Origin of the sequence: Plasticicumulans acidivorans, from assembly GCF_003182095.1 — a bacterium.
GTDB classification, from domain to species: Bacteria; Pseudomonadota; Gammaproteobacteria; order Competibacterales; family Competibacteraceae; genus Plasticicumulans; species Plasticicumulans acidivorans.
On the sequence record NZ_QGTJ01000016.1, the window covers coordinates 1 to 43,434 of the forward strand.

The 43,434-nt window shown below is 62.7% G+C and carries 43 protein-coding genes and 2 tRNA genes; 31 read left to right on the plus strand and 14 right to left on the minus strand.

Annotation, left to right across the window (positions count from 1 at the left end):
- Positions 1-3: 3 nt before the first annotated feature.
- The 7 genes from C7443_RS18755 (at position 4) to C7443_RS18785 (ending at position 7,206) form a co-directional block, all read left to right on the plus strand.
- On the plus strand, positions 4-114 hold the full coding sequence (locus C7443_RS18755; RefSeq protein WP_281279431.1) for an SDR family oxidoreductase: 111 nt from the start codon (positions 4-6) through the stop codon (positions 112-114).
- Between the two features lie 314 nt (positions 115-428).
- Positions 429-1,811 (plus strand): GntP family permease, encoded by a 1,383-nt coding sequence (locus tag C7443_RS18760; protein WP_211346211.1) that lies wholly within the window; start codon positions 429-431, stop codon positions 1,809-1,811.
- A gap of 14 nt (positions 1,812-1,825) precedes the next feature.
- Positions 1,826-2,347 carry a universal stress protein gene (locus C7443_RS18765; RefSeq protein WP_110020450.1) on the plus strand — a complete coding sequence of 174 codons (522 nt, stop codon included), beginning with the start codon at positions 1,826-1,828 and terminating at the stop codon, positions 2,345-2,347.
- A 45-nt stretch (positions 2,348-2,392) separates the two neighbouring features.
- The gene (locus C7443_RS18770) at positions 2,393-4,387 is read left to right on the plus strand and encodes an acyl CoA:acetate/3-ketoacid CoA transferase (RefSeq protein WP_110020452.1); all 1,995 of its coding nucleotides are present in this window, start codon (positions 2,393-2,395) and stop codon (positions 4,385-4,387) included.
- Between the two features lie 38 nt (positions 4,388-4,425).
- Positions 4,426-5,289: a flagellar motor stator protein MotA gene (gene motA, locus C7443_RS18775; RefSeq protein WP_110020454.1), complete on the plus strand. Its 864-nt coding sequence runs from the start codon at positions 4,426-4,428 to the stop codon at positions 5,287-5,289.
- A 24-nt stretch (positions 5,290-5,313) separates the two neighbouring features.
- The gene (gene motB / locus C7443_RS18780) at positions 5,314-6,375 is read left to right on the plus strand and encodes a flagellar motor protein MotB (protein ID WP_110020456.1); all 1,062 of its coding nucleotides are present in this window, start codon (positions 5,314-5,316) and stop codon (positions 6,373-6,375) included.
- 33 nt (positions 6,376-6,408) lie between these two features.
- Entirely contained in the window at positions 6,409-7,206 is a 798-nt protein-coding gene (locus C7443_RS18785; protein ID WP_110020458.1) for a methyltransferase domain-containing protein, read from the plus strand.
- Between the two features lie 3 nt (positions 7,207-7,209).
- Here the strand turns inward: C7443_RS18785 and C7443_RS18790 are convergent, their stop codons facing one another.
- From C7443_RS18790 to C7443_RS18820, 7 genes are all read right to left on the minus strand, one after another.
- Positions 7,210-7,665 (minus strand): universal stress protein, encoded by a 456-nt coding sequence (locus C7443_RS18790; RefSeq protein WP_110020459.1) that lies wholly within the window; start codon positions 7,663-7,665, stop codon positions 7,210-7,212.
- Between the two features lie 39 nt (positions 7,666-7,704).
- Positions 7,705-8,181, minus strand: a complete 477-nt coding sequence (locus C7443_RS18795) for an arsenate reductase ArsC (protein ID WP_110020461.1) — start codon at positions 8,179-8,181, stop codon at positions 7,705-7,707.
- Between the two features lie 146 nt (positions 8,182-8,327).
- Positions 8,328-8,762 (minus strand): tetratricopeptide repeat protein, encoded by a 435-nt coding sequence (locus C7443_RS18800; RefSeq protein WP_110020462.1) that lies wholly within the window; start codon positions 8,760-8,762, stop codon positions 8,328-8,330.
- Positions 8,726-9,574, minus strand: a complete 849-nt coding sequence (mepA, locus tag C7443_RS18805) for a penicillin-insensitive murein endopeptidase (RefSeq protein ID WP_110020464.1) — start codon at positions 9,572-9,574, stop codon at positions 8,726-8,728. Before mepA ends, C7443_RS18800 begins: the two co-directional genes overlap by 37 nt.
- A 114-nt stretch (positions 9,575-9,688) precedes the next feature.
- A complete protein-coding gene (locus tag C7443_RS18810; protein WP_110020465.1) occupies positions 9,689-11,194 on the minus strand; it encodes a SpoVR family protein in 1,506 nt (501 codons plus the stop codon).
- Positions 11,191-12,456, minus strand: coding sequence for a YeaH/YhbH family protein (locus C7443_RS18815; RefSeq protein ID WP_110020467.1), 1,266 nt, complete (start codon positions 12,454-12,456; stop codon positions 11,191-11,193). Before C7443_RS18815 ends, C7443_RS18810 begins: the two co-directional genes overlap by 4 nt.
- Before the next feature lie 56 nt (positions 12,457-12,512).
- The gene (locus C7443_RS18820) at positions 12,513-14,435 is read right to left on the minus strand and encodes a PrkA family serine protein kinase (protein WP_110020469.1); all 1,923 of its coding nucleotides are present in this window, start codon (positions 14,433-14,435) and stop codon (positions 12,513-12,515) included.
- 583 nt (positions 14,436-15,018) lie between these two features.
- On the opposite strand from C7443_RS18820, the gene C7443_RS18825 reads away from it, so the two are divergent.
- The 3 genes from C7443_RS18825 (at position 15,019) to C7443_RS18835 (ending at position 17,057) form a co-directional block, all read left to right on the plus strand.
- Positions 15,019-16,173 (plus strand): pyridoxal phosphate-dependent aminotransferase, encoded by a 1,155-nt coding sequence (locus C7443_RS18825; RefSeq protein WP_110020471.1) that lies wholly within the window; start codon positions 15,019-15,021, stop codon positions 16,171-16,173.
- Positions 16,174-16,284: 111 nt separating this feature from the next.
- A complete protein-coding gene (gene bfr, locus C7443_RS18830) occupies positions 16,285-16,770 on the plus strand; it encodes a bacterioferritin (protein ID WP_110020472.1) in 486 nt (161 codons plus the stop codon).
- 80 nt (positions 16,771-16,850) lie between these two features.
- Entirely contained in the window at positions 16,851-17,057 is a 207-nt protein-coding gene (locus C7443_RS18835) for a (2Fe-2S)-binding protein (RefSeq protein WP_110020474.1), read from the plus strand.
- 21 nt (positions 17,058-17,078) lie between these two features.
- On the opposite strand, the gene C7443_RS18840 is transcribed toward C7443_RS18835, so the two are convergent.
- Positions 17,079-18,536, minus strand: coding sequence for an aminotransferase-like domain-containing protein (locus C7443_RS18840; protein WP_146213348.1), 1,458 nt, complete (start codon positions 18,534-18,536; stop codon positions 17,079-17,081).
- A 135-nt stretch (positions 18,537-18,671) separates the two neighbouring features.
- Here C7443_RS18840 and C7443_RS18845 point away from each other — a divergent pair, with 135 nt between their 5' ends.
- Positions 18,672-19,250, plus strand: a complete 579-nt coding sequence (locus tag C7443_RS18845) for a YajG family lipoprotein (protein ID WP_110020477.1) — start codon at positions 18,672-18,674, stop codon at positions 19,248-19,250.
- A 193-nt stretch (positions 19,251-19,443) separates the two neighbouring features.
- Here the strand turns inward: C7443_RS18845 and C7443_RS18850 are convergent, their stop codons facing one another.
- Positions 19,444-20,208: a GAF domain-containing protein gene (locus tag C7443_RS18850; RefSeq protein ID WP_110020479.1), complete on the minus strand. Its 765-nt coding sequence runs from the start codon at positions 20,206-20,208 to the stop codon at positions 19,444-19,446.
- Between the two features lie 132 nt (positions 20,209-20,340).
- On the opposite strand from C7443_RS18850, the gene C7443_RS18855 reads away from it, so the two are divergent.
- Together C7443_RS18855 and lgt are read left to right on the plus strand one after the other, a co-directional pair.
- Entirely contained in the window at positions 20,341-21,402 is a 1,062-nt protein-coding gene (locus C7443_RS18855; RefSeq protein WP_110020480.1) for an AI-2E family transporter, read from the plus strand.
- A gap of 10 nt (positions 21,403-21,412) precedes the next feature.
- Entirely contained in the window at positions 21,413-22,189 is a 777-nt protein-coding gene (gene lgt / locus C7443_RS18860) for a prolipoprotein diacylglyceryl transferase (protein WP_110020482.1), read from the plus strand.
- A gap of 20 nt (positions 22,190-22,209) precedes the next feature.
- On the opposite strand, the gene C7443_RS18865 is transcribed toward lgt, so the two are convergent.
- From C7443_RS18865 to C7443_RS18875, 3 genes are all read right to left on the minus strand, one after another.
- Complete coding sequence (locus tag C7443_RS18865) at positions 22,210-23,643, minus strand: PhoH family protein (protein WP_110020484.1); 1,434 nt, start codon at positions 23,641-23,643, stop codon at positions 22,210-22,212.
- Positions 23,644-23,955: 312 nt separating this feature from the next.
- Positions 23,956-24,423 carry a peroxiredoxin gene (locus tag C7443_RS18870; protein ID WP_110020485.1) on the minus strand — a complete coding sequence of 156 codons (468 nt, stop codon included), beginning with the start codon at positions 24,421-24,423 and terminating at the stop codon, positions 23,956-23,958.
- Between the two features lie 44 nt (positions 24,424-24,467).
- Entirely contained in the window at positions 24,468-25,010 is a 543-nt protein-coding gene (locus tag C7443_RS18875; RefSeq protein ID WP_110020487.1) for a glycine cleavage system transcriptional repressor, read from the minus strand.
- Between the two features lie 165 nt (positions 25,011-25,175).
- Here C7443_RS18875 and dapA point away from each other — a divergent pair, with 165 nt between their 5' ends.
- The 11 genes from dapA (at position 25,176) to C7443_RS18930 (ending at position 36,765) form a co-directional block, all read left to right on the plus strand.
- Positions 25,176-26,051, plus strand: a complete 876-nt coding sequence (gene dapA / locus C7443_RS18880) for a 4-hydroxy-tetrahydrodipicolinate synthase (RefSeq protein ID WP_110020488.1) — start codon at positions 25,176-25,178, stop codon at positions 26,049-26,051.
- Positions 26,052-26,081: 30 nt separating this feature from the next.
- Positions 26,082-27,269: an outer membrane protein assembly factor BamC gene (gene bamC / locus C7443_RS18885; RefSeq protein ID WP_110020490.1), complete on the plus strand. Its 1,188-nt coding sequence runs from the start codon at positions 26,082-26,084 to the stop codon at positions 27,267-27,269.
- A 73-nt stretch (positions 27,270-27,342) separates the two neighbouring features.
- Positions 27,343-29,187: a DNA mismatch repair endonuclease MutL gene (mutL, locus tag C7443_RS18890; protein WP_110020492.1), complete on the plus strand. Its 1,845-nt coding sequence runs from the start codon at positions 27,343-27,345 to the stop codon at positions 29,185-29,187.
- A gap of 2 nt (positions 29,188-29,189) precedes the next feature.
- Positions 29,190-30,155 (plus strand): tRNA (adenosine(37)-N6)-dimethylallyltransferase MiaA, encoded by a 966-nt coding sequence (miaA, locus tag C7443_RS18895; protein WP_211346210.1) that lies wholly within the window; start codon positions 29,190-29,192, stop codon positions 30,153-30,155.
- 81 nt (positions 30,156-30,236) lie between these two features.
- A complete protein-coding gene (gene hfq / locus C7443_RS18900; protein WP_110020493.1) occupies positions 30,237-30,491 on the plus strand; it encodes an RNA chaperone Hfq in 255 nt (84 codons plus the stop codon).
- Between the two features lie 33 nt (positions 30,492-30,524).
- Entirely contained in the window at positions 30,525-31,817 is a 1,293-nt protein-coding gene (gene hflX / locus C7443_RS18905; RefSeq protein WP_110020495.1) for a ribosome rescue GTPase HflX, read from the plus strand.
- A gap of 65 nt (positions 31,818-31,882) precedes the next feature.
- Positions 31,883-33,118, plus strand: coding sequence for an FtsH protease activity modulator HflK (gene hflK, locus C7443_RS18910; RefSeq protein WP_110020497.1), 1,236 nt, complete (start codon positions 31,883-31,885; stop codon positions 33,116-33,118).
- The gene (gene hflC, locus C7443_RS18915; protein ID WP_246004723.1) at positions 33,118-33,978 is read left to right on the plus strand and encodes a protease modulator HflC; all 861 of its coding nucleotides are present in this window, start codon (positions 33,118-33,120) and stop codon (positions 33,976-33,978) included. The genes hflK and hflC overlap by 1 nt, the downstream gene beginning before the upstream one ends.
- Before the next feature lie 59 nt (positions 33,979-34,037).
- Positions 34,038-34,223: a DUF2065 domain-containing protein gene (locus C7443_RS18920; protein ID WP_110020498.1), complete on the plus strand. Its 186-nt coding sequence runs from the start codon at positions 34,038-34,040 to the stop codon at positions 34,221-34,223.
- Between the two features lie 35 nt (positions 34,224-34,258).
- Positions 34,259-35,443, plus strand: coding sequence for an ATP phosphoribosyltransferase regulatory subunit (locus C7443_RS18925; RefSeq protein ID WP_110020500.1), 1,185 nt, complete (start codon positions 34,259-34,261; stop codon positions 35,441-35,443).
- A 26-nt stretch (positions 35,444-35,469) separates the two neighbouring features.
- Positions 35,470-36,765, plus strand: coding sequence for an adenylosuccinate synthase (locus tag C7443_RS18930; protein WP_110020502.1), 1,296 nt, complete (start codon positions 35,470-35,472; stop codon positions 36,763-36,765).
- A 182-nt stretch (positions 36,766-36,947) separates the two neighbouring features.
- Here C7443_RS18930 and C7443_RS18935 read toward each other — a convergent pair.
- Together C7443_RS18935 and C7443_RS18940 are read right to left on the minus strand one after the other, a co-directional pair.
- Positions 36,948-37,032 (minus strand) — tRNA-Leu (locus tag C7443_RS18935).
- A gap of 26 nt (positions 37,033-37,058) precedes the next feature.
- Positions 37,059-37,143: transfer RNA gene (locus tag C7443_RS18940), tRNA-Leu, on the minus strand.
- A gap of 196 nt (positions 37,144-37,339) precedes the next feature.
- Between C7443_RS18940 and rnr the strand changes: the two genes are divergently transcribed.
- The 7 genes from rnr to C7443_RS18975 form a co-directional block, all read left to right on the plus strand.
- Entirely contained in the window at positions 37,340-39,655 is a 2,316-nt protein-coding gene (rnr, locus tag C7443_RS18945; RefSeq protein WP_110020504.1) for a ribonuclease R, read from the plus strand.
- A 5-nt stretch (positions 39,656-39,660) separates the two neighbouring features.
- Positions 39,661-40,407, plus strand: a complete 747-nt coding sequence (gene rlmB / locus C7443_RS18950; RefSeq protein WP_110020506.1) for a 23S rRNA (guanosine(2251)-2'-O)-methyltransferase RlmB — start codon at positions 39,661-39,663, stop codon at positions 40,405-40,407.
- Positions 40,408-40,533: 126 nt separating this feature from the next.
- A complete protein-coding gene (rpsF, locus tag C7443_RS18955) occupies positions 40,534-40,923 on the plus strand; it encodes a 30S ribosomal protein S6 (protein WP_110020508.1) in 390 nt (129 codons plus the stop codon).
- A gap of 29 nt (positions 40,924-40,952) precedes the next feature.
- Positions 40,953-41,177 (plus strand): 30S ribosomal protein S18, encoded by a 225-nt coding sequence (gene rpsR, locus C7443_RS18960; RefSeq protein ID WP_110020510.1) that lies wholly within the window; start codon positions 40,953-40,955, stop codon positions 41,175-41,177.
- Between the two features lie 48 nt (positions 41,178-41,225).
- Positions 41,226-42,128 (plus strand): hypothetical protein, encoded by a 903-nt coding sequence (locus C7443_RS18965; RefSeq protein ID WP_146213349.1) that lies wholly within the window; start codon positions 41,226-41,228, stop codon positions 42,126-42,128.
- Between the two features lie 50 nt (positions 42,129-42,178).
- The gene (rplI, locus tag C7443_RS18970; protein ID WP_110020514.1) at positions 42,179-42,625 is read left to right on the plus strand and encodes a 50S ribosomal protein L9; all 447 of its coding nucleotides are present in this window, start codon (positions 42,179-42,181) and stop codon (positions 42,623-42,625) included.
- Positions 42,626-42,763: 138 nt separating this feature from the next.
- The coding region (locus tag C7443_RS18975; RefSeq protein WP_281279430.1) for a DnaB-like helicase N-terminal domain-containing protein at positions 42,764-43,434 on the plus strand (671 nt) is incomplete at its 3' end.

A 43,434-nucleotide genomic window follows, 5' to 3' on the forward strand; every position in this document is an offset into this window, starting at 1 on the left:
CGGCTGGGCACGCCGGAGGACATCGCGCGTACGCTGGTGTTTTTGACGGACGAAGAGGCGAGCTTCATCACGGGCGCTGATCTGTACGTCAATGGTGGTCTCTACATCCACTGAGCGAGTGTCTCGGTGTCGATGAAAGGCCGGCCCGGAAGGGCCGGCTTTTTTTATGTCTGATTATTAAGACAGTGTCCGGGTTGTCGGACATTGTTAGAAATTTTTAATCAAAAGCATTATTTAACTAATCTGAATCATCGCACTGTCTGGAATGGCAGACACTGTGGTCGCCTGTCTGAACGTTATTTCTTTATTTTTTTATATATAAATCAATTAATTAGTCTCTTTTGACACGTTGGCATGCCGCTTGAGACGGAATCGGCACGTCCCTTCGAGGGGCGACACACCAATGATCTGGAGGAGACACCATCGTGATCGGCATTCTGGGCATCGTGCTCTCGCTCGCCCTGTTGATCGTTCTGGCCTACCGCGGCTGGAACGTCATTTTCATCGCGCCGCTGTGTGCGGGCGTCGCCCTGCTGTTCAACTGGCAGGAGGCGCCGCTGCTGGCGACCTATTCGCAGGTCTACATGCCCGCCATGGGCAACTTCCTGGCGAAGTTCTTCCCGCTGTTCCTGCTCGGCGCCGTGTTCGGCAAGCTGATGGAGGATTCCGGTGCGGCGAAGGCCATCGCCCTCGGCATCGTGCGCCTGATCGGCGCCGAGCGGGCGATCCTCGCCGTGGTGCTGGCCTGCGCGATCCTCACCTATGGCGGTGTGTCGCTGTTCGTCGTCGCCTTCTCGGTCTACCCGATCGCCATGCAGCTGTTCCGCTCGGCGCAGATCCCCAAGCGCTTGATTCCCGGTGCGATCGCCCTCGGTTCATTCACCTTCACGATGACCGCGCTGCCCGGCACGCCGGCGATCCAGAACGCCATCCCGATGCCGTTCTTTCACACCACGCCGTTCGCGGCGCCCGGCATGGGCATCATCGCCGGTCTGTTCATGCTGGTCTGCGGCCAGCTGTGGCTGAGCCGTCGGGCGGCGCTGGCGCGCACGGCCGGCGAGGGGTATGGCGAGCATCACGACGTCATCGTCGAGGAGGACAACCGCGATCTGCCGAACGTCTGGCTGGCGCTGCTGCCGCTGGCCTCGGTGATCGCGCTCAATGCGCTGTTCACCTACGTGGTGATCCCGGCGATGGACACTGGTTATCTGGCGATGCCGAAGTTCGGCAAGGTGTCCCTGCCGGCGGTGCTCGGTGTCTGGGCGATCATCGCGGCGATGGCGATCGCGGTGCTGCTGGTGGTGCTGCTCAACCTGAGCCGTTTTCGCGATGTGCGGGCCTCGATCACCGAGGGCACGCTGGGGTCGCTGCTGCCGGTGTGCAATACCGCGGCGGAGGTCGGCTATGGCGCGGTGATTTCCGGCCTCGGTGCGTTCATCGCCTTCCGTGAAACCCTGAAATCGGTGGTCGGTGATCCGCTGGTGTCGGTGGCGGTCGTCGTCAACACTCTGGCGGGCCTGACCGGCTCGGCATCTGGTGGCCTGTCGCTGACGCTGCAGGCGATGGGCGAGTACTACCGCAACGCCGCACTGGCGGCCGGTATCGATCCGGAAGTCATGCACCGCGTGGCGACGCTGGCCTCCGGCGGCCTCGACGCCCTGCCGCACAACGGTGCCGTCATCACGCTGCTGGCGATTACCCGTCTGACGCACAAGGATTCCTACAAGGACATCCTGTTCTGCGCCGTGGTCTTCCCGGTGCTGTCGGGCTTTCTGGTGGTCGGGCTCAATGCTGTGTTCGGCACCTTCTGAGCGGAGGGTTCAGCGTGGACGACAAGGTTTATCAACACATGATGTTCGCCGTCGATTTCGACGCCGAAGGGACGCCGGCGCTGGTCGAGCGCGTCGCTGCGCTGCGCGCGCTGTGCGGGGCCCGCTTGAGCCTGCTGCACGTCGTCGATGTACGCGGCCTGCATGGCAGTCAGGACAGTGCCGTGCTGCTGTCGCATCACCACGACGATCTGCCGGCCGAGGCCAGCAACAACATCACCGACAGCGCTGCCCTGGTGCCGCACGAGGAGGATGCCCTGACCGATGCCGCACACGCCTTCCTTGAGAGCATCCGGATGCGGCTGGCGGTGGCGCCCGGGGATTGCCACGTCGTCGAGTCCGACTCGGTGCGCGATGCGATCGTTGCGCAGGCACAGACGCTGGCGGCCGACCTGATCATGCTCGGTCATGGGGATCGCCACTGGTTCGCCTGGTTTGGTGATCACACGGCCGAGCGGGTCGTGCACCGGGCGCACTGCGATGTGCTGGTGCTGCATCTCGGCGATGACACCCACTAGAACGAGGTGACGGCACCCGCCAGCGGGTGCCGGGAGGAGGTTTTGATGAAAAGTGCGCAACATCCCCTGCTGCAGGGGCGCACCGTGGCACCGAAGGGCAAGATCGTCAGCGCCGACGAGGCGGTGCGTCTGCTCGCCGACGGCGACACGCTGGCTACCGGCGGTTTCGTCGGCATCGGCTTCGCCGAGGAGCTCGCCATCGCCCTGGAGCGGCGTTTCCTGGAGACCGGCGCGCCGCATGATCTGCGGCTGGTCTACGCCGGCGGCCAGGGGGACGGCAGCGAGCGCGGGCTCAATCATCTCGGTCACGAAGGACTGGTCGGCAGCGTCATCGGTGGCCACTGGGGGCTGGTGCCGAAGCTGCAGCGTTTGGCCATCGCCGAGAAGATCGCCGCCTGGAATCTGCCGCAGGGCGTCATTTCGCATCTGTTCCGCGATATCGCCGCCGGCAAGCCGGGCACGCTGACGCGGGTGGGGTTGGGTACCTTCGTCGATCCGCAGTTCGGCGGCGGCAAGATCAATGCGCGCTGCACCGAGGATCTGGTGCGGCGCCTGCCGATCGACGGCGAGGATTACCTGCTCTACAAGGCGTTTCCGATCAACGCCTGCTTCCTGCGCGGTACCACGGCCGATGCCGACGGCAACGTGACGATGGAAAAGGAAGCCCTGACGCTGGAGTCGCTGGCCATCGCCATGGCAACGCACAACAGCGGCGGCATCGTCATCGTGCAGGTCGAGCGCATCGCCGAGCGCGGCACGCTGTCCGGGCGGCAGGTGAAGATCCCGGGGGTGTTCGTCGATTGCGTGGTCGTCGCCGATCCGCGCAATCACATGCAGACCTTCGCCGAAAGCTACAACCCGGGCTTTTCCGGCGAGATCCGTGTACCAGTGGCCGGGCAGGCGCCGATGGAGCTCAACGAACGCAAGCTGATCGCCCGCCGTGCCGCCTTCGAGCTGCGCCCCAACGCGATCGTCAACCTCGGCATCGGCATGCCCGAGGGTATCGCTGCCGTCGCCAACGAGGAGCATGTACTCGATGCCGTGACGATGACGGCGGAGCCGGGCGTGATCGGCGGGCTGCCGGCCTCCGGGCTCAACTTCGGTGCTGCCGTCAACACGCAGGCGATCATCGACCAGCCGTCGCAGTTCGATTTCTACGACGGTGGCGGCCTGGACGTCGCTTTCCTCGGCCTGGCTCAGGCGGATGCCGAGGGCAATCTCAACGTCAGCCGCTTCGGCCCGCGCCTCGCCGGTGCCGGCGGCTTCATCAACATCAGCCAGAACGCCAAATGCGTGGTGTTCGTCGGTACCTTCACTGCGGGCGGCTTGCGCGTCGCTGTCGACAACGGTGAGCTGCGCATCCTGCAGGAAGGCCGCGAGCGCAAGTTCGTCGCAGCCGTCGAACAGCGTACCTACGCCGGGCGACTGGCGGCGCTGCGCGGCCAGCCGGCGTTGTACATCACCGAGCGCTGCGTGTTCAGGCTGACGCCCGACGGCCTGGAGCTGATCGAGATTGCTCCCGGCATCGATGTCGAACGCGACGTGCTCGCGCACATGGACTTCGCGCCGCTGATGCCGCAGCCGCCGCGGCTGATGGATGCACGCATCTTCCGCGAACAGCCGATGGGGCTGCGCGAGCTGCTCACGGTGACGCCGCTGGCGGAGCGTTTCAGCTATTACCCGGGGCAGAATCTGTTCTTCGTCGATTTCGGCGGATACCATGTCGATACGCTCGAAGACGTCGAAACGATCCGCGCAGCCGTCGTATCCCGCCTGCAGGGGCTGGGGCACAAAGTCTTCGCAATCGTCAATTACGACGACTTCACGATCACCCCGGACGTGTTCGATGCTTACGTCAGCATGGTGAAGGGGCTCGTCGAGCGTTTTTATCTTGGCGTCACCCGATACACCGCGAACGCATTTCTGCGGATGAAGCTGGGTCGAGCCCTGGCCGAGCGCCAGCTTGCGCCCTCTCTGTTCGACAACCAGCAGGAAGCGCGTGCGCAACTCGGGGTCACTGATTTGCACCCGCCACGGTGATGCGGCGGGCGGTTCCAGGCCTGCACTGAAGGGAACGCATGTTCGTCATCATCGGCTACGTGCTCATCATCGCCTGCCTGCTGGGCGGATTCACCGTGGCCGGCGGCCACATCGGCGTGCTCTGGCAGCCCGTCGAAGTCATGATCATCGTCGGTGCGGCGGTCGGCGCATTCGTGGTCGGCAACAGCATGACCGTGCTCAAGCAGACTGGCGGAGCACTCGGCGCCTGCTTCAAAGGCGCCAAGTACACGCAGTCGCTGTACATGGAAACGCTGACGCTGCTCTACCTGATCTTTGCCAAGATCCGCAAGGAAGGACTGCTGGCGCTGCAGTCGGACATCGATGAGCCGCACAACAGCAAGCTCTTCGAGCAGGCGCCGGCGGTGCTGCACGATCACCACGCCGTGGAGTTCATCACCGACTACCTGCGTCTGCTGTCGTCCGGCAACATCGAGCTCAACCAGCTCGAAAACCTGATGGACCTCGACATCGAAACCCATCACCACGAAGGCGATCGGCCGATCAAGTCGATCCAGAACTTTGCCGACGGTCTGCCGGCCTTCGGTATCGTGGCGGCAGTGCTGGGCGTCGTGCACACGATGGAATCGGTGGGTATTCCGCCTGCCGAGCTGGGCAAGCTGATCGCGGCGGCGCTGGTCGGTACCTTCCTCGGTATCCTGCTGGCGTACGGTTTCGTCGGTCCGCTGGGCAGCCTGCTGACGCAGAAGCTCGACGAGTCGACCAAGTACTACCAGGCAATCAAGGCGGCGTTCATCGCCAACCTCAATGGTTACGACCCGATGGCCTCGGTCGAGTTTGCGCGCAAGGTGATGTACTCCACGGAGCGTCCCGGCTTCACCGAAATGGAGAAGCACATCCAGGCAGCGCGCAAGGCCAAGTGACGATGACGGTGTCGGAGTAACGCCATGTCGGAACAGCGGCCGATCGTCATCAAGAAGATCAAGAAGGGGCATGGCGGCCATCACGGCGGCGCCTGGAAGCTCGCCTACGCCGACTTCGTCACGGCGATGATGGCGTTCTTCCTGCTGATGTGGCTGCTGGGCTCGACGACCAAGGGCAATCTGCAGGGCATCGCCGAGTATTTCCAGAATCCGTTCAAGGTGTCGATGAGCGGCGGTGAGGGCTCCGGTGATGCCGTCAGCGTACTCAAGGGCGGTGGTGAAGACCTCACGCGCGCGGTCGGACAGGTCAAGCGCACCAATGAAGGCACTCGTGTGATGGTCGCCAAGGGGAATGAGGACATCACCGGTAAGCTGCGCGACCTCAAAACCAAACTCGAAGGCAAAATCGGCGTCAGTCCGACCCTGCGCCGCTATAAGGATCAGCTGCGGCTGGAACTGACCCGCGAAGGTCTACGCATTCAGATCGTCGATGCCGAAAACCGGCCGATGTTTGCCGTCGGCAGCGCTCAGATGCAGCCGTACGTCAAGGATATCCTCAAGGAAATTGCACCGGTCATCAACGAGTTGCCGAACGCCATCAGCATCTCTGGCTACACTGATGCGCGGCCGTTCGCCGGCGCTCAGCGTGGTTACAGCAACTGGGAACTGTCGGCCGATCGCGCCAATACTGCCCGTCGCGAACTGCTCGATGCAGGCTTGCAGGAGAACAAAGTGCTGCGCGTGGTCGGTTTTGCCGACAGTGTGCCGCTGGTCAAAGATGACCCCATGGCTGATATCAATCGGCGCATTGCCATTGTGGTGATGAATCAGGAGTCGGAAGCGGCCGTGCGCGCCGATCTTGGCGAGCGGGTCAACGTCGACAGCAATACCGACGTCAAGCCGGAGCTGATCGACCCCGAACACAATCCGCCTGCGAGGACATCGGCTCCTGCAGCGGGTGATGCAGCAGCACATGCGCCGGTACCTTCGGGGACAGCCACATCGCCGGCCTTGCCGGCACGCCCCAGCATCGTACCGCCGCCGTTGCCGCCGGGTCTGGTACCTGCCAGGCCGGCCGAGCGATGAGCGTGCAGGAGCCGCCCGATCGGCGCCGTGTCGATGGCCTTGGCTGATACGCAACGCTGGCCGCCACTGCTGCTGGCTGTGCTGGCTCAGGGTTTGGCGTTGCTTGGCGTCTTGCTGGCGCAATCCTTGGCAATTTACCTGTTTGCCCAGCCGGCGGATTTCTACGTCCTGCTGTTCGTGCAGGGTGTCACGGCTGCGGTGATTGGTGTGCGTTTGGGGCTGCCGCGCTGGTGGGTGCCGATTCAGATCGCATTTCTGCCGCTGCTGGTCGGAGCGCTGCGACTCGATTTGCCGCCACTGCTGTGGCTGGCAGGTGCTGCTCTACTGTTATTGCTGTTTCGCAATACTACCGTCGGACGGGTGCCGCTGTTTCTCTCCGGACCGGTGGCCTGGCGTGCCGTGGGGGAATGGCTGCCGAGCGAGGGGCGTTTCATTGATCTGGGCTGCGGCGTCGGTGGATTGCTGCTGGATCTGGCCAAGCGGTTTCCACAAGCCCGCATCGAGGGCATCGAGTCGGCACCGCTGCCCTGGCTCATCGCGCGACTGCGCAGCGTCGGTCGGCATAATGTCGAAGTGCGCTTCGCCGATCTGTGGCATCAGGATCTGGCGTCTTACGATCTTGTTTTCTGCTTCCTGTCGCCACAGCCGATGCTGGCGCTCTGGCTCAAGGCGCGCGCCGAAATGCAGCCGGGAGCCCTGTTCGTGAGTCTCGAATTCGATGTGCCGGGGGAGGTGCCGTCAGCCAGCATCGCGCTGGCCGACGGCCGCACCCTGCGTCTGTGGCGGATTCCCGCGACAGATGCGGATGGCGCTGCGCGCGCAAGTAGCTGATACCTAACCGGCTAGTTGCTCGGCACTCAGGCGGACGGCAAGCACGTCGCACGGCGCGCCATGCAACACGGCGTTGGCCGTTGAGCCAAGCAGCAGGGCCAGACCGTGCCGGCCATGGCTGCCGACGACGATGAGATCGGCGCCGACCTCCGTGGCGGTCTGCACGACGCCTTCCTTGGTGGATACGGCGTTGATGACGCGCAGTTCGGCATCATTCAGACCGATTTCGTCCGCCAGCTTGGCGAGGGCTTCACGGGCTTCGCGCATCAGCGTCTCATCTGGCAGTTCCGGCAGCAGCGGCATGAGCTCGTAACCTGCACTGACGTTGATCTCCTCGACCACGTGTACCAGCGTGATGCGGGCGCCGTAGCGGCTGGCAATTTCCCTGGCGCGCGCGCCGGCCTGGCGCGCCTCCGGCGCAAAGTCCGTCGCAAACAGTACGTGACAGTAGTCCTGCATGGCTGGCTTCCTCGCTGAATGCACCTGTGGCGTTCGGGTTCAAACGACGGCAGGGCGTTGGTCGTGGGCCACCAAACCGGCGGCGGCGAGCCGATGATGCTCCATCTCGACCCAGCCGCGCAGCCGGATCGCCAGTTCCGTCAGCAGGTGCTTCATGTCGGTCAGTCGGCTGGCCGGATCGCTATCGGCCTCGGTGGGGTCGGGAAAATCCCAGTGCACATGACGCCAGTCACCCGGGAAGTCCGGCAGATTTTCCCGCGAACGGTCACACAAGGTGATGACGTAGTCGAATTCCTGGCCGAAGTAGGTTTCGATCGGCTTGCTCAGCTGACCGGAAATATCGACCCCGGCATCCGCCAGCACCCGCTGAGCGAGCGGATCGAGTACGCCGCATTCGGTACCGGCACTGGCCACCATGAAATCCTGACCGCCGATGCGGCGCAGCAGGGCCTCGGCGATTTGCGAGCGGGCGGCATTGTGCCGGCTGACGAAAAGCACCCGCAGTGGGTAGTTCATCGGAGTCTCTCCTCATTGTGTGGGCAGCACTGCGTGGTGCCGCCGCGTTTTTCATGCATCGATCAAGATGCATATGCATTTTTAAGCACGAGCCGAGCACGGCCGCCAAGGTTGGCGGTCGATTGGGTCCGTGGAAACAGAGTTTTTCAGAGTGGCGTGCGCAGCAGCTGGCTGGTGAACGCTCTGGCGTTGATCCGGGCCGGGTCGTTCACCGGGAGCTTGCGGCCGGCGGCCTGCAAGGACTGAACGCCCAAACGTAAATGCAGCAGGCCGAGGTTGTGCTCGATGCGCGGATCGTTCGAGTACTTCAACGCCTTGCGGTAAGCGAATTCCGCTTCATCGAGCCGGTCGAGTTCGACCAGCGCATTACCCAGCTGGAACCACGGATCGGCGTTTTCCACCGGGTTGGCCATCAGGGCACTGCACTGGGCACTGACGGTCGCCTGCCCGTTCGCCGTGTCAGCGTCGGGCACCGAGGGGAAGCTGCTGCAGGCCAGCAGCCCACCGCATGCGATCGACACCCAGATCGGAGTTGTCTGCATCATCAACGTGCCGTGGGGGCCAGGAGAACACTGCTGCATTCGACAGGCAGCTCCGGCGCCGGTGGTGGCGGGGCCGGTGGCTTCGGGCGGCGTGCACCGCGTTCGATGTCGATGACCCAGCGGGCCAGGTTTTCATCGCAGCCGTCATCGGCGGGGATCGGCTTCTGCGGCTCGCAGTCGGGGCTGTCGCCCGGGCAGCGCAGGCGCACGTGAAAATGCTCGTCATGGCTCCACCACGGGCGCAGTTTCGCCAGCCAGGCCGTATCGCGTTCGCTGCGGCAGAGGTTCTGTTTGATCACGGGATTGACGAAGATGCGCTCGACTTCCGGCCGGGTGGCCGCCAGGCGCAGCAGTTCGCGTTGACGCGATCCCCAGCGCGCCGGCAGCACGCGGCCGTTGGCGGCATCGATCATCGTCAGCATCGGCAGGGATTCGCGGGCACGCGGGTCCAGCCTGCGGCCACTCGGCGCCTCGCGAAACCAGACGTCGACATCGAGGCCGATCTGGTGACTGCGATGGCCGAAGCTCATCGGGCCGCCGCGCGCCTGGCCGAGATCACCGATCAGCACCGGTCCGAGCCCGCGGGCGTCGGCTGCATGGCCGAGGTACTCAATGAAACGCAGCAGCGTCGGGTGGCCGAAATTGCGATGCCGCGACAGGCGCATGAGCTGATAGCCGTCACCGTCGATCGGCAGCGCCTGGGCGCCGGCGATGCAGCCCGCGGCGAAACCGCCGTATATGCGCGGCGCGCCCTGACTCGGTCCGTTTACCTCGCTCCATGGAGAGGCGGTTGCATTCCACGCGAGACCGGCGAGCGCGAGGGCGGAGAGGGCACGGCGTAATGGCAGCATGATCGTGTCTGGCTGGGCGGCAGCGAAGAAGCGACAGTTTAGGCGCTGGCCCGCAGAACTAAAACGCCGCGCAAGGAGCGCGGCGGGGTGGCCGGGCTGGTGCAGCGTGCCGGCTCAGTGCTTGCGCACCTCGTTGACGAGGCTGACTTTGCCCTGTTCGTCAACGGCTTCGAGACGCACGGTGAAGCCCCACAGGCGGTGGATGTGTTTGAGCACTTCGTAGGTCGTCGAGGTGTTGAGCGGACGGCGGCTGTAGACCTGATGGCGCAGAGTCAGCGAGCGGTCGCCACGATGATCGACATTCCACACCTGGATGTTGGGCTCGCGTGAGCCGAGGTTGTACTGATCCGAGAGCGCCTGACGCACGCGGCGATAACCGGCATCGTCGTGGATGGCTGCGATTTCAAGCGTTTCATCCCGATCGTCATCCAGCACCGAGAACAGCTTGAAGTCACGGATCAGCTTTGGCGACAGGTACTGCGCGATGAAGCTTTCGTCCTTGAAATTGCGCATGGCAAAGTCGAGGACCTTGATCCAGTCACTGCCGGCGATATCGGGGAACCAGGCTTTATCCTCGGCGGTGGGCTTTTCACAGATACGGCGCAGATCACTCATCATCGCGAAGCCCAGCGCGTATGGATTGATCCCCGAATAATACGGTGAGTCGAACTCCGGCTGCGCCACCACATTGGTGTGTGACTGCAGGAATTCGATCATGAAGCCGTCCGAAACCTTGCCCTGGTCATAGAGGCGGTTGAGCAGCGTGTAGTGCCAGAACGTGGCCCAGCCTTCATTCATGACCTGGGTCTGACGCTGCGGATAGAAATACTGACCGATCTTGCGCACGATGCGCACGACCTCACGCTGCCAGGACTCCAAAAGCGGGGCGTGTTTTTCAATGAAATACAGCAGGTTCTCCTGCGGCTCCGCAGGGAAGCGGTACTCCTGTGCAGTCGCCGTGGTTTCCTGCTGGATCGGAATCGTGCGCCACAGGTCGTTGACCTGCAGCTGCAGATAGGCCTCGCGTTCGCGCTGACGCTGCTGTTCCTCGGCCATCGACAGCGGAGAAGGACGTTTGTAGCGATCGACGCCGTGGTTCATCAGGGCGTGGCAGGAATCGAGCAGTTCCTCGACGGCGTCGACACCATAGCGTTCCTCGCAGCGGGCGATGTAATCGCGCGCGAAGACGAGGTAGTCAATGATCGAGTCCGCGCTGGTCCAGGTGCGGAACAGGTAATTGCCCTTGAAGAAGGAGTTGTGGCCGTAGCAGGCGTGCGCGATGACCAGCGCCTGCATCGTCATCGTGTTCTCCTCCATCAGATAGGCGATGCAGGGGTCGGAATTGATGACGATTTCATACGCCAGGCCCATCTGCCCGCGGCGGTAATGCTTTTCCGTGGAGACGAACTGCTTGCCGTATGACCAGTGGTGATAACCGATCGGCATGCCGACGGACGAGTAGGCGTCCATCATCTGCTCGGCGGTGATGACTTCAATCTGGTTGCGGTAGGTATCCAGCCCGAATTCATTGCCGGCGATCTGCGCAATCTGGCGGTCGTATTCCTCCAGCAGCGGAAAAGTCCACTCCGAGCCTTCTGAAATCAGGTGTTTGCCGCTCATGCCAGTCGCCTCTTGAAGAGTTCCCGGAACACGGGGTAGATGTCCTCGGCGCCGCCGATTTCCTGCAGGGCGAAGTGTTTGCACTGGGCCTGTACGGTCAGGTACTCCTCCCACAGACTCTGGTGGCGGTCGGGGGTGATTTCGACGTACGCGAAGTACTGTATGAAGGGCATGATCCGCTGCAGCAGGATTTCCCGACAATTGGGGGAATCGTCCTGCCAGTTGTCGCCGTCGGAGGCCTGCGCGACATAGATGTTCCAGGCGCTTGGCGAATAGCGTTCGCTGATGATGTCAGCGGTCAGGTTCAGGGCTGACGACACCACGGTGCCGCCGGTTTCCCGCGAATAGAAGAACTCCTGCTCGTCGACTTCCTTGGCCACCGTGTGGTGGCGGATGAAGACGACTTCAATGTGCTCGTAGTTGCGCGTCAGGAACAGGTACAGCAGCGTAAAGAAGCGCTTGCCGAGATCCTTGCGCTCCTGGTCCATCGAACCTGACACGTCCATCACACAGAACATCACGGCTTGTGTGGTGGGTTTTGGCTCGCGCACGCGGTTGTTGTAGCGCAGGTCGAAGGTGTCGATGAACGGGATCGCGTCGATGCGGATACGCAGGCGGCGGATTTCTTCGCGCAGGCGCTCGGCGTCGGCGCAGAGTTCTCCGTCACGCGTGACGGTTTCTTCGAGCTCGCGTTCCAGGTCGCGCAAACGCGAGCGGTACGGCGCACCGATGGCTGTGCGCCGCGCAAGGGCGCCCTTCATCGAGCGCACCACATTAATGTTGGCCGGGACGCCGGTATTCGTGTAGCCCGCGCGAACCGACTTCCACTCCGGGATCTTGGCGAGCTGCGTTTTGATCATGTCCGGCAGCGCGAGATCCTCGAAGAACAGATCGAGGAACTCGTCACGCGAGAGTTCGAAAACGAAATCGTCCTCGCCCTCGCCATCCTGGCTGGCCTGTCTGCCACCGCCGCCACCGCCGCCGCCCTGCGGGCGCTTGACCCGGTCCCCGGTGTTGAATTCCTTGTTGCCGGGGTGAATGGCTTCCCGGCGTCCGCCTGGACCATGACTGAAGACGGGCTCCGACAAATCCCGTGTCGGGATACTGACCTTTTCACCGCTGTCGACATTGGTGATGGATCGCCCCGACATCGCATCGGCCACGGCACGTTTGAGCTGGTCCTTGAAGCGGCGCAGGAATCGCTGGCGGTTGACCGCACTGCGATTCTTACCGTTGAGCCTGCGGTCGACGAGATGGGACATGGTGCAGTTCCTCGCGGGGGGCGGGGCAATCCCGGCAGGATTGCCCTCACAACGGCTCAGGAAGACTTACGGACGCGCAGATACCACTCAGACAGCAGGCGGACCTGTTTGGGGGTGTAGCCTTTCGTCACCATACGGTTGACGAAGTCCTCATGCTTCTTCTGCTCGTCGACCGACGACTTGGCGTTGAAGCTGATGACTGGCAGCAGATCTTCGGTGTTCGAGAACATTTTCTTCTCGATGACCGTACGCAGCTTCTCGTAGCTCGTCCACAGCGGATTCTTGCCACTGTTATTGGCGCGGGCACGCAGCACGAAATTGACGATCTCGTTGCGGAAGTCCTTCGGATTGCTGATGCCAGCCGGCTTTTCGATCTTCTCCAGCTCAGCGTTGAGAGAGGCGCGATCGAAAGACTCGCCGGTATCCGGATCACGGTATTCCTGATCCTGAATCCAGAAGTCGGCGTAGGTCACGTAACGGTCGAAGATGTTCTGGCCGTACTCCGAATACGATTCCAGATAGGCCTGCTGCAGTTCCTTGCCGATGAATTCGGCATAGCGGGGTGCCAGCCAGCCCTTGATGTAGGACAGGTACTTCTCTTCCGTTTCCTGCTGGAACTGCTCGCGCTCGATCTGACGCTCCAGCACGTAGAGCAGGTGCACGGGGTTGGCCGCCACTTCGGTGTGGTCGAAGTTGAAGACCTGCGACAGGATCTTGAACGCAAAGCGCGTCGAGATGCCGCCCATGCCTTCATCGACGCCGGCGTAGTCGCGATACTCCTGCATCGATTTAGCCTTCGGATCGGTGTCTTTCAGGTTTTCACCGTCATACACACGCATCTTCGAGAAAATGCTGGAGTTCTCCGGCTCCTTCAGGCGGGACAGCACCGAGAACTGCGCAAGCATTTCCAGCGTGCCCGGCGCGCATGGCGAGTCGGCCAGCGAGGAATTGGTCAGTAGTTTTTCATAAATGTGCACTTCGTCGGAAACGCGCAGGCAATACGGGACTTTCACGATGTAAACGCGATCGAGAAAGGCCTCGTTGTTGCGGTTGTTCTTGAACGACTGCCATTCAGACTCGTTGGAGTGGGCGAGGATGATGCCGTCGAACGGAATCGCTGAAAGACCCTCGGTGCCGTTGTAATTGCCTTCCTGCGTCGCCGTCAGCAGCGGGTGCAAGACCTTGATCGGCGCCTTGAACATTTCGACGAATTCGAGCAGGCCCTGGTTGGCCAGGCACAGACCGCCGGAGAAGCTGTAAGCGTCCGGGTCGTTCTGCGCGAAGTGTTCCAGCTTGCGGATGTCGATCTTGCCAACCAGCGAGCTGATGTCCTGATTGTTTTCGTCACCCGGCTCGGTCTTGGCGACGGCAATCTGCTGCAGAATCGACGGACGCAGGCGTACGACCTTGAATTTACTGATGTCGCCGTTGAATTCTTTGAGGCGTTTGACGGCCCACGGGCTCATCAGGCCTTTCAGGTAACGGCGCGGAATGCCGTAATCGCTTTCAAGAATTTCCGCATCTTCGGCAGGATCGAACAGGCCGAGCGGCGATTCGTTGATCGGCGATCCCTGGATGGCATAGAACGGCACTTTTTCCATCAGGTGCTTGAGCTTTTCAGCCAGCGACGATTTACCGCCACCGACTGGGCCGAGCAGATAAAGGATCTGCTTGCGCTCCTCCAGACCCTGTGCGGCGTGGCGCAGGTAGGACACGATCTGGTCGATCGAGTCCTCCATTCCATAAAACTCGCGAAACGCCGGGTAGATCTTGATGACCTTGTTCTGGAACAGGCGTGACAGGCGCGGATCAAGCCGCGTGTCGACCAGTTCGGGTTCCCCGATTGCCATAAGCAGGCGTTCCGCGGGAGAGGCGTAGGAGCTCGGGTCGGTGCGGCATAGGTCCAGGTACTCCTGGATGCTCATCACCTCTTCCCGGCTTTCCTCGTAGCGTGTCGCATATCGGTCGAAAATGCTCATGGCCGTTCCCCTCGTCAGGTTCTGGATTCGCGATATGTCCATCCATTCGTGGTAGGTCCATTGCAAGCAGCGGACCACTTCACATAGCTAGCCGCTACTCAGCGTTGGCCGCCTTTCTCAGATCCATTCATGCGCTAAAGTAGTGCAGCGATCTTCGCTGCAGTGCAACATGCATTGCTATATGAACTTTTCGTCTCTATGGACCGTTCCTGCTGCTTCGGGTTTCGCAAAACCGCGATGTTCGCGTGTTCTTCGGTTCTGGCGATGTGTTGCACCAAAACAGAACGCCCAATTTATCGCGCGTGCCCTGTTTGCTGCCGCGGACATGATCCAAGTGCTGGTTGGCAATCGTGCCATTTGGTGTCGTGAATGCAGATGCGATCTTTTAGCGATCGTGGCGGCATGAATAGCCACCGTTTTTAGAGCGTTCTTAGTGCAATTTGCTGATCAATCGTGGGGCGTGTGTTGCATTTTGGTGCGTGCGGATGTGCGCTTTCAGAAAATATCCCGTTGTGATGCCAGTAGGTGCGACGCAGAGCCGTCGCTAGACTGATGCCTTATTGTCAATCGGAGCCGTGCCTTGATGATCCCAGCGCCCACATCCCGCCTGCCGCAGGTGGGTACCACCATCTTTACCGTGATGTCGGCGCTCGCACAGGAATGCGGCGCGCTGAATCTGTCGCAAGGGTTTCCTGACTTTGCACTGCCGTCGGCTTTGACCGACGCGGTGGCGCACCACGTTCGGGCCGGTCATAACCAGTACGCACCGATGGCTGGCGTGGTGACATTGCGCGAGGCGATTGCGACGAAGGTGCTGGCCAGCTACGGCGCTAAGGTCGATGCCGGTAATGAAGTGACGGTGACCTCCGGGGCGACGGAAGCTCTGTTCTGCGCGATTCAGGCGATCGTCCAGCCCGGGGACGAGGTCATTGTGTTCGATCCCTGTTACGACTCGTACGAACCAGCCGTGACACTGGCCGGAGGGCAGGTCGTACATGTGCCTCTGGCGGCTCCGGCGTTCTGCCCGGACTGGGCGCAGGTCAGTGCTGTCATAGGTCCACGTACACGAGCGATCATTCTCAACACTCCGCACAATCCGACTGGCAGCGTGTGGTCCGCACAGGATATGCAGCAGCTGCAGCAGCGGGTACGCGATACCAACATTTTTCTGATCAGTGACGAAGTGTATGAGCACATCGTCTTCGATGGCTGTCGTCACGAGAGTGTATTGCGTTACCCGGAGCTTGCCGCCAGGGCTTTCGTCGTTTCCTCATTCGGCAAGACCTTTCATGCGACCGGCTGGAAGGTAGGGTATTGCATCGCGCCTTCTGCACTGAGTGCGGAGTTTCGCAAGATTCATCAGTACGTGACTTTTTCCACGGCGACGCCGATGCAGTTCGCTCTTGCGGATTTTCTCTCCGCATGCCCGCAGCACTGGCAGACGCTGCCTGCGTTTTATCAGGCCAAACGTGATCGTTTCTGCTCATTGCTCGACGGTTCGCGTTTTTCGGTAAAACCGTCGTCGGGTACGTACTTTCAGTTACTGGAATACAGCTCGATCAGTCATGAGCATGATGTTGCACTGGCTTCGCGACTGACGCGTGAGGCGGGTATCGCTTCGATTCCGGTTTCTGTTTTTTACCGACAGGCACCCTCTGACCTGCGTTTATTGCGCTTTTGTTTTGCCAAGGACGATGCGACTCTCGACGCCGCCGCCGCGATATTGCAAACGCTCTGACATGTGACGTTTGTCGGGGCGGCAGTGGGCCGCTATGGTCAGAAAACCTTTGCCATGTCACGCCGAGTCGGACGCAGACTTGCTGCTGGCAAGCATAAAAGGAGCGCAACAGTGAAAGGCGACGCCAAGGTCATCGAGTATCTCAATGCTGTGCTCAAAAATGAGCTCACTGCGATCAATCAGTATTTTCTGCACGCCAAGATGTTTAAGAACTGGGGTCTGAAGGAGCTCGCTGAACACGAGTACCACGAGTCGATCGACGAGATGAAACATGCGGACAAACTCATTGACCGCATCCTGTTTCTTGAAGGACTCCCCAATCTGCAGGATCTCGGCAAACTCTGCATTGGAGAGGATGTTCCTGAGGCGTTGCGAGCGGATCTTGGCATGGAGATGAGCGCGCACCTGACGCTGAAGGACGCGATTGCCTACTGCGAGCAGATACGTGACTACGTTTCGCGTGAATTGTTCGAAGACATTCTTGAGAGCGAAGAAGAGCACATCGACTGGCTGGAAACCCAGCTGGAGCTCGTCGACAAGATTGGTTTGCCCAACTACCTGCAGTCATCCATGGGGAGCGTTGGCGGCGGTAGTTGATACTCCGCCGTTATTGACAATGGTTCTTATTTGATAAAGCATGTCCGGCATCATCACCAGATCGGGTGGGAGTGCCGGACATGTACGTTTGCATCTGCAAAGGGGTAAGTGATCGCACCATCCGCAAAGCGGTGGCCGATGGGGCGGATACGATGCGGGCGCTGCGTCATGAAACCGGTTGCTGCAGCCAGTGTGGTAAATGTGCCAGGGCGGTCAGTGAACTGTTGCGTGAAGAGCGTGAACGTGTAGAAACGGATTTCACACTCGCGCTGGCTTTGCCAGCCTGACGACCAGCTTCGGGGGCGTCTTCATCCCGATTGCTGCAAGTGTGCCAGCGAAGCGAGGGTGCTGACGGCAGATTCGATCCGTTCGCTGAATGGATGAACCGCACTTAAACGCAGGGCATTGCGATAGCGTCGCTGGGCAGTGAACAGCACGCCCGGGGCGATGCTGATGCCGTTCGCGATGGACTGCCGATAGAGACGCATGGTGTCATAGCCGTCCGGCAGTTCAACCCAGAGTACTGTGCCGCCGGCGGGTTGGGTGACGCGAGTGCCATGCGGGAATGTCGTGGCGACAGCGTTGCCGAGCTGTGCACTGCGCTGTGCATATTCACTGCGGGCGCGGGTCAGGTGGCGTTCATATTGTCCGCTGGCCAGAAAGCGGGCAATTGCGAGCTGTTCGATGGTCGGCGTTGTGAAGCTGGTCAGCAGTTTCAGGTGGCGGATACGTTCCGCGTAACGACCCGGCGTGACCCAGCCAACGCGCAGACCGGGGCCGACTGTTTTGCTGAACGATGAGCAAAACAACACGTTGCCGTCTGTATCCCAGGCCTTGCAGGGCAGCGGGCGCGGGCCCGGAGTGAACCCCAGATCGCCAAGCACGTCGTTTTCGATCAGGGGGACGTCGTGCGTTCTGAGCAGCGTGACCAGTCGCTGCCGGTCGTCCAGTGACATGCTGGCGCCAAGGGGGTTCGAGTTGGTCGGCATCAGCAGGCAGGCGCGTATCGGCCATTGCTCCAATGCCTGAGCGAGCGCATCGAGTCGTACGCCTGCCCGCGGATGCGTCGGGATTTCCAGCGCATGCATGCCGAGTGATTCGATTGCCTGCAGCATGCCGAAAAACGTCGGCGATTCGACTGCGATGGTGTCCCCCGGTTTGGCGACGGCGCGCAGGCACAGCGTGATAGCTTCCTGACAGCCGGACGTCACGAGGACATCGTCAGGGCCGGACTGGCAACCGGCATACTGCATGATGCGTGCAATCTGCACACGCAGCTCAGTGCGGCCGAAAGGCTCGTCATATACGGCTGCTGCAGTAGGGACTTCGCGCAGTACCGTTGCGATACAGCGGTTGAGTTGCGAGATTGGCAGCAGGTCGGCAGCGGGGGGGGCTGTATCGAGATGGAGGCGATCGTCGCTGGCTGAGCCTGACAGCATGTCGAGTGTCAGACTGCTGGTGGACACCGGCATCGGCTGAATGGCGGGCTGTGATGTGCCCGGCTCCGGTGCGAGCGGCATGCGCTGAGGGCACACGAAGTAGCCGGACTGCGGGCGCGCCTCGACGACGCCGCGATCCACCAGCAGTCCGTAGGCCTGGGTGACGGTAGAGATGCTGACGCCCATACGACGGGCCAGCTGGCGCACAGATGGCACTCGATCGCCGACGCGGTAGGTGCCATTGGTGATGGCGGTTGCCAGCTCTTCGGCGACATGCTGATACAGATTCAGGTGTGAGCTGGAACCTTTGGGGCGCACGTCCGTCACGCTTTTCAAGCTCCTGTCGAGATAAATGGTGGACGAGAGGCATTCGCAATTGTGTCAGGTCTACTGTACCCCTGCACGATTGTCATGCCCTGTAAGGTATCCTCGTTACTTACGCATTCGGCAATGAGGTAAGGCATGCGGTACCGTTTGCTCGTGTCCAGTTGTATCGCGCTGCTGACGTTGTTGGGAGGCTGTGCGCTGAGTCCGCAGCTCGTGACCGTGCAGCCGCTGGTGGATGTCGCTGCGGCTCCTGTCGGACGGGGGCGCATGCTGGGGCTTGATGTGGTCGATACGCGGGCGCAGCCCGAGTTCGGCACGCGTGGCGGAGTGTATGCGACGGCGACCGTTGGGCCGCACAATGATGTGGCAGCCGCGGTGCGGCGGGCGCTGGCAGAGCGCTTGAGTGCTGCACGGTTTGTCGTCACGCCGCCACAGGCGGCCGCGCCAGTCGGTTTACGTGTGGAGATCATACGTATTGCCTATCAGACGGGAGGCTCTCCGGTGGTTGGTGAAGTGCGGGCGAGTGCACAGGTACGCGCGATAGTGCGCAATGGCGCTTACACGTTTACAGGTGACTACACCGCGAATAGCGCGCGCCAAGTCGTCGGCCCGCCCGGTGCCGCGGAAAATGAAAAAATCATCAACGAGATCGTCTCGCAGTCGCTGCAGCACATGTTGAGTGACCGCAAGTTGCTTGAGGCGCTCGGACGCTGATCAGGCGTGCTGCGCGCCCAGATCCGTTGATGAGTTTGCTGAATGTGCTATTGCGACGGATCGGCGGCTGGTCTTGTCGCTTGCGACCGTCGATGCCGATGACCGCAGGCCGCGATCATGTTGAAACGCGTTAACCCGCGGCCGATCAGCATGCTCAGCGAATGCCGAGGACAGCCCGCGGCCAACCCGCCTGTTACTCGTTGCTGCGGGTCTTGCCGACGTTACGGCCGAGTTCGGCGATCACTTCGGTGGCGGCTGTCAGGATGCGGTCGGTGCCGAAGCCCGCACTGTCGAGTTCACGGAAGAAGGTACGGCCGAGCAGGCGGGCCATGCGCTCGCTGTCACGTCCCAGCGTGCCAGGATCGAGGTCGCGGTTTTCACGTAACTCCCGCGCCATGGCTCGCAAGGCAAAGCGCGAGCGCAGTACACCTTGCAGCCTGGCCAGCTCCAGCGCGAGCCCGAACAGCAGAGCGACGATGCCGGCGATGGCCAAGTCCTCCTCACGAAAAGACAGCGGACTGGTATTGCGGCAGACGTTGAGCACGCCGCAGATGTGGTCGTTCACCTGGATCGGAGCGCAAATGAAACTGCCGCGTTCGCGCTTGCGACAGGCGGCAAAATCGGACTGGGTGACGTCGGGAACCAGAATGGCACGACCGCTGGCAGCGACCTGCCCGGCAATGCCTTCGCCGAGACGAACGCGTTGCTGGTAGGCGGCTGATGGCAGCTCACCATAATGGGCTGAAACCCGCAGCTGGCGCTCATTGTCACTGGTGTCATCCTTGAACAGCATGATCGAGCAGGCGTCCGCCTGCAGCAGCTCGGCGGCCATGGCGGCCAGCGCGGGCAACTGATCATCACCGTTGCCGCGGCTTCCGATCAGTGCGACCAGGGCTTGCAGGCGTTCGAGCAGCTCGGTTTCACCCGCAATCAGCGGGCGGGCGGGTTCTGCACTCATCGTGGCGTCTCCTTCGCGGCGGTTGTGCGCTTGCGACCGATGTTACATTGGCTCATTGGCACTCGCGCTGCCAGCGCCAGACGCGATTCCGAATCCCGCGGCGCCGTCATCAGCTTTTGAGATCCGTTCTGCATGAAACTTGTCACCGATTGGTTCCGGCGCGTGTTCAACGACGCGCAGACGGTGTCCCTGTTGCTGCTGATTGCCGCGGTGCTCGGCATCGTGCTGTTCTTTGGCCGCATGCTCGCTCCGGTGCTGGCCGGCATCGTGATGGCCTATCTGCTCGAAGGGGTCGTGCGGGTGCTCGAACGCCATGGCACCGCGCGCTGGCCATCGGTGCTGATTGTCTTTCTGAGCTTTATCGCCAGTGTGGTGTTCGTGCTGACCGGCCCCTTGCCGATGCTTTCGCGTCAGGCGAGTGAACTGGCGCAACAGTTACCTGAGATGGTGCTGCGCGGGCAGCAGTATCTGATGAGTCTGCCAGTGCTGTATCCGCGATTCGTCGACGAATCGCAGGTGCTGGGTGTGATCGGCATCATCAAGGGGGAAGTCGGCGGCCTGGCGCAGAACGTGTTCACCTGGTCGCTCGCCTCGGTGTTCGGCGTCATCACCATACTTGTCTACCTGATCCTGGTGCCGGTGCTGGTGTTCTTCTTTCTGAAGGACAAGGAGCGCATTCTGGGCTGGGCCGAGCAATTCCTGCCGACCAATCGCGGTCTGGTCATGCGGGTGTGGCGCGATATCGATCTGCAGATCGGCAACTATGTGCGCGGCAAAATCTGGGAAGTGCTGCTCAACTGGCTGGTCTGCTATCTGGTATTCGCCTGGCTGGATCTGCAGTACGCCATGCTGTTGTCGTTCATGGTCGGGCTTTCGGTGATCGTGCCTTATCTCGGCGCGGTGGTTGTCACCGTGCCGGTGGCCGTCGTCGGTCTGTTCCAATGGGGTTGGGGAACCGATTTTCTGTGGTTGATCGGCGCTTACGCGATTCTGATGGCCCTCGACGGTAATGTGCTGGTGCCCTGGCTGTTCTCAGAGGTGGTCGATCTGCATCCGGTGGCGATCATCGTCGCCGTGTTGTTGTTCGGTGGCCTGTGGGGTTTCTGGGGCGTGTTTTTCGCCATTCCGCTGGCGACCGTCGTGCAGGCCGTGCTCAAGGCCTGGCCGCGTCGGATCGCCACTCCGCCGAGCTGAGAGTTTTTGAATGAGTCCCTTGCATTGGAATGTCGATCCCGAGCTGCTGCACATCGGCGGATTTGCCCTGCGCTGGTACGGACTGCTGTTCGCTGCCGCGTTTCTCGTCGGCTACGAAATCATGCGTCGCGTGTTCCGTGCCGAGGGCAAACCCGAGGCGGATCTCGATGCACTGCTGCTGTATATGATGCTCGGGACCGTGATCGGTGCGCGTCTCGGGCACACCTTGATCTATGCGCCGGATTACTACCTGGCCCATCCGTGGAAGATTCTCGCCGTGTGGGAAGGCGGGCTTGCCAGCCACGGCGGCGCGGTCGGTATCTTCATCGCCCTGTGGTGGTATGCGCGCAAGCGTCCGGATCAGCCGTGGCTGTGGCTGCTGGATCGCCTGAGTATCCCGACCGCCCTCGGCGGAGCCTTCATTCGCCTCGGTAATCTGTTCAATTCCGAGATTCTCGGCCATCCGGCCAGCGTGCCCTGGGCGGTGGTGTTCGAGCGCGTCGATTCACTGCCGCGACACCCGGTGATGGTCTACGAGGCGCTGGCCTATCTGGCGATATTCATCCTGCTGCGGGTGCTCTATCGCCGTCGTCTGGCCGCCACACCGCCTGGCATGTTGCTCGGCACCTTTCTGCTCACGGTGTTCGGTGCGCGTTTCGTGCTGGAATTCTTCAAGGAGGAACAGGCCGACTGGGTGGCGGGCTCGCTGACTGTTGGTCAGTGGCTCAGCGTGCCGATGGTCATGGCCGGCCTGATCCTGTTGCTGCGGGCGCGGCGCCACGCCTGACGCCCGCAGCCGTTACCACTTCAGAGCACGTCTGAGGCGAAGTCGGCGAGCCGCGAGCGTTCGCCGCGCAACAAGGTGATGTGGCCGCTGTGCGGCCAGTTCTTGAAGCGGTCGACGACGCAGGTCAGGCCCGATGTGGTCTCGGTCAGATAGGGGGTGTCGATCTGTGCGATGTTGCCGAGACACACCACCTTGGTGCCAGGGCCGGCGCGGGTGATCAGCGTCTTCATCTGTTTCGAGGTCAGGTTCTGTGCTTCGTCGATGATCAGGTACTTGTTCTGGAAGGTGCGGCCGCGCATGAAATTGAGGGCGCGGATCTTGATGCGGTTGGCGAGCAGGTCCGCCGTCGCCTGCCGGCCCCAGTCGCCGCCGCCGTTGCCATCGTGCGTCTGTGACAGCACTTCGAGATTGTCCATCAGCGCCCCCATCCACGGCGTCATCTTTTCTTCCTCGGTGCCGGGCAGGAAGCCGATGTCTTCGCCGACCGGAACGGTGACGCGGGTCATGATGATTTCGCGGAAGCGGTTCTGGTCGAGCGTCTGCGTCAGGCCGGCGGCGAGCGCGAGCAGCGTCTTGCCGGTACCGGCAGCGCCGAGCAGCGTGACGAAGTCGATTTCCGGATCCATCAGCAGGTTGAGCGCGTAGTTCTGCTCGCGGTTGCGGGCGATGACGCCCCAGACGGCGTGACCCGGCGTCGTGTAGTCGCGCACCGTCTCGATGGTCGCGCCACGGTTGTCGATGCTGCGCACGACGAAGTTCGCCGGACTGTCGCCGCCCATCCACAGGAACTGGCAGGGGTGCCACTGGGCGATCTCGGGGCCGTGGACGCGGTAGAAGGTGCGTCCGCTCTCGTTCCATGACTCCATCGCCTTGGCATGTTTGTCCCAGAAGTCCTGCGGCAGCTCGCGGCTGCCGGAGTACAGCAGGTCGATGTCTTCCAGCGCTTGGTCGTTGCGGTAGTCCTCGGTGTGGATGCCGAGCAGCGTTGCCTTGATGCGCAGGTTGATGTCCTTCGACACCAGCGTGACCTGGCGGCTGGGGTGCTCCTGCGCCAGCGCTAGTGTGAAGCCGAGAATGTCATTGTCCGGCAGGGAGCCGGGCAGCGTGCTGGGCAGATGATTACCCGTCGGTCGGGTCTGGAAGAACAGACGCCCGCTCGGTTTAGCGGTGGCGCCGAGGTTGACCGGCGCCGGCAGGCCGAGCCCTTCGTCGATTTCTTCGCGGTTTGCCCCGCCGACCAGATCGTCGAGGAAGCGGCTGACCTGGCGCACGTTGTGCGCGACTTCGGACATGCCTTTCTTGGCGCGGTCGAGTTCCTCCAGCACCACCATCGGCAGATGGATGTCGTGTTCCTTGAAGCGGAACAGGGCGGTCGGGTCGTGCATCAGCACATTGGTATCGAGGACAAACAGGCGCTTGCTGGAATCGCTTTTCTTCTTGCGCAGAGTGCTCATGAACGATGGCTCGATAGGGCGGTGTGAAACAGTGGCGACAAGACCCGGCGCCATGGCGGATGTCGATATGTGGAGATTACTCCGGCGTGCCAAGCGCACGCGTTTCCATCCGTGGATGTCGGTGTGCGGACTCAGATATGGGGTGCGGCACGCGGGGGCGTACCATCGCAGGCGTGTCGGTCGGCTGGGCGCCGGCCCGGAATGTTTTTCCATGCAGAGGCCGCCATCACCTGGCTGGTGCGGTACGTGGCGGCAATGACGATGCATCGGTGATGAGGCATCGCCATTGCTGGGATGCGTTGGCGGTGTGCGCTATAGGGCTTGGACGGCCTCAAGTACGGCTTGGGCATGTCCTTCGACCTTGACCTTGCGCCATTCGCGACGCAGCACGCCGTTCTCATCGAGCAGAAAGGTACTGCGTTCGATGCCGACGACCTCGCGGCCATACATTGTCTTCGGGCGAATGACATCGAAAAGTCGGCACAAGGCTTCATCGGCATCCGCGATCAGTTCAAACGGAAAGTTCTCCTTTGCCTTGAACTTTTCATGTGATTTGAGGCTGTCGCGCGAGATGCCGAATATCTTGGCGCCGGCGGTCGTGAACTGCGGATACAGATCGCGCAGATCGCGCCCCTCGGTCGTGCAGCCCGGGGTCGAGTCCTTGGGATAGAAATAGAGCACGACCTTCGAGCCGCGCAGTGCGGAGGAGCTGACGCTGGTGTCACCCGTCGCCTGCGCAGTGAAGTCCGGAACGATCTGGTCGAGGGCAACGTTGCTCATGTACTTCTCCTGGCGGGCGAAAGGTCGCTGCCGGCATGCGGCTTTCAGGGCTTTGCCGGCTCCATCACGGCATCCAGGTTGAGCTCGTCGCAGAAGTCGAGGAATTCCTCGCGCAGCAGTGCGACGTGGAAGCTCGCCGGAATGCCGATCGTGAAGTTCAGCGAGAACATCGGGCTGCCGGTGTGTGGTGCCGGGTAGCTGCGTGTCGACAGTTCCTCGATATTGATGTTGCGCGATGTGAAGAAACCGGAGAGCTGGTAGACGATACCCGGCTGCTCGATGGCAATGACCTCGACGTTGTACGGCATGGCGTCTGCACTGACCTTGTGCGGCCCGGTGCGACGGACGATCAGGCTGACGCCAAGTTCTTCCTCCGCGTGCTGGAGCTGCGTTTCCAGTTTGGCCAGCGTGTTCCAGTTGCCGTGCACCAGGAGCATCGCTACGCACTCCTGACCAAATACCGTCACGTAGCTGTCTTGCAGACTGCAGCCGCAGTCGAAGATCGTGCGGCTGAGGGCATTGATCAGGCCGGGGCGGTCTTCGCCCATAGCGGATATGACAAGAAAGTTCTTCACGGGCGCACGCATTTTGCGGGGATAGGCAGGTGTTCTGCAGTCTGCGGCTCTTTACGGCCGGACGCGACAGTCTAACTGCTCACTCCGCAGGCGCAAACCGCCGCGGCGAGCGCAGCTTGTCGGGCCGGACAGGGGCACGTACCATGCGGCCTATTTTTCATCGCGGGGACTCCTCGAATGTTCCACGGCAGCATGGTCGCCTTGGTGACGCCGATGGCGGCGGACGGTACGCTTGATTTCGATGCCCTGGCGCGTCTGGTCGAGTTCCATATCGAAAACGGTACGGATGCCATCGTCGCGGTAGGGACCACCGGTGAATCGGCAACGCTCGATGTGGATGAACATGTCGATGTCGTGCACCGCGTGGTGCGCCAGGTCGCTGGCCGCATCCCGGTGATCGCCGGCACCGGTGCCAATTCGACACGTGAGGCGATCGACCTGACGCGTCTGGCGATGGAGGCTGGTGCCGACGCCTGTCTGCTGGTGACGCCGTACTACAACAAGCCGACCCAGGAAGGTCTCTACCTGCATTACCGGGCGATCGCCGAGGCGGTGCCGATTCCGCAGATTCTCTACAACGTGCCGGGTCGCACGGCGTGCGACATGCTGCCGGACACCGTATCGCGGCTGGCCGATATTCCGAACATCGTCGGGCTTAAGGAAGCGAGCGGTTCACTGGAACGTAACCGCGAACTGCTAAGCAAGGTCGCCGGGCGTATCGATCTGTATAGCGGAGACGATCACATCGCTTGTGAAAGTATCCTGGAAGGCTTTCGCGGCGTGATTTCGGTGACCGCGAACGTTGCGCCCAGAGCGATGCATGAAATGTGCGTCGCCGCCGCCGGCGGCGATCGTGCTGCGGCGCTGGCGATCAACGAGGATCTGGTCGAGCTGCACAAGAACCTTTTCATCGAGGCGAATCCAATTCCAGCGAAGTGGGCATTGATGGAGCTCGGCTTGATTCCGCCCGGCATCCGTTTGCCGCTCACGCCGCTTTCGACCGCCTGCCACGACGCTGTCCGCAATGCGATGCGCCGCGCTCATCTGATCTGACTGGAACAACGGGCCGTTCATACATCCATCATGAGTTCGTCCAGCACCGTGCTTCGTCTTGCCATTACGGGTTCCGCCCTGCTTGTTGTCGCTTGCTCGTCGCCGGTTGACAGCATCATTCCCGATCGACGCATCGACTACCGTCAGGCGCAGTCTGCAGCGCCACTGGAACTGCCTCCCGACCTGACCAGTTCAACGGTCGATGACACCCTCAAGGTGCCTGAGCTGACGCCGAGTGCGCAGGCCAGCCTGTCCGACTACAACAATGAGCGGGGTGTGACCGGGCACGCTGGACAGGCGGCAGCCGCGTCTGCGACGCCGCGCCTGATGAATACTGAAAGCGTACTGATCCAGCCGGATGGCATGCGTGTCATGCGCGATGGCGAAAAGCGCTGGCTGTCGATCAAGGCGGCCCCCGACCAGGTCTGGAGCAAGGTCCGCGAGTTCTGGACCAGCAACGGCTTCCTGCTCAAGCGTGATGACCCGCGCATCGGCATCATGGAAACCGACTGGGCGGAGAACCGGGCCGACATTCCGCTGGACCCGGTGCGCAGCCTGCTGTCCAAGGCACTGGATTTCGCCTATTCGGCCCCGACGCGCGACAAGTTCCGTATCCGGCTGGAGCGTGACGGTGATCGCACCGATGTCTTCATCACCCAGTATGGCGTCAAGGAAGTCGGTCGCGGTCGCGACAATGAGACTACGGTCTGGGAGCCGCGTCCGAACGATCCGGAGCTCGAAGCAGAGATGCTCTCGCGCCTGATGGTCTACCTCGGCGCCAGCGAGGACCGGGCGCGGGCGGAAACCGGTGCCGGCAGCAAGGCGGCGGCAGCACCTGTGCTGACGCGGCCGTTCGACCAGGAAGGTGTGCGTGGCCTGGTCATCGCCCAGGACTACGGGCGCGCCTGGCGCAGCGTCGGTGCGGCGCTCGACGGCAGCAACTATGTGGTCGAGGAGCAGGATCGGGCCAGCGGTCAGTACACCGTCGAGTACGTTGATCGTGCTGCGGAGAATGCTGCTGCCGACGCCAACAAGGGGTGGTTCTCCGGCTGGTTCGGTTCCAAATCGGCGCCGCAGGCGAGCGGTACTCGCTATAAAGTGCGCCTTGCCGATCGCGGCAACGAAACGGTCGTCGTCGTGCAGGATGCTCAAGGGCAATACGACAATGCCGCGCAGGCGCGCGACCTGCTGGAGACCATTGCCCGCGGCGTGCGCTGAGCGCGCTGTCCGCGTGGCGGGCGCGGTCGGGGAGGCAGGGTTGCCGAACCGGCCGCGAGTCATGATTTGACCCATGCCGATTCGTCGTCTTCCCCCTGAGCTCATCAACCAGATCGCCGCCGGTGAGGTGGTCGAGCGGCCGGCATCGGTGGTCAAGGAGCTGTTGGAAAACAGCCTTGATGCCGGCGCCAGGCGCATCGACATCGAGATCGAGCAGGGTGGCATCCGTCTCATCCGTATTCGCGACGACGGTGCGGGCATTCCTCGCGATGAGTTGCTGGCGGCGCTGTCGAGCCATTCCACCAGCAAGATTGCCGCAATCGAAGATCTGCAGGCCATCGCCAGCCTGGGCTTCCGTGGCGAGGCCTTGCCGAGCATTGCTTCGGTATCACGCTTGCTGCTGAGCTCGCGTACGGCCGCTGCCGACAGCGGCTGGCGTATTGCCGGCGACGGGGCTGAGCGCGTGCGTGAGCCCGAGCCGGTGCCGCATCCGCTCGGGACTACGGTTGAAGTCCGCGATCTGTTCTACAACACACCGGCGCGGCGCAAGTTTCTGCGCAGCGAGCGTACGGAGTTTTCTCACCTCGACGATGTCGTGCGGCGCCTGGCGGTGTCGCACTTCGACGTCGCATTTTCGCTGGCGCACAACGGCCGGCCACTGCTGCGTCTGCCGGTGGCGGGTGAACGCATGGCGCAAGAGCAGCGCATCGCCGAATTGGCCGGTGGCGAGTTCATCGCCCAGGCGCTGCATCTCGACCAGCAGGTCGCCGGCCTGCACCTGTGGGGATGGATTGGTCTGCCGACGGCTGCACGGGCGCAGGCCGATCGCCAGTACTTTTTTGTCAACGGCCGCATGGTGCGGGATCGCCTGATTGCCCACGCGGTACGCCAGGCCTATGCCGACGTGCTGTTTCATGGCCGGCATCCGGCGTTCGTGCTGTTCCTCGAACTCGATCCGAAGCTGGTCGACGTCAATGCCCATCCGGCCAAGCACGAAGTCCGCTTCCGCGAAGGGCGGCTGGTGCACGACTGCCTGTTCCGCACGCTGCACGAGGTGCTGGCGCGGACGCGGGCTGGCCGCCACGATGTTGCTGCAGAGCGTGACGATGCGGAGCGCATGGGTGAAGCCGCGACCGCAGGCGCCATGCCGACGGTGACGGCTGACAGCCGGTCAGGTGTATCTGTGCCTGTGCGAACCTGGCGTGGCGGCAGCGCGCAGCGTCCGCTGGAACTGGGCGCGCGCGAGGACATGGCGGTCTACGCCAGACTGTTTACCGCTGCCGAGCCGGAGCAGCCCGCGCCGCCGTCGGTTGCGGAGCCAGCCGGCGATGCGGTGCCGCCGCTTGGCTTTGCGCTGGCGCAGCTGCACGGTGTCTACATCCTCGCGCAGAATGCAGAAGGGCTGGTGCTGGTCGACATGCACGCCGCGCACGAGCGCGTGACCTATGAGCGGCTGAAGGCTGCCCGCGCCGGAGACGGGATACGTCGCCAGCCGCTGCTGGTGCCGCTGACGATGGCGCTGAGCGGCCGCGAGGCAGCGGTGGTCGAGGAGGCTGGGGCCGCGCTGTCGGCGCTGGGCTTTGAGCTGGCGCTGCTCGGACCGCGCAGCGCAGCCCTGCGTCAGGTGCCGGTGCTGCTGGCCGATGCCGATCTCGACGCGCTGGTGCGTGAAGTGCTGGCCGATCTGGCAGAGCATGGTTCGAGCCGGCGGGTCGAAGAGCGTGTCCATGAATCGCTGGCGACGATGGCCTGTCATGGCTCGGTGCGGGCGAATCGCAAGCTGACGCTGGCCGAAATGAATGCCTTGCTCAGAGCGATGGAAGCCACCGAGCGCAGCGGGCAGTGCAATCATGGCCGGCCGACCTGGGTGCAGCTCGGCATGGCCGAGCTCGACCGGCTGTTTCTGCGCGGGCGCTGATCATGGTCGATACACGTCCACTTGCTGTCTGCCTGTACGGTCCGACGGCTTCCGGCAAAACAGATCTGGCGATTGAGCTGGTCGAGCGCGGACCGTTTTCCATCATCAGTGTCGATTCGGCGCTGATTTACCGCGACATGAACATCGGTACAGCCAAGCCGGATGCCGGCACGCTTGCTCGTGCTCCGCATGCGCTCGTTGATATTCGCGATCCGGCCGAGCGTTACTCGGCTGGCGAGTTTCGTCGGGATGCGCTCGCGGTCATGGGGCGTATCTGCCAGGCGGGGCGGGTGCCGCTGCTGGTGGGTGGCACGATGCTGTATTTCCGCACGTTGACACATGGTCTGGCCGAGTTGCCGCAGGCTGATGCCGATCTGCGCGCCCGGCTCGATGCTGAAATGGCGGCGCTGGGGGTGCCGGCCGTGCATGCGCGACTGGCGGCGGTCGACCCGGTGGCTGCCGCGCGTATCCATCCGCACGACGCACAGCGTATTCAGCGCGCGCTTGAAGTCTTCGAGCTGAGCGGGCGGCCATTGACGGACTGGCTCACGCAACAGGAGCGCACGGAATCGCCGTATCGATTGTTGTGCTTCGCGTTGCTGCCGCCCGAGCGCAGGGAGCTGCACCAGCGTATCGAGCGGCGACTCGATGCGATGCTGGCCGCGGGTTTTGTCGATGAAGTGGCAACCCTGCGTGCGCGTGGCGATCTGACGCTCGATCTGCCCTCGATGCGTGCGGTCGGCTATCGGCAGGTCTGGGAATATCTGGATGGCTTGACGGACCGCGAGCAGATGCGGCAGCGTGTTCTCGCAGCTACGCGGCAGTACGCGAAGCGACAGATGACGTGGCTGCGCGGCGAGTCCGCCGCGACTTCACTGCCCAGTGGAGCATCGGGGCTCGCCGGGAAAATCATTGGGGTCTGGGAGCTGGCACGGAACCTGCGGGGTGACCTAAGGTCCCTGTGCTAGACTGCAGATCTACTTTTTCATTTTGCGGGAAGGCGGCTGACCCCTCGGCGGCTGCCTCACATAACTATAAGGAGCAGCTCCATGGCCAAGGGCCATTCGCTTCAGGAACCGTTTCTCAATGCGCTGCGCAAGGAGCGCATTCCCGTGTCGATTTATCTGGTCAACGGCATCAAGCTGCAGGGCCAGATCGAATCCTTCGACCAGTTCGTCGTGCTGCTGAAAAACAGCGTCAGCCAGATGATCTACAAGCACGCAATTTCCACCGTCGTGCCATCGCGCAATGTGCGTCTGCACCTGGGGGACGATGCGACCGGCGATTTGGGAGATGACGCCTGATCACATCGCAGCGCCTGACCGAGGGTTTTCCATTTGTTTGACCGTCCCCGAGCCGGTGAGCGTGCGATTCTTGTACATGTCGCAGTCAATGGCGCGATCGATGCCCGCGAAGTGACCGAGTTCGAGGAACTGGCGATTTCAGCGGGAGCGGATGTCGTTGCGCTGGTGACTGGTTCACGACGTGCGCCCGATGCACGTTATTTCGTGGGCAGTGGCAAGGCTGAAGAGATACAGGCGCTGGTACAGGCTCATGAGGCTGAGCTCGTGATCTTCGATCACGAGCTGTCTCCGAGTCAGGAGCGCAACCTCGAAGCTTTGCTGCAATGTCGTGTGCTGGACCGTACTGGCCTGATTCTCGACATTTTTGCGCAGCGGGCCCGTTCGCACGAGGGCAAGCTGCAGGTGGAGCTGGCACAGCTCGAACATCTGGCGACGCGCCTGGTGCGGGGCTGGAGCCACCTGGAGCGCCAGCGCGGCGGTATCGGCATGCGCGGCCCTGGCGAAACTCAGCTTGAAACCGACCGTCGCCTGCTGGCCGGGCGCATCGCGCAGATCAAGCGGCGTCTTGAGCGCGTGGACCGCACGCGTGAGCAGGGGCGGGTTTCGCGCCGCAAGTCCGATCTGCCCACAGTGTCCCTCGTCGGTTATACCAATGCCGGCAAGTCGACCCTGTTCAATGCCCTGACTGGCGCGGCAGTCTATGCGGCAGACCAATTGTTCGCGACGCTCGACCCGACGCTGCGACGATTGGACCTGCCAAATGTCGCTTCGGTGGTCATTGCGGACACCGTCGGGTTCATCAGCCGTCTGCCGCACGAGCTGGTTGCGGCGTTCCGCTCGACGCTGGTCGAAACCTGCGAGGCCAGCCTGCTGCTGCATGTGCTGGATGCCGCTGATCCCGAGCGGGCGGTACTTGAGCGCTCAGTCGTCGAGGTGCTCGAAGAAATCGGTGCTGCCGATGTGCCACGCCTGCTGGTCTTCAATAAGCTCGATCTGATTGACGGTGCGACGCCGAAGGTTGAACGCGATACGGCGGGGCGGCCGACGGCAGTGTGGGTATCGGCTGTCAGTGGCGCCGGGCTGGATCTGCTGCGCAGCACGATCGCCGAGATTCTGCGCGCCGATACCTTGCGCGGGGTTTTGGATCTGGCGCCTGCCCAGGCGCGTCTGCGTGCCCGGCTGTTCGAGCTGGGGGCGGTGGTCGCCGAGCAGGTGGCGGCGGATGGTCATTTCCATCTGCAGGTCAGCGCCTCGCGAAAACATCTTCGCCAGCTGTGCCGTCAGGAAGGGTTGAGCGAAGGATGGCTTGAAGCGACCGTGCATTGAAGCGCGCGCGTTTGAAATGCCTGTGTTGGCTAAGCAAGACGATACGTTTTATTTCGGAGTGAGACATGGCCTGGAATGAGCCGGGTGGCAACAACCGAGATCCCTGGGGCGGCGGTGGCCGCGATCAGGGGCCGCCGGACCTCGATGAAGTGGTGCGAAAGCTCAGCGAGCGGCTGTCTGGCCTGTTCGGTAAGTCGCGTGGCGGTGGCAGTGGTGATGGTGGCAGCTCGCCGGGTGGCGGTGGCGCGCGGTGGCTGCTCGGCGCCGGTGCCATCATCGCCGTATTGCTGTGGGCTGGGCTCGGCAGCTTCTATATCGTCGACGAAGGTACGCGCGGCGTCGTGCTGCGCTTTGGCAAGTATGCGGAGACGACCATGCCGGGTTTGCGCTGGCATTTGCCGTACCCCATCGAGCGGGTCGAAATCGTCGATATCGAACAGGTTCGCTCCGAGGAGATTGGCTATCGCTCGGGTGGACGCCAGCCGTCCTCGCGCTCGGTGCCGAAGGAAGCACTGATGCTCACGCAGGACGAAAACATCGTCGACGTGCGCCTGGCCGTGCAATATCAGGTGCGCGATCCGCGTGCTTATCTGTTCAACGTCGTGGAGCCTGATCTGACCCTGCGCCAGGCTATCGAGAGCGCTACGCGTGAGGTCATCGGTCGCAGCTCGATGGACTTCGTGCTGACCGAGGGACGGGCGGATATCGTCACCCAGGTGCGTGAGCTGGCGCAGTCGGTGCTCGACCTCTACAAGACCGGCCTGCGTATCAACGGTGTCGCACTGCAGGATGCACAACCGCCGGAAGAAGTTCAGGAAGCTTTTGCCGATGCGATCAAGGCGCGCGAAGACGAGCAGCGTGCCAAGAACGAGGCTGAAGCCTACGCCAATGAAGTGATTCCACGTGCCCGCGGACAGGCAGCGCGTCGTTTGCAGGAAGCGGAAGCCTACCGTTCGCAGGTGGTGTCCCAGGCCGAGGGTGAGGCGTCACGCTTCACCCAGCTGCTGAGTGAATACAGCAAGGCGCCTGATGTGACGCGCGAGCGCTTGTACATCGACACGATGCAGAGCGTGCTGGGCAATGCCAGCAAGGTGCTGGTGGATGCCAACAACAGTGGCCCCTTGCTGTATCTCCCGCTGGATCGTCTGCTGAAGGCCTCGGGCGGTACGCCGTCTGGCACGACGCCGGTGGGCGGGGCGAGTGGCGCGATGGATGCCGGCAGCGGCGCCAGCCCGTCGTCATCGCTGGCCAATGACCCCGCGCGTTCGCGCGACATCGGTCGCATCCGGGAGATTCGTTGATGGAGAGTCGTGGTCTGCTGCTGGGCGTTGGAGCGGCGGTCGTCGTTCTGGCGTCGATGTCGATGTTCACCGTCAGTGAAACGGAGAAGGCGATCCGTTTCCGTCTCGGTGAAATCGTCGAGTCGGATTTCAAGCCGGGGCTGCACTTCAAGTGGCCCTTGATCAACAACGTGCTCAAGTTCGATTCACGTATCCAGACGCTCGACACCGAGCCGGAGCGTTTCCTCACCGCGGAGAAGAAGAACGTCATCGTCGACTCCTTCGTGAAGTGGCGCGTCGCCGATGTCGGTCGTTTCTACACGGCGGTCGCCGGTGATCCGGTACAGGCCAATCTGCGCCTCGACCAGATCACCAAGGACAGCATGCGCAGCGAGTTCTCGAAGCGTACGGTGCAGGATGTGGTTGCGGGCGACCGCGGTCAGATCATGGATATTCTGTCGACGACACTGAAACGTGAGGCAGGCAATCTCGGTATCGAGGTCATCGACGTGCGCATCAAGCGCATCGATCTGCCCGCTGACGTGTCGAGCTCGGTGTTCCGCCGTATGCGCGCCGAACGTGAGCGCGTGGCGCGCGATTTTCGCTCGCGTGGTGCCGAGGCGGCGGAGCGCATTCGTGCCGATGCCGACCGGCAGAGCACCGTGCTGCTGGCTGATGCTTATCGTGACGCTGAGCGCGTGCGTGGTGAAGGCGACGCGAAGGCGGCCGATATTTATGCGCAGGCCTACAATCGTGACCCTGCGTTCTATGCTTTCTATCGCAGTCTCGGAGCCTACCGCGCCTCTTTTGCGAACAAGGACGATGTTCTGGTGTTGTCGCCAGACAGTGAGTTTTTCCGTTTCTTCAAGCAACCCAAGTAAGCTGATAGGCGGGCGACGGGGGTTGCCCGCCTGTGTTTCTTTTTCGGGCGAGAGCAGCGATGTGGCATGATTTGATGGTTGCTTTTGCGCTGATGATGGTCATGGAAGGGGTCGGCCCCTTCCTGAGCCCGCACGCGGTACGCGAAGCGTTGCTGGGAATGGCCCGCTTGAACGATCGCGCGCTGAGGGTCTGCGGCCTGCTGTGCATGATTGTCGGTGTCGTGACGCTTTACTGGATACGCTGACCTCGTCGGTATCCGCTCACCGGATTGATCCTTTCATGATTGTTGAAGACCGTTGGCTGTTGCCGGAAGGAATCGACGAAATCCTTCCGGCCGACGCCCGTCGCGTGGAGCGCCTGCGACGTGAGCTGCTCGATCTGTACGATCGCTGGGGCTACGAGCTGGTGATCCCGCCGTTCATCGAATTCCTCGATTCCCTGCTGACCGGCTTCGGACGCGATCTCGAACTGCAAACGTTCAAACTGACCGACCAGCTGTCCGGTCGTCTGCTTGGCGTGCGCGCAGACATGACGCCGCAGGTGGCGCGTATCGATGCCCACCAGCTGCGCCGCGATCTGCCGAACCGCCTCTGCTATATGGGCACCGTGCTGCGTACCCGCAGTGATGGCTTCGGCGGCTCGCGCAGTCCCCTGCAGCTCGGTGCCGAGCTCTACGGGCATGCGGGTGTGACCAGCGATGTCGAGGTCATCTCGCTGATGCTTGAGACGCTGGCGCTGGCACGTGTCGGTGACGTGCATCTCGATCTGGGGCATGTCGGCATCTTCCGTGCGCTGACGCGGGTGGCCGGACTCGATGCCGATGACGAGGCGCTGCTGTTCGAGATGCTGCAGCGCAAGGCACTGCCAGATATCCGTGCCTGGCTGGATGGGGCTGGCTTGTCGCGTGAGTGCGGTGAGCATTTCGCACGCCTTGGCACGCTGGCCGGCGGTGTCGAGGTGCTGGATACCGCTGCCGGCGCGTTCGCCAGCGTCGAGCCGGTCGCTGCGGCGCTGGCGGCATTGCGTGAAACCGTCGAGGTCATCGGCGGGCGTTTCCCGCATCTGCCGATCCACATCGATCTGGCTGAGCTGCGCGGTTATCGCTATCACACCGGGCTGGTGTTTGCCGCCTACGTGCCCGGAGTCGGTCAGGCGGTGGCGCGTGGTGGCCGCTATGACGGCATTGGTCACGTGTTCGGCCACGCGCGGGCGGCGACCGGGTTCAGTGCCGACCTCAAGACGCTCATCGAAATCGGTGACGTTGAATTCGAGGCGCAGACCGGGATTTATGCGCCAGTCGATGCGGACCCGGAGCAGGTCCGTGCATTGCGTGCGGCGGGGGAGCGCGTGATTTGCGTGCTGCCCGGTGCCGAGGCAGACGCCACAGCCTATGGTTGCGACCGGAAACTGGTGCGCAGCGGTGACGCCTGGATTCTGGAAAAGGTCGCCGTGCCGGCGGCCTGAAGCTAATTCATCAAGCGGAAGACGAAATGGGCAAGAATGTCGTAGTGATCGGCACCCAGTGGGGTGACGAAGGCAAGGGCAAGGTGGTCGATTTGCTGACCGAGCGTGCCAGCGCCGTGGTGCGTTTCCAAGGCGGCCACAATGCCGGTCACACCCTGGTGGTCGGCGGTCAGAAGACCGTACTGCACCTGATTCCCTCGGGTATTCTGCGTCCCGGCGTTACCTGCATGATCGGCAACGGCGTCGTGCTGGCACCCGATGCCTTGCTGAGTGAAATCGACACACTGGAAGCCGCCGGTGTCGATGTCTCGGCACGCCTGAAGTTGTCCGAAGCCTGCACGCTGATCCTGCCGTATCACGTGGCGCTCGATCGTGCACGCGAGCAAGCGCGCGGTAACCGGGCGATCGGTACCACCGGGCGCGGCATCGGTCCGGCTTACGAGGACAAGATCGCGCGCCGCGCGCTGCGCCTGGGGGATTTGTTCCATCGCGAGCGCTTTGCCGCGAAGCTCGGTGAAGTGCTGGATTTCCACAACTTCGTGCTCAGCAGCTATTTCGGTGTCGAGCGGATCGATTTCCAGCGTGTGCTCGACGATGCGCTGTCGATGGCCGAGCGTCTCAAGCCGATGGTGGCCGATGTCACCCAGATGCTCGCTGAAGCCCGTGCGCGCGGCGAGAACGTGCTGTTCGAGGGCGCTCAGGGAGCGCTGCTCGACATCGACCACGGCACGTACCCCTACGTCACCTCCTCGAACACGACGGCTGGCGGTGCGGCGACCGGTACCGGCGTTGGGCCGCGCTACCTGGACTACGTGCTCGGTATCACCAAGGCCTACTCGACGCGCGTCGGCGGTGGGCCGTTCCCGACCGAGCTCGATGACGAAATTGGTGAGCACCTCGGTACCAAGGGGCATGAATATGGTGCCACCACCGGGCGGCGGCGGCGCTGTGGCTGGTTCGATGCCGTGGCATTGCGGCGCTCGATCCAGAACAACTCGGTATCCGGCCTGTGCATCACCAAGCTCGACGTGCTCGATGGGCTGAACACGCTGAAAATCTGCGTCGGTTACAACCTCGACGGCACCGTCGTCGATTATCCGCCGCTGGGAGCCGAGGCGTTCGAAGTCTGCGAGCCAGTCTACGAGGAGATGCCCGGATGGTCGGAGTCGACCTTCGGCGTCAAGACGTTCGATGCGCTCCCGGCTGCGGCACGCGCTTATCTCAAGCGTATCGAGGAAGTCACGGGAGCTCCGGTTGCGATCATTTCCACCGGTCCGGACCGTGACGAGACGATGGTGCTGCGCGATCCGTTTGCTGGTTGATCGACCTTTTGCGGCAGACTGGCCGCGCCTCGGGCGCGGCGGTCTTTCGGGCTGCGTGTACGATGCTGGCATCGCGCACGCGGCTGATTGGCCGTCTCAAACGGATACCGGAACAGGCAGGCATAAAAAAAGCCCCGATCGGGGCTGTTTTCATTTCTTTCAGTGCCATCTCATGATGGAGATGGTGCCCAGGAGAGGACTCGAACCTCCACGGGTCGCCCCGCTAGTACCTGAAACTAGTGCGTCTACCAATTCCGCCACCTGGGCAGGTGTTTCGCTCGTGATCAACGAGCTGGTGCCGAAGAGAGGACTCGAACCTCCACGGGTCGCCCCGCTAGTACCTGAAACTAGTGCGTCTACCAATTCCGCCACTTCGGCATGCCTTGTCAGGCATCATTCGACGGCCGTCCCGGAGAGGGGGGCTGCGAAGTGCGCGGACTATACGCATGCGCTTGTCAGGTGTCAAACACACCCGCTGTATTCTGACGTTTTCGCTTGGCCGCGAGCCGGAGGACCGCAAGGGCGGTTGTGCCGGCCTGGAGCGCCGAGCTCACTATCGCGGTAGCATTCATCCATGGTTTCCAAATCACGTAATTCCTGGCATCACCTCGACCCCCATTACCAGCGCGAAAAAGCCAAATACGGCCGGGCCGGGCCCAGCCGGGAGTTCATTCTCCAGACCCTCGAAGCCCACGACGAGCCGCTGAGCTGGGAAGCTCTGTGCAGCGAGTGGCGTGTAGACGAGTGGGAAGCTGAAGCCCTGCTGCGCCGCTTGCGCGCGATGACGCGCGATGGCCAGATCGTCTGCAACCGTCGGGGCGGCTACGGCCCGATCGAGAAGATGAACCTGATCCGCGGCCGCGTGATCGGCCATCCGGAAGGTTTTGGCTTCCTGGTCCCTGATGAGGGCGGTGAGGATCTGTTCATCCCGGCGCACGAGATGCGTCAGCTGCTGCATGGCGACCGTGTCGTCATGTGTGTCACCGGCATCGATCGCCGCGGCCGGCGCGAAGGTTCGACGGTCGAGATTCTGGAGCGCGGCACGCAGCGCTTGGTTGGCCGCTACGTCGAGGACAACGGCATCGGTTATGTCGTCCCCGATAATCGCCGCCTTGCCGCCCACGATTTTCTGGTGCCACCTGCCGAAAAAGGCGATGCCCGTCCGGGGCAGATCGTGGTGGCCGAGCTGATCCAGCAGCCGACGCGCAACAGCATGCCCATCGCGCGCGTGCGCGAAGTGCTGGGCGATCACATGGCGCCGGGCATGGAAGTGCAGATCGCCATCGTCAACCACGGCATTCCCGATCATTTCCCGAGTGAGGTGCTCGCCGAGGCGCAGGCGTTCGGTGCCGAGGTGCCGGCCAGCGCGCTGGAAGGGCGCCTCGATCTGCGCAGCAAACCACTGGTGACCATCGATGGCATCAGCGCCCGCGATTTCGATGACGCTGTGTACTGCGAGAAAAAACGCGGTGGCGGCTTCCGCCTGTACGTGGCGATCGCTGACGTCGCCCATTACGTGAAGCCGGGGGCGCCGCTCGATGATGAGGCGCGTCTGCGCGGTACCTCGGTGTATTTCCCGGACCGCTGCATCCCGATGCTGCCGGAAGCCTTGTCGAACGGCCTGTGCTCGCTGAATCCGCATGTCGATCGTCTGTGCATGGTCTGCGAGCTGAGCATCGATGCCAATGGCGAGATCGTGCGTTCGCGCTTTCATGAGGCGGTGATGCGTTCGCACATGCGCTTCACCTATGACGCCGTGGCGGCCATTCTCGTCGACCGCGACGAGTCTCTGCGTGCCCAGTTTGCCTCGCTGCTGGCACCGCTTGAGCGGCTGTACGAGCTCTATCAGGTGTTGCGTGGCGCCCGCGAGCGGCGCGGGGCGATCGATTTCGAGACGGAGGAAACCGAGATCGAGTACGGCCCCGAGCGCAAGATCGAACGCATCGTGCCGGCGCAGCGTAACGACGCGCACAAGCTGATCGAGGAATGCATGATCGCGGCGAACGTCGCCGCCGCGCAGTGGCTGGAAAAGAAACGCATCCCGGCTCTGTTTCGTGTGCACGAAGGGCCGCGCACGGCCAAGCTTGAGAAGCTGCGAGGTTTCCTCAAGGGCCTTGGCCTGTACCTCGGTGGTGGCGACGAACCAGGCAGCGAGGACTATGCGCGACTGTTCGCAGCGATTCAGCTGCGCCCCGATTTCGCGATGATCCAGGCCGTGATGCTGCGCTCGTTGTCGCAGGCGGTGTACAGCCCGGTCAATGCCGGCCACTTCGGACTCGCGCTGCCGGCCTACGCGCATTTCACGTCGCCGATCCGCCGTTACCCGGATCTGCTGGTGCATCGCGCGCTCAAGCACATCCTCGCCGATGGCCGGATCAAGAATTACATGTACAGCCGCGAGCGCATGGCGGAGCTCGGTGAGCACTGCTCGATGACCGAGCGCCGTGCCGATGACGCCACCCGTGACGCCGTCGAATGGCTCAAGTGCGAGTACATGTTGGACAAGGTTGGCGAGGTCTTCGCCGGCACGGTGTCCGCCGTCACCGCGTTCGGTGTCTTCGTCATGCTCAAGGAGGTCTACGTCGAAGGGCTGGTGCACATCAGCAACCTGCCGAATGACTACTACCAGTTCGATCCGCTCGCTTTCCGCATGGTCGGGGAGCGCTCCGGGCGGGTGTTCCGCCTCGGGGATCCGGTGGAGGTGCGCGTTGCCCGCGTCGATCTGGACGATCGCCGGATCGACTTCGAGCTGGTCGACAGTGATGCCGGCACCTCGGCACCGCAGGGGCGGGCGCGTGCCGACAAGCCGTCCCCGCGGCCGGGCAAGCGCAAGGTTGAGCGCACGCGGACGGCAGGCAATGACAAACCACGGCGCAAGCGCCGGAGATGAATGGCATGAGTGAAGAAATCGTCTACGGCCTGCACGCGGTCAGCGCCGCCCTCAAACATGAGCCGGAGCGCGTCGTCGGTCTGTGGGTGGACCGCAAGCGACGCGATGCACGTCTGCGCGAGGTGCTGGAGCTGGCCGAGACTGCTGGCGTGCCGGTGCATATGGAGGACGGTCAGGCGCTCGACCGCCTCAGCGGCGGCGCCCGTCATCAGGGCGTGTTTGCACGCTGCAGGGCGCCGGCGCGGGCCTGGAGCGAAGACGACCTCGACAGCGTGCTGGCCGCGATCGACGGGCCGCCGCTGCTGCTGGTGCTCGACGGTGTACAGGACCCGCACAACCTCGGTGCCTGCCTGCGTTCGGCGGATGCCGCCGGCGTGCATGTGGTGATCGCCCCGGCCGATCGCAGCGCCGGCCTGACGCCGACCGCACGCAAGGTTGCCTGCGGTGCCGCCGAGAGCGTGCCTTTCATCCAGGTGACGAACCTGGCGCGCACGCTGCGCGAACTCAAGGAGCGCGGCATCTGGCTGGTCGGTGCTGCCGGCGAGGCGGAGCGGGACCTGTACGCGATGGATCTGCGCGGCGCCAGCGCGCTGGTGCTGGGAGCCGAAGGCAAAGGCATGCGCCGCCTGACCCGCGACGAATGCGACTACCTGGCGCGCATCCCGATGGCCGGTCAGGTCGAAAGCCTCAACGTATCGGTCGCCACCGGCATTTTTCTGTTCGAAGCGGTGCGCCAGCGTCGAGCCGGCTGAACTCGCGCCAGGCTTGCCGACCTGTCGGGCACACTCTACAATTCGCCGTTTTTGCGGTCCGTCCGGGCCGCACTCCTTGCCACACCGGTACCATCGGGTGGCTTTTGTGATCCGAAAGGAGCATCAATGCGTCACTATGAAGTTGTCTTCCTGGTCCATCCCGACCAGAGCGAACAGGTTCCTGCGATGATCGAGCGTTATCGTTCGATGATCGAGAGCGACGGTGGCCAGATCCACCGTCTCGAAGACTGGGGCCGTCGCCAGCTCGCTTACCCGATCAGCAAGGTGCACAAGGCTCACTATGTGCTCATGAACATCGAGTGCAGCCAGATGGTGCTCGAAGAGCTGGTCAGTGCGTTCCGCTTCAACGATGCGGTGCTGCGCAATCTCATCGTCAACCGTCCGGGTGCGGACACCGAGGCGTCGCCGCTGGCCAAGTCCCGTGAGGGGCGTGAAGAGCGCGAGTCTCGTCATGATGAAGTCGCCGCCGACGTTGATGCGTCGGATGACGAATAAGATCGCAGCCGAATCCGAGAGGTCGAGTCATGTCCCGTTTTTTCCGTCGCCGTAAGTATTGCCGTTTCACCGCCGAAGGCGTCACCGAGATCGATTACAAGGATCTCGCCACGCTGAAGAACTACATCAGCGAAACCGGCAAGATCGTGCCGAGCCGCATCACCGGTACCAAGGCGCGCTACCAGCGCCAGCTGGCGACTGCGATCAAGCGCGCGCGCTTCCTGGCACTGCTGCCGTACACCGATCGCCACTGATGACTTTTTTCCGCTCCTGAACCGGGCGCTGCCACCGAAGCCATCCTGATGAAAGCTCTCGCTTCGCGAGTCATGGCGGGGCGCTCGCAAGCTGCCCTGATCGTGCTGGCGACGATGCTCCTGTCGCTGCTGTTGCCGCCGTTGCTGCTGTTATCGGGCGCCGCTCTGGCGCTCGTGACCTTGCGGCGCGGTCTCAGTGAAGGGACTGTGGTGCTCGCGCTGGCCGCAGCGGTCAGCCTGTTGCTGGGCTATCTGCTGTTCGGGCATGCCGGTCCGGTCGCAGGGGTGCTGCCCGGGTTCTGGCTGCCGGTGCTGATGCTCGCTGCGGTGTTGCGCGCGACGGTATCTCTGGCGGTGGCTGTGCTCGTCGCGGCCGCGGCTGGCTGGGTGGTGGTCGGCGGCTTCTACGCGGCGTTGGGTGATCCGGCGGTGTGGTGGCAGCAATGGCTGACATCGGTGCTTGAGCCCGCTTTCAGCGAGGCCGGAATCGATCCGGCGTCCAGCGGCCTGCACGATCTGCTGACCTGGCTTGCGCCGCTGATGCCAGGCGCGATCGCAGCGAACCTGGTGTTGTCCGCCTTGCTGGCACTGTTGATCGGTCGCTGGTGGCAGGCACAGCTGTTCAATCCGGGGGGCTTTCAGCAGGAGTTCCACGGTCTGCGGCTGGGGCGCAGCATGGCCTTGGTCGCGATCGCGGTGTGGCTCGGTGCAGTGCTCAGCGGTCTGCCGTGGCTGGTTAATCTCGGCCTGCCGCTGGCGATGGCTCTGGTACTGCAGGGGCTGGCGGTCGTGCACGGCACGATCGCGGCAAAAGGCTGGAAAGCGTGGCCACTCGGTGTGCTGTATGGCGCGCTGCTGGTTGCGGCGCCACAGGTAGTGCTCGGGCTCTGTGTCCTTGCGCTGGTCGACAGCTGGGCTGACCTGCGTGCGCGCGCTGCCAGGAGCGGATGAGGTTGTCAGGCGTTTAACGATGATTTGTAAAGATTTTCGGAGTTCCGACGATGGAAGTGATTCTGCTTACGAAGGTTGAAAACCTTGGCAACCTCGGTGATCGCGTCACCGTCCGCCATGGCTATGGCCGCAATTTCCTGATTCCGAAGGGTAAGGCGACGGAGGCGACGGCTGCGAACGTGGCCCGTTTCGAAGCCCGCCGTGCCGAGCTCGAAGCTGCTGCTGCCGATGCGCTGGCCAAGGCGCAGGCGCGTCGCGATCAGCTTGCCGACCTGCTGGTGACAATGGCGGCCAAGGCGGGTGCCGAAGGGCGTCTGTTCGGCTCGATCGGCCCGGCCGACATCGCCGATGTGGTGACCGCCGCCGGTTATGAACTGGCCCGCTCCGAAGTGCGCATGCCGGAAGGCCCGGTGCGGCAGGTCGGCGAGTATGAGGTCGACGTGCATCTGCACACCGACGTCAACTGCAAGCTGCACATCAACGTCATCGCCGAGTAACTCGGGCGATAGCCACCGGCTGCGGCCCGGGCGCTCTATTTTGGGAGCGCTCGGGCCGTATGCGTTGGTCGACATGGCCCGGTGGATCGCTGACGATCGGCGCTCCGGCAAGGTTCCGTTCAGTCACGAGGTTCGGCTGTGCAATCGTTCGCGCCCGAAACGGCAGACGCTGAAACGGATGCCCTGCGCATCCCCCCGCACTCCAACGAAGCCGAACAGGCGGTGCTGGGCGGCCTGCTGCTCGACAATGCGGCCTGGGACCACGTCGCCGACCGCGTCGGTGAAGAGGATTTCTACCGCGCCGACCATCGGCTGATTTTCCGTGCAGTCAAACTGCTCGCGGAAAAGGGCTCGCCGCTTGACGTGGTGACGCTGTCGGAATGGCTGGCGAACCATGATTTGCTCGACGACGCCGGCGGCCTGCCGTATCTGGCGCGGCTTGCGCGCGATACACCGAGTGCTGCCAACATCCGCGCCTATGCCGATATCGTGCGCGAGCGCTCGGTGCTGCGTCAGCTGATCCGTGTCGGCACCGATATCGCGGCACGCGCTTTTGCCCCTGAAGGCCGCGACAGCAAGGAGTTACTCGACGAGGCCGAGCGCCAGGTGTTCGCGATCGCCGAGCAGGGCAATCGGCAGAATCAGGGCTTCCAACCGATCAAGGACTTGCTGACCAAGGCAATCGATCGCATCGACACGCTGTTCGAGCGCGATGACCCGATCACCGGCGTGCCGACCGGCTGGAACGACTTCGATGAGATGACGGCCGGCCTGCAGGCGGGCGACCTGATCATCATCGCCGGGCGGCC

Excerpts from the sequence above, each read along its gene's own strand:
- C7443_RS18770 (WP_110020452.1), top strand. The coding sequence starts at position 2,393 with ATGAAAAGTGCGCAACATCCCCTGCTGCAGGGGCGCACCGTGGCACCG.
- motA (WP_110020454.1), top strand. The coding sequence starts at position 4,426 with ATGTTCGTCATCATCGGCTACGTGCTCATCATCGCCTGCCTGCTGGGC.
- motB (WP_110020456.1), top strand. The coding sequence starts at position 5,314 with ATGTCGGAACAGCGGCCGATCGTCATCAAGAAGATCAAGAAGGGGCAT.
- C7443_RS18785 (WP_110020458.1), top strand. The coding sequence starts at position 6,409 with ATGGCCTTGGCTGATACGCAACGCTGGCCGCCACTGCTGCTGGCTGTG.
- C7443_RS18790 (WP_110020459.1), bottom strand. The coding sequence starts at position 7,665 with ATGCAGGACTACTGTCACGTACTGTTTGCGACGGACTTTGCGCCGGAG.
- C7443_RS18795 (WP_110020461.1), bottom strand. The coding sequence starts at position 8,181 with ATGAACTACCCACTGCGGGTGCTTTTCGTCAGCCGGCACAATGCCGCC.
- C7443_RS18800 (WP_110020462.1), bottom strand. The coding sequence starts at position 8,762 with ATGCAGCAGTGTTCTCCTGGCCCCCACGGCACGTTGATGATGCAGACA.
- mepA (WP_110020464.1), bottom strand. The coding sequence starts at position 9,574 with ATGCTGCCATTACGCCGTGCCCTCTCCGCCCTCGCGCTCGCCGGTCTC.
- C7443_RS18810 (WP_110020465.1), bottom strand. The coding sequence starts at position 11,194 with ATGAGCGGCAAACACCTGATTTCAGAAGGCTCGGAGTGGACTTTTCCG.
- C7443_RS18815 (WP_110020467.1), bottom strand. The coding sequence starts at position 12,456 with ATGTCCCATCTCGTCGACCGCAGGCTCAACGGTAAGAATCGCAGTGCG.
- C7443_RS18820 (WP_110020469.1), bottom strand. The coding sequence starts at position 14,435 with ATGAGCATTTTCGACCGATATGCGACACGCTACGAGGAAAGCCGGGAA.
- C7443_RS18825 (WP_110020471.1), top strand. The coding sequence starts at position 15,019 with ATGATCCCAGCGCCCACATCCCGCCTGCCGCAGGTGGGTACCACCATC.
- C7443_RS18835 (WP_110020474.1), top strand. The coding sequence starts at position 16,851 with ATGTACGTTTGCATCTGCAAAGGGGTAAGTGATCGCACCATCCGCAAA.
- C7443_RS18845 (WP_110020477.1), top strand. The coding sequence starts at position 18,672 with ATGCGGTACCGTTTGCTCGTGTCCAGTTGTATCGCGCTGCTGACGTTG.
- C7443_RS18850 (WP_110020479.1), bottom strand. The coding sequence starts at position 20,208 with ATGAGTGCAGAACCCGCCCGCCCGCTGATTGCGGGTGAAACCGAGCTG.
- C7443_RS18855 (WP_110020480.1), top strand. The coding sequence starts at position 20,341 with ATGAAACTTGTCACCGATTGGTTCCGGCGCGTGTTCAACGACGCGCAG.
- lgt (WP_110020482.1), top strand. The coding sequence starts at position 21,413 with ATGAGTCCCTTGCATTGGAATGTCGATCCCGAGCTGCTGCACATCGGC.
- C7443_RS18865 (WP_110020484.1), bottom strand. The coding sequence starts at position 23,643 with ATGAGCACTCTGCGCAAGAAGAAAAGCGATTCCAGCAAGCGCCTGTTT.
- C7443_RS18870 (WP_110020485.1), bottom strand. The coding sequence starts at position 24,423 with ATGAGCAACGTTGCCCTCGACCAGATCGTTCCGGACTTCACTGCGCAG.
- C7443_RS18875 (WP_110020487.1), bottom strand. The coding sequence starts at position 25,010 with ATGCGTGCGCCCGTGAAGAACTTTCTTGTCATATCCGCTATGGGCGAA.
- dapA (WP_110020488.1), top strand. The coding sequence starts at position 25,176 with ATGTTCCACGGCAGCATGGTCGCCTTGGTGACGCCGATGGCGGCGGAC.
- bamC (WP_110020490.1), top strand. The coding sequence starts at position 26,082 with ATGAGTTCGTCCAGCACCGTGCTTCGTCTTGCCATTACGGGTTCCGCC.
- mutL (WP_110020492.1), top strand. The coding sequence starts at position 27,343 with ATGCCGATTCGTCGTCTTCCCCCTGAGCTCATCAACCAGATCGCCGCC.
- miaA (WP_211346210.1), top strand. The coding sequence starts at position 29,190 with ATGGTCGATACACGTCCACTTGCTGTCTGCCTGTACGGTCCGACGGCT.
- hfq (WP_110020493.1), top strand. The coding sequence starts at position 30,237 with ATGGCCAAGGGCCATTCGCTTCAGGAACCGTTTCTCAATGCGCTGCGC.
- hflK (WP_110020497.1), top strand. The coding sequence starts at position 31,883 with ATGGCCTGGAATGAGCCGGGTGGCAACAACCGAGATCCCTGGGGCGGC.
- hflC (WP_246004723.1), top strand. The coding sequence starts at position 33,118 with ATGGAGAGTCGTGGTCTGCTGCTGGGCGTTGGAGCGGCGGTCGTCGTT.
- C7443_RS18920 (WP_110020498.1), top strand. The coding sequence starts at position 34,038 with ATGTGGCATGATTTGATGGTTGCTTTTGCGCTGATGATGGTCATGGAA.
- C7443_RS18925 (WP_110020500.1), top strand. The coding sequence starts at position 34,259 with ATGATTGTTGAAGACCGTTGGCTGTTGCCGGAAGGAATCGACGAAATC.
- C7443_RS18930 (WP_110020502.1), top strand. The coding sequence starts at position 35,470 with ATGGGCAAGAATGTCGTAGTGATCGGCACCCAGTGGGGTGACGAAGGC.
- rnr (WP_110020504.1), top strand. The coding sequence starts at position 37,340 with ATGGTTTCCAAATCACGTAATTCCTGGCATCACCTCGACCCCCATTAC.
- rlmB (WP_110020506.1), top strand. The coding sequence starts at position 39,661 with ATGAGTGAAGAAATCGTCTACGGCCTGCACGCGGTCAGCGCCGCCCTC.
- rpsF (WP_110020508.1), top strand. The coding sequence starts at position 40,534 with ATGCGTCACTATGAAGTTGTCTTCCTGGTCCATCCCGACCAGAGCGAA.
- rpsR (WP_110020510.1), top strand. The coding sequence starts at position 40,953 with ATGTCCCGTTTTTTCCGTCGCCGTAAGTATTGCCGTTTCACCGCCGAA.
- C7443_RS18965 (WP_146213349.1), top strand. The coding sequence starts at position 41,226 with ATGAAAGCTCTCGCTTCGCGAGTCATGGCGGGGCGCTCGCAAGCTGCC.
- rplI (WP_110020514.1), top strand. The coding sequence starts at position 42,179 with ATGGAAGTGATTCTGCTTACGAAGGTTGAAAACCTTGGCAACCTCGGT.